Below are 57,671 nucleotides of genomic sequence, written 5' to 3'. Positions count from 1 at the left end.
ATTAATTCGGTCGGTATATTCGCGAAGCTCTTCTTTCACACGGTTCAGCTCCTCTGCCTCAACACGTGGAGTTTGCTGGATAATCTGCACCTCTACCTCTGTAGGTACGTAAGGAATACTGTCGGCGGGCATGTCCTTGAAATAACGACGTACCTCTGCAGGGGTTACAGCTATATCTTCGACGAGTTTCTGCTTCATCAGCTGCACCATCTTACGGTCTTTCATCTCATCGCGCAGTTCGTTACGAATCTGAGAAAGAGGCTGATGCTTATACTCCTCCAGGCGCTCACGGGAGCCATCGACCATCTCAAGCCAATAGCTGATCTGCTGTTCTACCTCCTGAGCCACATCAGCATCAGTCACCTCGATACTGTCAATCTCGGCCTGATGCTTGAACAGTTTCTGCACCGCTATCTGCTCAGGAATCTTACAGTAAGGATCACCATCCCACTTGACACCTTCCATTGCAGCCTGCATACGCATGGTCTCAATATCAGACTTGAGGATAGCATCATCGCCCACGATCCACACCACCTCGTCGATAACGGAACCCACCTTTACGGAGTCATTCTCTTCAGCGCCAGCTGCCAGCGGGAGCATAAACAGCAGAGCACCTAATAAATACTGTATTCTTTTCATTGATGCTTATTTACGGTTTTCAATACTTCTTGATTGATGGATACGGGATAGCGCTTACGCAAAGCCTCTACCCACTGACGCTCAAGATAACCCTGATAATCCTCTACCACCTGCGTACGCACATCGGAGTAATCGGCGGGTTTCTTCAACTTCTTACCATAGACAGCGTCGATAGGATAGTCTCTCAGTGGCACGACCTCTGAGCCAGTCTTAAATACCAATTTATCGATGGTAGCATTGTCGCCTGGCCTGAAGAGCCCCTTCTCCACACGGATACGAATGACGGAATCGGAGTTAAAGGTAGAGCGAAGCGCTTCTGTCCACTCGTCGAAAGGCAGATTCTTCACAAAGTTTCTCACTGCCTTCACGTCTTTCTTATCCTTTACATGATAAGCTATACCTTTATAGCGTGGACTAGCCCAAGTATAATTCTTACGATGAGTCTCGAACCAAGCCTTCAGAGCCACCTCATCAGATGCGGCCTTATCCCACACCTCACGAGTACTGATCTCGAAGAGTAACAAGCCATCGTGATATTCCTGAAAGAGATATTTCATCTCAGGATCGACTGTTGCGAGAGAGTCGGAACGACGGGTAAGAATCTCATCACGAGAGAGTGCCCCCTGCGAGAGATCTATCATGTTCTTGAGTTTAGCATCAACTATTTCCTCGCGAATGCCACGACGCTCAAGCGCCTGTAGAAGTTCTGTCTTCAGCGAATCGTATGGTTCCAACTGCTTGCGCTCTTTCATCATCACGATATGATAGCCCACGGGGGTCAGGAATGGCGCACTCGTCTGACCAGCCTGCAACGAGAAAGCGACATCCTCGAACTCTTTGAACGTCTGCCCTTGCCCTATCCATGGCAAAAGGCCACCGCGAGAAGCCGAACCTGGATCCTGCGACACCTTCTGAGCCAATGCCGAGAAATCAGCGCCGTTCTGAAGGGCACGGTGAACCGAGTCGATGCGTGTTTTAATACGCTCTTGCTCTTGCAATGTTGCCTGTGTAGAGAGCTCCAGAAAAATATGGGCCGGGTGAATCAGGCCACGAGTCCCCAGAGCTTCCTTCGTGCGATCATACATCCTGCGAGCCTCAGCTTCAATCTCAGCATCAGTAACAATAGTGGGACGCACCTGCTGATCTCTGTACATGGCATACTCCTGACGGAAAGATGTCAAGGTGTCGAGCTTGGCATCAAGCGCCGCAGCCACTTTCAACTTATAGTTGACAAAGAGCTCGACATATTCATCGACGCTTTTCTTATCAACCGCAGTCTCTCCATTGTTCTTATTGTAGGAATATTCAAACTCAGAGCGATGAACGTCAATACCATTGACGCTCATCACAACAGGATCTGTTTGTGCCCACGCAGACACAGCAGCCAGCAGTATGCTCGCAAGCAGCAGATTTCTTTTCATTTAATTAATCGTTGGGCCGACTATAGTTCGGTGCCTCACTGGTAATCGTGATATCATGCGGATGACTCTCGTTGACACCTGCATTGGTAATACGGGTGAACTTGGCATTGTGAAGGGCATCGATGGTAGCAGCACCACAATATCCCATACCTGAACGCAGACCACCCACCATCTGGTAGATCACCTCCTGAACTGTTCCCTTATATGGTACACGTCCGGCAATTCCTTCCGGAACGAGTTTCTTAACCTCTTTCGTATCGCCCTGGAAATAGCGATCCTTTGAACCGTGCTTCTGCTCCATGGCTTCAAGGGAGCCCATACCACGGTAACTCTTAAACTTACGGCCATTGTAAATGATGGTGTCGCCAGGACTCTCCTCGGTACCTGCTACGAGTGAACCAATCATCACACAACTGCCACCAGCAGCAAGAGCCTTCACGATATCGCCTGAGTAGCGAAGACCGCCATCGGCAATCAAGGGAACACCTGTACCCTTCAAGGCACTGTATACATCGTAGACTGCACTGAGCTGGGGAACACCCACACCGGCAACCACACGAGTAGTACAGATAGAACCCGGACCAATACCGACCTTCACAGAGTCAGCACCATGTTCAACGAGCATTTTGGCAGCCTCGCCAGTGGCCACATTACCCACTACGATGTCGATATTGGGGAATGACTTCTTTGCCTCGACCAACTTCTCTATCACAGACTTAGAGTGACCATGGGCTGTGTCAATGACAATTGCGTCGGCGCCAGCATCAACCAAAGCCTGCATACGATCGAGGGTATCAACAGTAACGCCCACACCGGCAGCCACGCGCAAACGTCCCTTTTCATCCTTACAAGCCATGGGTTTATCCTTGGCCTTGGTAATATCCTTATAGGTAATCAGACCTATCAGACGATTATCCTTGTCAACGACAGGAAGTTTTTCGATCTTGTTCTCCTGCAGAATCTGAGCAGCAGCAATAAGGTCGGTCTGCTGATGAGTAGTTACGAGATTCTCCTTCGACATGATTTCCTCTACAGGACGATCCAGACGACGTTCAAAGCGCAAGTCACGATTGGTGACAATACCTACGAGATGATTGCCTTCGTCAACTACGGGAATACCACCGATATGATACTCTGACATGATTTCAAGGGCCTGCGCTACCGTAGAACCCAGAGGAATAGTAATAGGATCATAAATCATGCCATTCTCGGCACGCTTAACGATAGCCACCTGACGCGCCTGATCCTCAATAGACATATTCTTGTGAATTACACCGATACCACCTTCACGAGCAATAGCAATAGCCATCTGAGACTCTGTAACAGTGTCCATGGCTGCCGTTACGAAGGGGACATTGAGCTCGATGTTGCGCGAAAAGCGCGTTTTCAACTCTACTGTCTTGGGCAGTACTTCAGAATAAGCGGGAATCAAGAGGACGTCGTCGAATGTCAGGCCGTCCATTACAATTTTGTCTGCAATAAATGAAGCCATAAATAATACCTTTCTTTAAATATTGCGTGCAAAGGTAGTCATTTTCCGCCACATGGCATTCTCTTTTTAGGAAAAACTCACCTTATTAATGCAAATTAACCAAAAAAGAGCAGTGATGACTGCTCTTTTCGGCTTTAGTTTGCCATTTCCGAGATGAATTTTATTCTGACCAGTCTAATCTCGTCTTCCGAATAATCTTCACCCAATTCGTCTTGGGCCACATGCAGATTATCAGTCTCCGATTCACAGAAATAGTCATATATATCATCAATATGATCTTCATCCATCACCTCTTCAAGGAAATAGTCAATATTCAGTTTCGTACCGCTATAAACGATTGCCTCAACCTCGTCGAGCAACTCATCGAAATCAATATTCTGACCATCAGCGATATCGTCAAGTGCCACCTGACGGTCGATACCTTGAATAATCTTCACTTTCAGCATCGATTTCTTAGCCACAGTGCGAACACGCATATCTACCTGACGCTCTATTTCATTCTCCTCGCAGTACTTGGCAATGAGGTCTACAAACTGCTTGGCATAAGGCTGTTTCACTTTCCCCTCGCCAACACCTTGAATATTCTTCAGTTCCTCAAGGGTTACAGGGAAATCGGTAGCCATCTGTTCTATTGACACATCCTGGAAGATCACATAAGGTGGACGCTGCATCTGTTTTGACACCTTCTTGCGCAAATCACGCAGCATTGAACTCAACACCGGGTCTAAAGCGCTGGCGCCTCCATCATGGTCTGAGCTATCATCATCATCGCTGAACTCCGTATCCTTCACGATCATAAACGAACTGGGTGACTTGAGAAACTTCTTACCTGCTGGTGTCACCTTCAGCAAACCGTAGTTTTCAACTTCTTTTTTCAAGAAGCCTGCTATCAAGGCCTGACGAATTACAGGATTCCAAATCTTGTCATCATCGTCAGCACCTGCGCCAAAGAGTTCCTGTTCTTCGTGGTGATGGGCAAGGATCTCATCCGTCTCTTTACCAATAATGAAGTCGATTACATAGTCGCTACGGAAGTTCTCTTTGATAGCCAAGATAGAGTTTAGCACTATCACCAATTGGGTCTGTGCCTCAATCTTGGTCTTGGGATGCAGACAATTATCGCAGTTGCCACAATTATCCTTGGGATACTCCTCACCAAAGTAGTGGAGCAACATCTTTCTGCGGCATACAGAGGTCTCAGCATATGCAGCGGTCTCAACAAGCAACTGACGACCGATATCCTGTTCTGCCACAGGCTTACCCTCCATAAACTTCTCAAGTTTGTCAAGGTCCTTACGAGAGTAGAATGCCAGGCAGATGCCCTCGCCACCATCGCGACCAGCACGACCCGTCTCCTGATAATAGCCTTCCAACGACTTGGGTATGTCATAGTGAATCACAAACCTCACATCAGGCTTATCAATACCCATACCAAAGGCAATAGTCGCCACAATCACATCAATATCCTCCATCAGGAAGTCATCCTGAGTCTGGGTACGAGTACCAGAGTCGAGACCTGCGTGATAGGCAGCTGCCTTGATGTCGTTAGCCTGCAAAACGGCAGCCAGCTCTTCAACTTTCTTGCGTGAGAGGCAATAGATGATACCACTTTTGCCTGGATGTTGTTTGATAAACTTGATAATATCTTTGTCAACATCCTTCGTTTTCTGTCTAACCTCGTAGTAAAGGTTCGGACGGTTGAAGGAACTCTTAAACTCCGTTGCATCGACAATACCCAGATTTTTCTTGATATCGGTACGGACTTTGTCGGTCGCCGTCGCTGTAAGGGCAATGATTGGCGCCTTGCCGATCTCGTTCACAATAGGACGGATACGACGATACTCCGGACGAAAATCGTGACCCCATTCTGAGATACAGTGGGCCTCGTCGACGGCATAGAAGGATATCTTGACTGATTTCAGGAACTCTACATTATCCTCTTTCGTCAGCGACTCCGGAGCCACATAGAGCAATTTGGTATGTCCTGCGAGGATATCCTCCTTCACTTGATCAATCGCAGCCTTGTTGAGCGATGAGTTCAGATAGTGGGCAGTGCCCGACTGTTCACTCAGGTTAGAGATAACATCCACCTGGTTCTTCATCAGCGCAATAAGTGGCGAGATGACAATGGCCGTTCCTTCCATGAGTAATGAAGGCAGTTGGTAGCACAGCGACTTTCCTCCGCCCGTAGGCATCAGTACAAAGGTGTCGTTGCCATCCAAAAGGTTTTGAATAATACGCTCCTGATCGCCTTTGAACGTATCAAATCCAAAGTACTTTTTCAGGGCTTCTGTAAGATTCACTTTTTCGGTCATACAGTTGTTGGTTGTTAGGCTTCTAATTTTTCAAAATGTGACTTATCCAGTTGTTCACGAACATAGTCTGCCGTGACTTCAAATTTCTTAACTCGCTTCGACGGAAAGTCAAACATGGGATCCATCATCACACTCTCAACGATAGAGCGCAGGCCACGGGCTCCCAACTTATATTCTACAGCCTTATCCACCAAAGCCTCAAGAGCCTCTTCTGTGAATGTCAGCTGAATACCGTCCATATCAAACAACTTCTGATACTGACGGATAATAGAATTTTTAGGTTCCACAAGGATTCTCTCAAGAGCCTTACGATCCAAAGGATTAAGATAGGTAAGCACAGGGAGACGTCCAATTAGCTCCGGAATTAGTCCAAACGACTTCAAGTCCTGAGGTACGATATACTTCATCAGGTTCTCCTTATCAATCTTCCTGACATTCTTTACCGAGTTATAGCCAACAACATGAGTATTCATACGCTGGGCAATCTTGCGCTCGATACCATCGAAGGCACCGCCACATATAAATAATATGTTACGGGTATCCACATGGATATAATCTTGATCAGGATGCTTACGACCACCCTTAGGCGGAACGTTCACCATGGTACCCTCCAAGAGTTTCAGCAATCCCTGCTGTACTCCCTCACCACTCACGTCACGAGTTATAGAGGGGTTGTCGCTCTTACGGGCAATTTTGTCTACCTCGTCGATAAACACAATACCACGCTGGGCAGCTTCCACGTTATAGTCCGCCACCTGCAACAGTCGCGTCAAGATGCTTTCCACATCTTCACCCACATAGCCTGCCTCGGTAAACACCGTTGCATCGACAATGGTGAAAGGGACATCCAGCAACTTGGCGATAGTTCTAGCCAGAAGGGTCTTACCCGTACCCGTAGAGCCAACCATGACGATATTACTCTTCTCTATCTCCACGCCATTATCATCAGCTGGCTGCTGTAAACGCTTATAATGGTTGTATACTGCTACAGAGAGATAGCGCTTAGCCTCATCCTGACCAATCACGTACTCGTCAAGATAGGCTTTGATTTCCTTGGGCTTGGGAACCTTTTTATTCTGATACTTGTCTGTTTCTTCTTTTTTAGGAGTTTCAACGAGATTTTCCTGCACAATACGATAGGCCTGCTGAGCACAATCCTCACAGATATAGCCACTCAGACCGGTAATAAGCAGGCGAACTTCCTTCTCACCCCTTCCACAAAAACTACATACTTTCTTCATCTCCAATCTCTTACTTCTTGCGCTTGAGCACCTCGTCAATCATGCCGTATTCTTTGGCTTCCTCAGCGGTCATCCAGTAGTTACGGTCCGAGTCTGCATATACCTTATCGTAAGGTGTATGCGAATGTTCTGAGATGATAGTATACAGTTCTTTCTTGAATTTCAAAATCTCCTTGGCCTCAATCTCAATATCAGAAGCCTGACCCTGCACGCCACCAAGAGGCTGATGAATCATCACACGGCTGTGAGGCAACGCAGAACGCTTACCCTCGGTGCCAGCCACCAGAAGAACGGCACCCATCGAAGCAGCCATACCAGTACAGATAGTAGCCACATCGCTCGAAATAAACTGCATAGTATCATAGATACCCAGACCTGCAGTCACGCTACCGCCAGGGCTGTTGATATAGATAGAGATATCTTTGCCAGGATCGGCAGAATCGAGGTAAAGCAACTGAGCCTGCAGTGTATTGGCAGTATAGTCGTCAATCTGTGTACCCAGAAAGATGATACGATCCATCATCAGTCTTGAGAACACATCCATCTGGGTTACGTTCAACTGACGCTCTTCAAGGATATACGGATTCAGATACTGAGCCTGTGCCTTCATCACGTCATCGAGCACGAGACCATTCATTCCTAAATGCTGAACAGCATATTTTCTAAAATCATTCTTCATATACGTCTTCTTATATACATCATTATGGGACACGAAAAAAGGGTTATCGACCTTTCGCATCTTGTGTTTGGGACACAAAGATAATCAAAAAAGTCGATAACCCTTCAAACTTAGGGGTTATTTTTTCCTAAAAAAACTTATTTTTCTGTCATAAGCTTGTTGAACTCCTCCAAAGTGACTGTTTTTTCGTTCAGTTTAACCACTTTCTTAAGTGCTTCGGTGAGTTTAACATCAACGGCACGATCCACGAAATTGTCTACGTTCTCGCGCTTCTTCATCTGCTCGGCAGCATAGTTCTCGATTACATCCTCAGGAACATTGCTCATACCATACTGAGCGAACTGGGCACGGATAGCTTCCTTGGCTACAGCCTTCAGATCCTCTTCCTCTACTTTAATATCATTGGCGGCAACGAGCTGCTCCTTAATCATATGCCAAGTGAGTTCCTTGATGCTGCCATCAAAGTTCTTCTCTACATAATCAGCACCCTTGTCCTGATTGTTCTGCAGCATCACGCGCTTCAGCAGAGCTTCAGGGAACTCAAGCTTACCAACCTTCTTCTCCATGTGCTTACGAACGTCGAGCAGGAACTTATAGTCACTGTTCTGCTGCAGCTGAGGAGCGATGGTCTCAGCAATTTTCTCACGGAAAGCCTTCTCGTCCTTTACAGTACCCTCGCCAAACACGCGATCGAAGAGTTTCTGATCAACCTCAGCGGGCTGGAAATGACGGATCTCAGTAATCTGGTAGCTGAAATCTGCAGTCAGATCTTTTACATCCTCCTTCTTCACCTTCAGCATGGCAGCAACCTCGGCGTCATTGTCAGGATAAGCCTTCTTAGGATTAAAAGTAATGATATCACCAGGCTTGCAACCGTCAAAGAGTTTCTTCTGATCCTCACCCTTAACATAAGCAGGCATAACCATAGCACCCTCGGTCACGATACCACCTTCCTTGGTGTTACCATTCTCGTCGAGCTCACGCATATCACCAGTAATAGTGTCGTTGCCGCTGAACACCTCTGCCTTAACAAACTCACCTGCCTGACTCTGGTACATCTGTACCTGATCGTCGATGAGTTTCTCGTCTGCACTGATAGTATAGTAATCAACCTTATCACGACCAGTGAGCTCTGCCTTAAACTCAGGAGCCACTGCGATATCAAATACAAAAGTCAGTTCTTCATCCTTCTCAAAGTCCTGAGGCACCTGCTTCTCCTGATTAGGGAGGGGCTCACCCAGCATCTTAATCTTGTTCTCCTGAACATACTCATACAACTTCTCACCAAGCAGTTTGTTTACCTCGTCAACCTTCACGGCTGTGCCATACTGCTTCTTAATCATACCCATAGGAACCATACCTGGACGGAATCCAGGAACTTGGGCCTTCTTACGATAACTCTTCAGTGTCTTCTCTACCGCATCCTGGTAGTCTGCCGGCTCAACAGTCATGGTCAACAGACCATTGATCTTATCGGCACATTCAAACGAAATTTTCATCTTCTTATGTACTTATTTATAATATATACTCAAAATTGAGGTGCAAAATTACGCATAATCGGCTATATATTAGGCGTAATTCAAAAAAAATTTTATTTATTTAACAACTGGAAGTTCTTCTTACGGAGCTCAAAACTCTCGGTAAGATACTTCTCTCGTACCACCTGATTGGCCGCCAACTCCTCCGGAGTGCCCTGAAACAGAATGCGACCTTCAAACAGCAGATAGGCTCTGTCGGTAATGGCCAGTGTCTCGTCTACGTTATGGTCGGTAATCAGAATACCGATATTCAGATATTTCAGCTTATACACAATCTGCTGAATGTCTTCCACAGCGATGGGGTCAACACCAGCGAATGGCTCATCAAGCATAATGAACTTAGGTTCAATGGCCAAACAGCGGGCAATCTCCGTACGACGACGCTCACCACCCGACAATCGGTCACCCGTATTCTTACGCACCTTCTGGAGACGGAACTCCGCTATCAGACTTTCTAATTTCTCCATCTGATAATCACGGGGTTTACCCGTCATCTCCAGCACCGAAAGGATATTATCCTCAACTGTCATCTTACGAAACACGCTCGCTTCCTGCGCCAGATAGCCGATACCAGCTCTAGCACGCTTGTAAACAGGGAAGTCGGTTACTTCCTCGTCACCCAGGTAGATATGGCCACCATTGGGCACTATCAAGCCTGTGGTCATATAGAACGACGTGGTTTTACCTGCGCCATTAGGCCCCAGCAGGCCAACAATCTCGCCCTGCTTCACGTCGAAGCTCACATCATTAACCACCGTACGCTTGCCATAGCGCTTCACGAGGCCTTCTGTCCGTAATACGATACGTTCTTCTTCCATAATCGACTGCAAAGGTACGAAAAATAAGGCACGGATTACGCGGATTAACACAGATTAATAATAAAAATTTAAAAAATTCCGCGTAATCCGCGCAATCCATGCCTAAAAATAACTACCTTTGCATCCGAAATGCAATTTGGTAAAGTATGTTATTACACAAGTGGCTGACCACCTTTGGTCGATACCTGGCCCTCATGGGCAGAACTTTCTCACGCCCAGAGCGTATGAGGATGTTCTTGAAGCAGTATATCAACGAGATGGCACAGTTGGGCATCAACTCCATCGGTATCGTGCTTATCATTTCGTTTTTCATAGGTGCCGTCATTTGCATTCAGATGAAACTGAACATACAGAGCCCCTGGATGCCCCGATGGGTAGCTGGCTACACCACACGTGAGATTCTGCTGCTGGAGTTCTCCAGCTCTATCATGTGCCTGATTCTGGCTGGCAAGGTTGGCTCAAACATCGCCTCTGAACTAGGCACCATGCGAGTTACCCAACAGATCGACGCCCTTGAGATTATGGGTATCAATTCAGCCAGTTATCTCATCTTACCAAAGATCTTAGGTTTGCTCACTATCATGCCCTTCCTCGTCATTTTCTCTTCAGCCACTGGCATTTTGGGGGCTTATGGCACAGCCTACCTAGGCCACATTATCCCCCCCGACGACCTGACAGCCGGTTTGCAGCATGCCTTTGTGCCGTGGTTCGTGTGGATGAGCATTATCAAAAGCCAATTCTTTGCCTTCATCATTGCCAGCGTTCCTTCTTTCTGCGGTTACACCGTCGAGGGCGGTAGCGTAAACGTTGGCAAGGCCTCAACCGATGCAGTGGTAACCTCGAGTGTACTGATTCTGTTCTCGGATGTTTTCCTAACCCAGTTGTTATCATGATTGAAGTTAAGCATCTCTATAAGAGTTTCGAAGATAAAGACGTATTGAAGGATATCAATACCGTGTTTGAGGATGGCAAGACCAATCTTATCATCGGACAGAGCGGCTCTGGCAAGACTGTTTTAATGAAAAATCTTGTCGGACTATTAGAGCCAACCAAGGGACAGATACTCTACGACGGGCGTGACTTTGTGCAGATGTCGAAGCAAGAGAAGGTGGCAATGCGCCGCGAGATGGGTATGATATTCCAGAGCGCAGCCCTCTTCGACTCGATGACGGTACTCGAAAACGTAATGTTCCCCCTCGACATGTTCTCGACGATGAACTACCGAGAACGCGTCCGCAGGGCTCAGGAGTGCTTGGACCGCGTAAATCTGAAGGATGCCGACGAGAAGTTCCCTGGCGAAATCAGTGGCGGTATGCAGAAGCGCGTAGCCATCGCCCGCGCCATCGCCCTCAACCCCAAGTACCTCTTCTGCGATGAGCCCAATTCAGGTCTCGACCCCAAGACCTCGCTTGTCATCGACGACCTGCTCCACTCCATCACACAAGAATACAACATGACCACCATCATCAACACCCACGACATGAACTCTGTGATGGGTATTGGCGAGAACATCATATTTATTTACGAAGGCAGTAAGGAGTGGCAAGGAGTGAGCAGTCAGTTGATGGGCTCCACCAACCAGAAGCTCACCGATTTCATCTTCGCCAGCGACCTATTAAAGAACATGCGCCAGATGGTGATAGAAAACGGTTTGCACCTAAATGACAATGCATAGCCCCTACGTTTTCACTAAATCGTTTACAATTTTACAAAAACATTTGGCGGATATAGATTATTTTTTTATCTTTGCGCACAGAAATGCCCCGCAAAGATAGCTATCGAATAGCAGTTTGGAAGAAAATGCAGGGTAGTTTGGAAGAAAATGTTCACTACCTAATGCATAAAAAGCTGTAACTTTGCACCGGAATTCATTCCATAGGCATCGAATCATCAATAATCAAAAACGACAGTCAATATGAGGGCTCTCAACCGGGTGGTTATTTTACTGCTATTATTTCTGTGCTCCGCCGCCATCTATGCCGACGAAGCAGCAGATCTTAGGCGTAAAATTCCTCACCTTAAAGGAAAGTACCTGATTGCTGCCTATGACAGATTGTATCAACTGAGCCTAGGCACCGACGACATTGACTATCAGCTAAAATGCATCAATGACCTCTTAGCCGAGACCCACCATCAAGGCAACCTCAAAGCAGAAGGAGACGCCAGAGCTCGGAAAATTATTCTCTTCTACAATACCGATCTCAACGACTCCATCTATGAGCAGGTACATCCCACACTTCATTTTCTCGCATCCATTAAAGAATGGAAAAACTATTACGACACATGGACCATCTTGGTAGAGACCTACAACTTTGCTGGTCAGACTAACACCGCCTTGAAGGAGGTAAACGCCATGTTCGAGGATGCCAAGCAACGGAAAGACAATTACGGCATGGGCATGGCCTACTATGCTATGGGGAATGTTTATGCTAATATGTACAACGATGAAGAGGCGGCCAGTTCCTATCAAAAAAGCATTGAGATTTTGATGGACATTAAACCAAAGCCCATTCAACTCTGCGACATCTTTGCTTATTATTGCGATGTACTTGAGAACCAAAAGGAGTATAAGAAATTAGAAGAACTCACCAAGCAATGGAAACTCTTTTTATCAGAGTACTATCAAACTAAAAAGGAAGATGGCGAAACCTCTATTCGCTGGGGGCACTACTATTTGGCATGTGCCCAAGCTGCTTTGGGACTTGACGACTTTGAGAAAGCCAATAGAATGCTTAACGAATTGCATACAAAAGTAAGCTATGAGGAAGAGGATCTCAATAAATTGTGGCTTTACTACAAAGCAGAGCTCTGCCGCAAGCAGGAGCTCTTCGATGAAGCATTGACCTATAACGACCAGCGTATGCGTATGCTTGAAGATGAAAGCGATGACAAGGGCATCGTCATTCGCATACACCAACAGCGAGCCAAGATTCTTGAAGCCTTAGGCAGATACCGTGAAGCAGCTCAATACTATAATGAGATTTACCAGATTAACGACTCTATCAACAAGAATGACACCAAGCGACAGCTCACCGAGATGAACGCCCTTTTCGGACTGGGTGAACTTGAGGTGAGACATGCCCAAGCCATGACGCGCAATGCCATCATCATTGCAGCAATCATCGTGCTTTCGCTCGTCATCTTTATTTTCTTCCGCTTGCGTAGTGCCAAACGCCTGAAGGTAGCCCACCTGAAGTTGGAGGACACTCACCAGCAGTTGCTCACCGCCTACGACCAACTCGAAGAGACCACCATTGCCAAAGAACGTATTGAGAGCGACCTGCGTATCGCCCGTGATATCCAAATGTCAATGGTGCCCAGTACCTTCCCCGAGCGCCCCGACCTCGACCTCTTTGCTTCGATGACCCCCGCCAAGGAGGTAGGTGGCGACCTCTATGGCTACCACCTCATCGACGACCAGCTCTACTTCTGCCTTGGTGACGTGTCGGGTAAGGGTGTACCCGCCTCACTCTTCATGGCTCAGGCCACACGTCTGTTCCGCACCCTCGCAGCCCAGAAGATGATGCCCGCCGAGATATGCACCCGCATCAACGACGCCCTTTCGGGCGAAGACAACGAGCGAGGCATGTTTGTCACCATGTTCCTCGGACTGGTTGACCTGAAGACGGGGCATCTCCACTTCTGTAACGCTGGTCACAACCCGCCAATACTTGTGAGCGATGGCACTGCCGAGTTCATTGATATGATACCAAACGCTCCTATCGGCCTCTGGCCCGAACTGGAATATGAGGGCGAAGAGATAGCCGACATCACGGGGCATCCTTTCTTCGTTTACTCCGACGGATTGAATGAAGCCGAGAACAAAGAGCAGGAGCAGTTCTCCGACGAACGACTGCTTGAGATTCTGAAGACCCGTCCCTTCGAGAGCGCCCGACAAACCATCGAGATGCTCAAGGCCGAGGTCGAGTCCCACCGCAATGGCGCCGAACCAAACGACGACCTTACCATGTTATGTTTAAAGGTAAATAGGTAAGAAAGAAAAATATCCAATAACACTAAAACATATGAAGAAAGAGATAAAAATTAAAAACCAAGTTGAGGAACTGGAACGCGTGAACCAGTTCGTCGAGGAAATCGGCGAAGAACTGGGGCTCGACATGGAGCTCCAAATGAATCTCAACCTGGTAATGGAGGAGATGGTCAGCAACATCATCTTCTACGCCTATCCCGAAGGTAAGCCCGAAGACATCGAGCTTACAGCCGAATACAATGGCAAGGAACTTATCTTCGTACTCTCTGACCACGGCAAGGAGTTCGACCCCACAGCTAAAGAAGATGCAAACCCCGACATAAACCCCATCGACCGCGAAATCGGTGGTATGGGCATCTACATCGTCAAGAACATCATGAACAAAGTTACCTACCAGCGCCTGGAAGGCAAGAACCTGCTTACAATGAAGAAAGAATTATAAAACTTTAATATTAATAGATTATGACACAGATTTTAAAAGAAGGTGGTAAAACCATCATTAAGACAGGAGAACGTATCGACACGATGAATGCCAATCAGTTTGAAGAAGACATCCAGCCCGCCCTTAAAGATGGCGGCGTCGATCTCGAAATGGACTGCACCGACCTCGTCTACATGGCCAGCTCAGGCCTCCGTATCATCCAGAAGACCATGCGCACTGTGATGCAGCTGAAAGGTCAGTTCAAGATTGTCAATGTCAGCCCCGAGATTTACAAAGTTCTCGCCATGACAGGATTCACCAAGTTTATGAAAGTAGAACAGAAAAAAGCATAACCGCCTATGACTATCGTATTGATTATCCTCGTTTTGCTCATCGCAGCCCTCGGCACAGCCCTTTACTTCCAGATGAAGTCCGCGAAAGACTCGGCCGAGGAAGGTCAACAACTGCTGAAAGACTACCAGAAGCGTGTTGACGAACTGGAACACCTGTTAAAGGACTACCGCGACCTACAACAGAACTTCAACAACGTAGGAGAAGGTTATGAGCAGGCTCTCCTCGCCTTCGACAAAATGGAAGAAGAGCGGCAAGCCATGACGAACGTCAAGGAGAAACTCGAAAAGCAGGTGAACGACCTCATGGCCTCAAAGAGCACACTGGAGCAGAGCATCATCAAGAAGAAGGAGCTCATTCAGCAGGCAGCCGAAGCCATCAAGCAGAAGATTGACTTCGCAACTCCCAACGCCGCCAAGATTGCCCAGTTGGCCAACACCATCCTGAACCTCAACGATGTGGAGACAGAGACAACCATCCAAGCCGAAGACAACTGTCAGGCAACGGACATCACCGACCAAGCTATTCGCGAGACAGGCATCGACAAGATCGACTATCTGAGATTCATCAATCAGGCAGCCGAAGAGGCCCAAGCCACGATGCTCTTCACCAACCAGCCCATGGCAGTGCGCGTACTGGTGAACCTGCTCGACAACGCCATGAAGTTCACCACCAGCGGTTCCGTCACCCTACTCACCAACATCAACGGCTCCAACGTAGAGTTCGTTGTAGAAGACACGGGTACCGGCATCACTGCCGAGGACGCCGAGAAGGTATTCGAACCATTCACCAAACTCAATAGTTTCTTCGATGGTGCAGGCTGTGGGCTCACCGTTGCCCGTTCGATTGCCCGCCGCCTGAATGGCGACGTAAAGCTCGACACAGAACACGCAGGAGGCGCTCGCTTCATCTTCACCCTACCTATTTAATATATATAGATAGGCTCTAAATAACAGAGCGCCGTCATGTACTAAAGTAAAACAAGTTGTTTTACCTTGTAAGATATAGTCTTTTACTAGCAAAAAGATAGTCTTTTCGAAGGTAAAACAACTTGTTTTACTTTTTCAGGTATAATCAATGACATTAAAGCATCTAATGCCTATCGGTCTTTTCCCCTATATATCTATGTTATACAAGCAAAGATGACGTAATGACGTTAAAATGCAAATAAACAAATAAAAGCTTGGAGGTTATGGATTATTTTTGTATCTTTGCGCCAAGAATATGCATTATATAAATTCCCTAAATTAATGAGCCTAAGCCCTAACCATTGGGATGGTATGGGGTATAGGTATTCCCAAAAACGGATGAAGCCAGCCAAACAAAGCATTTTGGAAGAAAATGCAGATTAGTTTGGAAGAAAATGTTCATTAGCCAATTAATAAAAGTCGTAACTTTACACCCGGAATTCATTCCGCAACAATGAATAATCAACAAAAAATCAACAAACCAATTATGAGAGAACTATTACACCACCAATTTATCCAATGTAGCCGACTGCACAAGTTGCTGGTTCTTTTCACCCTCCTCACCCTCCCGTATTCCGCCTGGGGACAATCCTACGGAATCTCTGTTGCAGGAACGGCTGTTACAAGCGCCAATGCCGGTGCGATTACTGGAGCAGGCATTACAGGAACAGTAACATACGATGCAAACACCCAGACTCTGACATTGGATGGAGCAAATATAGAAATTTCAACAAATTATGCAATTTATGCTACAATAGATGCTACCCTTAATGTGAAACTTATAGGCGAGAATGTCATTTCATGCGGCTACCATCATGCATTTAGCACCACCAACGGCCTCAATTTCCAAACCAACGCTGACACATCTCCCGGCCAATTAACCATAACAAGCACATACGACATTAGTACTACAAATTTCTACGAAGGAGCTAATGTTACATATGAAAATAGCCTAGTTGCTACAAAAACAGGTACGAATACCCTTATTATTTCAGTTCCTATAAACTATGGTATTACTGTTGCAGAAACAGATGTTACAAGCGCCAATAAGAACGACATACTGAGTGACGGAAAGGTCACCTACGACTCTGACAATAATATCCTTACCCTGAATGGCGCAGCTATTACGGGAAGTATTTTTTATACTGGCACTGCAAACTTGACAATAGCCCTAAATGGAACAAACAGTGTCACCAACACTGGTGGTACTTATGCTATCGGAGTAACAACCTATACTCCTGGTTTAGTTAAGTTTGCAAAAGCTACAGGCGCATCCAGTGCAGAATTGACAATAACATGTGGAAATGGTTATACCCCAATCTCCGCTACCAATCCAACCCTTGGTAGTGGTCTTTATTGGAAACCTATAGAAGAATATTCTATGGTCATAACAGAAGATCCAAACTTTTTGATCCTTAACGGGGTGGCTATAGCTGATGGAAGGACGATCAATGGTAGTAATGGGTCACTCAGTTATAATGCATCGAATAAGATTCTAACCTTGAATGGTTATACGAATGATTTCGGCCCTCAGCATGCCATCAAAACCGGCGTATCAGGACTGAAAGTGAAACTGATTGGAGCAAGCACTATTAATTGCTCTGCCGATTCTGCTGTTTTCCATGCTTTTTGCAATTCCGCCTCAATACAGTTCATAAAGGATGATGCCAGCTCAAGATTGACAATGACAGGCACGGCCTTTAATAATTTCGATGGAAGCAATATCACATACGACGGATTGTTCTATTACGCAGGCACTGATAACAAGTATATCACTCAACCCGCTGCGCCAGAATTAGGATGGTCGATTCATAATGACATAAATGATAATTCTTATACTTTCGCAACAATTGAATATGCTTCTACAGAAAGAACAGGTAATAATACCCCATTATACGCTGCAGCCAACCCGGTACTGATGTATTCATTCGACTACGCTGACCCTCAGAAGCAAGACGTTTCTAATCAAACATATCCTACTGGTGGGATTAAGATGACAGATCCAGGCATACTGACCGCATGGATAGAAGTAGGTGCCGCTAAGAGTTCTGAGTCGAAAGGTGTGCGTTTCGGTCTTATTGAGAATCCCATTGCGATGGAGTTTGATGGGACTCCAAGGGAAATCAGTATTACACCTGCTCCCAGTCTGACATCAGGAGTAACTGCAGATGTTAATAGTAATTATACAGGTACTTTCAGTGGATTTGCCTCTCTGGATGCCACGAACAACAAGTTGACTATTAATAGCTGTTATAGTGGTAAGATAGGCTTTACCTTCACGAATACAGATATCGGTTATACGTCATTGAACGACAGTACACATATTACTTTCAAAATCCTACCGCCTAAGCCAGTATTAAGCGTGGTTGGCGGAACCTACGATGAGGCGCAAACGGTAACGATTACCTCTTCGTATCAGGGTACGGGTGTCTCTATTAAATATTGTTATGGTACTGCCTCCACTAACGCAGAGACCTACACCGGTGGTGCATTGAATATCACAGAGAACAAAACACTTACGGCATGGGTAGAGATTAATGGTGTAAAGAGTGAAGAGGTGACAGCGGCCTATGTTATCCGCATAGAACCCAATCTGAATTATTCGGTTGCAACAGCTTCAGCAAAGATCTCAGATACTGGTGTATCCTTCACCACTCCCGATACAGCTCCGACACTGACAAACACATTGGGAATTGACATTACATACACCAGTTCAAATACTGACGTGGCAAATATTAACAATACAGGAGATATTACTATTGTCGGGGCAGGAACAACGATTATCAGCGCGAAGGCTTCTGATGAGACACAATACAAGCCAACTTCTGCCAGCTATGAACTAACAGTAAAAAGGGAGCGCATCAATCCATTCTATGGTGCTATGAATGGGCAGAACTTTGCAACCCATTATAGTGAGGTTGAGAACCTGGCTTTACCTGAAGGATTAAAGGCCTATGTCGTTACAGGTGTTAGCGACAACGTTGTAACCACCACACCCATCAACTACATTCCTTATCATATACCAATATTATTAGAAAAAACAGGTAATTTGTCAGAGAAAATCATTTTTGACGGCTATTCTGGTGAGGTAACTAACTTCAGTAACAACAGATTACGATACACCGATGCTGACTATTCTGTCACAGATGATACATTCATACTCTATATGAATGAATTTGTGAAAGCAACAGATAAAATATCTGCACACCATTGCTACTTAGACCTTAATGGAGTGAATCACTCACGCGGTATGTACAACATCGGTGATGGCACAACAGCTATCAAGCGTATAGAGCAAGAGACAACGACTAACGAGCAATGGTACGACTTGCTAGGACGTAGGATAGAGCAACCTACGAAGTCTGGGATCTATATAAAAAACGGTAAGAAGGTTGTTATTAATAATAAATAAAGGAGGAGAAGTTATGAAACAGATGATGAAATATACATTCGCAATTGTAACGATGCTCCTCGTATCTCTGGGAGCTAAAGCAAACGGTAAGGTGACTGTTAATGGAACTGATGTTATTGACGAACAGGGAAACTCAGCCACTTACACGTCGCCACAAGGACAAGGGACAGTAGCTGCCAGTATTGATAATAACCGTGTGGTAACACTGACCATTACACCAGCCGATGGCTACTTCGTATTGAAGGACGACATCACAGCTATTAAAACCGTCAATGGTGAAAATGCACAGACACGTGCACCAGGCTACAATACGCCTCTCGACATTACAGGAGATGATATCGCCATAGGTCCTACAGGTAAAACTTATACATTTACAATGCCGACAACAGATCCAAAGTATGATGTAGAGGTTACTGTGGATTTCCATGCTGTGACTGATATTAGCAGCGCAACCATCACGCTTTCCAAGACAAGCTACACCTATGACGGCTCAGAGAAGAAGCCCAGCGTGACGAGCGTAAAACTGAGTGGTGCAGAATTGAATTCTGCCTATTATACCATTGGCTATAGTAACAATATCAATGCAGGCACAGCCACCGTCACCATAACAGGTAACGGCATCTATAAAAACACTGCCACAAAGGACTTCACAATCAATAAGGCCGCAGCAGGGTTAGCGTATTCAAAGGGATCGGTAGAAATATTTCACAAGGAGAGCTGGACACAGCCTACACTGACGAACCCCCATTCGCTTGCAGTAACTTACTCTAGCTCGAAGAAAAATGTTGCGACCGTCAATGCCGAAGGAAAGGTATCCATCAAAGGCATTGGTGAGACGACCATCTCGGCAGCCTTTGCCGGCAATGCCAACTACAAAGCACAGACCGTTAGCTATCGACTGACGGTGAAAGAGAACTATAAACTCAGGGTTGGAACGACGCAACTAACGACGGAGAACCGTCAGGACATCCTCGGTGACGGTCATTTCTTTTATGATGAAGAGCATAAGTGGCTCATCATCACCAATAACCCCACCCCTGTTGTCATAGAGAGCTGCATGAAAGACCTGACCATCTTCGTGAACGGCAACAGCAAACTGGAGCGCATCTGGTTTAACAATCGAGGCAACGCCGAGAATACAGGCTCGCTGAAATTCATCTCGTTTAGTAACATACCAGGCAGCATAGAATTCTCTACGAGCAACACCAACGGTGTAATCAGTGGCTTCAGCAGTCTGACCATCGACGAAGAGTCGCTCTTGTACCTAGTCAATCCTGAGGACGGCCACTACAAGAATGGTAGCCTGCTTACAAAGAATGGAAGCGTGGTTATGGCAGCAACCATCGGCCAGTACCTGAAGCCACTCGCAAATGGCCAGACCGTCGTGTTCCCCCCAGAAAAGGTCAGCGGCAAAGATCTGACCAACGTGGTGATTGACGACATTCTCTACACTCTGGTCCAGCATACGGGTAACAGCGAGGAGGACGATGACTATTATAGCTCCGAGGAGCGTTGTATCGTACTGAACACAGTCAAGACAACTGCGGGTGTATCAATCGTATCGCAGGCTGTGGAGAATGGCGATTATATCCCTGGTAGCGACAGATTCGCCCAAGAGTTCCAAGGTGGCATCACCTTCATGGTGCCCAGCGGCGAAGGCTATATTGAGCTCGACGTGAAGACAGAGGACGGCTATAAGCTGATGGTACAGATAGGAACCAACAAGGCCGAGGAAATAGAAGAACCCTACAGAAACAAGGTGAAAATAAACTATAAAGTCAGCGAACCCACCTACGTCTACCTATTCTTAGCACAGAAACCAGTAGGCACTCGTATAGGCAAGCGCCAGAAGACATTTGGCAAAGTATACTCCATCAAAGTATCACCCCTAATGAGTACGGGCAACCCATTGGCTAGCATATCAGGATTCCCGACCGAACAAGCGCCGGAGGTAGAGACAGGCACGGATGATGACGATCCTACTGGCATCAGAGAGATAGATGCTGACGAGCCCACAGCTGACAGGTGGTACACACTGGACGGCCGACTGCTCGGCAATAAGCCTACCAAGGCGGGTATCTATATACACAACAAGAAAAAGGTGGTTGTTAAATAATGTATATGACAAAACTAAGGGTTGAAAGCTGTCAGTACCAATAAAACTGGCAGCTTTCAAAGCGTTAAGATGAAGCCTCTCACGTTAATTAATTCTAATTATTTAACAAAGAGACACTTGAGAACGAATTAATTCCTTATATTTGCAAAAGTAATTAATCAATTTTTATCATCCATATTATAAACTTTTAAAACCAAGAAATCATGAAACAGTTAGACAAATCTGAAATGAACGCACTCTTTGGTGGTATTGGAAAGCGCGATAAGACTCTTGGTAAAATCTATTCCGTCAAGGTCTCGCCCCTAATGAGTACGGGCAACCCATTGGCTAGCATATCAGGATTCCCGACCGAACAAGCACCAGAGTAGACACCACGGATGATGACGATCCTACTGGCATCAGAGAGACAGATGCTGACGAGCCCACAGCTGACAGGTGGTACACACTGGACGGCCGACTGCTCGGCAATAAGCCTACCAAGGCGGGTATCTATATACACAACAAGAAAAAGGTGGTGATTAAATAATAAAAAAGGCTCCCGAGGGGGAGCCTTTTTTATTATGGTTTCTTTTGAGGAAGCAATAGGTTGAGCAAGACACCAACGACAGCGGAGAGACCGATACCGCTGATGGAGAAGGTACCAAAGGTGAGGATGGCACCACCAATGCCCAACGTGAGCGTAACGGAAACAATGATGATGTTGCGCGTTACATTCAGGTCGACCTTATGATTCATCAGGTTCTGCACACCCACAGCAGCAATAGAGCCGAAAAGCAACAGCATGATACCACCCAATACAGCAGAAGGTATACTCTGAAGCAAAGCCGACAACTTGCCGATGACGGAAAACACGATGGCTGTGGCAGCAGCAATGCGGATAACTTGCGGGTGGGTGACTTTGGTAATCTGCATGGCACCTGTCACCTCACTATAGGTGGTCACTGGAGGACCGCCCACCAACGAAGCAAAGAGACAAGCCAGACCATCGCCCAGCATGGTGCGATGGAGTCCAGGATCTTTCACAAAGTCTTTCTCTGCCACAGCACCTACGACATAAACATCGCCAATATGCTCGATGACAGGGGCGATGGCCACAGGGATCATGAACACAAAGGGCTCCCACGCAAACTGAGGCAACTGGAAATGAGAAATGCTCGGCGGCAAGGCGAACCATGAGGCGGTAGCCACGCCGGAAAGGTCGACTAATCCCATGCAGAGGGCCACGATGTAACCCACGATGATACCCACAACCACGGGGACAAGCTTTACCAAGCCCCGACCAAAGGTGAGCACGAGGATGGCTGTAATCAGTGAGACGAAGGCCAACAACCAATTCTCTTTGGCCATGTTGACTGCAGCGGGAGAAAGAGAGAGACCGATGAGGATAATGACAGGGCCGATGACAACGGGCGGGAACAGACGGTCTAACAGCCTACGTCCCTGCCACTTGATGAGCGCTGACATAACAAAGTAAACCAAAGCCACCCCGGCGATACCTGCGATGGTGCCAGGCATGCCCCACTGTTGAGAAGCGGAGATGATGGGGGCGATGAAGGCAAAACTACTGCCCAAAAAGATAGGCACCTGACCTTTTGTGACCAGATGGAAGATAAACGTACCGACACCCGCTGTAAAGAGAGCCGTAGCAGGGTCGAGACCAACAAGCAATGGTACCAGCACCGTTGAGCCAAAGGCCACAAACAGAAACTGAATACCAACGATAGTCTTGCGGGAAGGAGTTAGAAGTTCCATTTCACACCAAGGGTTGGATTAATGAAAAACGATTGGTCGTCGTAGGTATTGTAGATAAAGTTATTACTAATCTCGACCTCGGTACCAATACTCAAGTGCTCGTTACAGTTATACCACAACTGAGGTTCTGAAAGGATGACCAGCTGTCCGTGACCATTGTCTTTCTCCCCACGCCAGAAATCAATGAAACCAGAGAAGGTGCCCTTATTGTTTGCGAAGTTCAGCCCCCACACACCCGTAAGCTGGAAACTATTATAGGCCGAAGTATAATTATAGCTCTTAAAGAAGCGCTTGTACATAAGTTGAACAGAGTACGTCTTAGAGAAGTCGTCGTTATGACCATTCCATGCACCACCAAGCAATGCAGACTGCTGAAAACTGCCAAAACGGTTGAGTCCACCATCATACTCGACATGAGCAGCAAAGCCTTTCTTACCAATATTGAACTCACGAGAGATTTCGGTGTAGGCACCCTCAGTGAATTTACGACTGAAATCGATATCAACGAAATAGAACCATGAACCCCACTTGTCAGCCTTGAACTGCTCAACGGTAAGAGTTACCTTCTGGCGACCAGCCTCCTGATTGGAATAGAGGTTACGTCCGAAGTCATAATGAAGCTGCACGTTCTGTGCGTTGACGCTGAGAGCAGCTACTGCCAGCAGCGCAATTGAAAAGAACTTTTTCATTTTTATACTAAATTAGTTAAATATGTATTTCAAGACAAAAAAGGCAGCGAGGATGTACATCACAATAGAGAGGTCTTTGAAGCGACCAGTGAGCACCTTGACGATAACATAAGAGAGCATACCCAGCACAATACCCTCAGAGATACTGGCAGTGAACGGCATGGTGATGATGGTGATGAAACAAGGTACAGCCTCGGTGAAGTCTGAGAAGTCTATCTTCATAATAGGCTTTGTCATCAATACTCCCACCAAGACCAAAGCCGGCGTGGTGGCAGCAGAGGGGATGATGAGGAAGAGTGGCGAGAAGAACAAAGCCACAAAGAAGAGGAGAGCCACCGTAAATGAAGTCAGTCCGGTACGGCCTCCCTCAGCAATGCCTGTGGCGCTCTCCACATAGGTAGTTACTGTATTCGTGCCACAAAGCGCCCCGCAGGCAGTTCCAATGGCATCAGCCATCAGAGCGCGGTTCAGGCCATGAATGCGACCCGTTTTAGGATCAACCATATTAGCACTGGTTGAAGCACCAATCAGTGTACCCAACGTATCGAAGAGATCCATAAAGAGCAGGGCAAACACCACAATATAATAGTTGAGGTCGAAAGCAAGGAACTGCGTAAAATCCAGATGAAAGGCGATGGGGGCAAGTGACTGGGGCATACTGATTAATGAGAATTCACTCGGCAATTGAGTAACACCAAAGGGTATGCCAATGACAGTCATGATGACAATAGTATAGAATAGGGCGCCACGGATACCAAGAGCCATGAGCGCGCCACCAAGCAATACGCCACCAGCGGCCAATAGCGAAGTGACAGTCCAAGGAGCCAAAGCGGTAACAGTAGCATCGCTGCCAATGATGATTCCCCCGTTCTTCAGACCGATATAGGCGATAAACAGTCCGATACCCACACTAATAGAATAACGTAGGTTAACGGGAATGGCATTGACAATGGCCTCGCGCACTTTGAATACGGTGAGTAGGATGAATACAACACCTTCAAAGAACACTGCGGCAAGAGCCTCTTCCCATGTATAGCCCATGGAAAGTACGAGAGTATAGGCAAAGAAAGCATTCAGTCCCATACCAGAAGCAAGAGCGAAAGGCATTTTCGCATAGAATGCCATGACCAGCGTGGCAATGAGGGCAGCCACAGCCGTTGCAGAGAATAAGGCACCTCGATCCATGCCTGTCTCACCAAGAATCAACGGATTGACAGCCAAGATGTACGACATGGTGAGGAATGTCGTCAAGCCGGCAATCATCTCAACCTTCACAGAATGTTTTGCAGGATCGAAGCCCAGTAACGCAAGTAATTTGTTCATGATTAAACAGATTGATTATGATTTAGTTTGTAAATAATATGTGCTGCATTATCAGGGGCTTTCTGGTCACCTAAACGACGGTGCACCTCTTCATACCCCTTTAACATTGCCTCACGATCAGGGCCTGTAAGGATGCTCTGGAGCTCACGCTGGATATTCGACACAGAGAATGTATCGGCCACCAACTCACGAACCACCTCACGATCGGCAATGAGATTGACAAGCGAAATATATTTTACCTTTAAAAGATGCTTGCGCAGGAAAGAAATAACCTTAGGTATAGGCGTTTTGTAGCACACAACCTGTGGCACATTAAATAAAGCCGCCTCAAGTGTCGCAGTGCCGCTTGTCACCAAGGCAGCATGGGCTTTAGAAAGCAGATCGTAGGTCTGGTTATAGACAATTTCCACCCCGCTATCTTTTACAAACCTCTCATAATAAGCAGAATCTATGCCAGGAGCTCCTGCTAAGACTACGCGATACGAATCATTAAGAATTTTCACAGACTCCAGCATAGCAGGAAGGTTATCCTTTATCTCCTGTTGACGACTACCAGCCAGAAGGGCGATAATTTTCTTATCACCAAGTTCTCCATTATTATGCTCTGCAAGGTATGTCCTCACCTCATCGGCCGTAGGATTGCCAACATAATGGATAGGATAATGGTGCTTCACCTCGAAGAACGGCACCTCAAAGGGAAGTATCGAGAATAGTTCATCAACATCACGTTTGATATTCTTGATACGATACTCTTTCCATGCCCATATCTTGGGGGATATGTAATAATAGACGGGGATATTTGTATGAGATTTTACATACTTTGCAATCTTCAGATTGAAACCTGGATAATCGACTAATATCACACAATCGGGACGCCACTCAGTGATATCGCGTTTACACAATTTCATGTTGCCAAGAATAGTTGGCAGATGAAGAAGTACAGGGATAAATCCCATATAGGCCAGTTCACAATAATGACGAACACGAGTGCCTCCAACAGCTGTCATCAGGTCACCACCAAAGAAGCGGAATTCAGCCTCATTATCAATCTCTTTCAATGACCGCATCAGGTAGGATGCATGAAGATCGCCTGAAGCTTCGCCAGCTATGAGATAATACCTCATCTTTATCTATTTGACAATTTTAGTGAATTAACTATGCAAGTCCCAACTATTGACGAGATTTATAGCTTGGTAGGCTGTAACATCGACCTGAGTAGGAGTAATGGCAATATATCCATGGCTAAGAGCCCAGTTGTCAGTATCTTCCGCCTCAGGTTCATCGTTCTGATAATGCCCCACCATCCACCAATAGTCATAACCACGGGGATGATGACATTTGGTAACCTCACTGTTCCATGTCCCCTTGGCCATACGACAGACACGGACGCCTTTATATTCTTTAACCAAAGGAAAGTTTACATTAAGGCATACGCCCAAAGGAAGTCCTTCGCGCAACACCCGCTCCGTAATTTGAAGGATCAAAGGGCGAAGCGGTTCAAAATCGGCATCGGCCTTCGTATCACATAGTGAGAATGCCACAGAGGGGATATATTTCATACACCCTTCGATGGTAACCCCCATCGTACCGCTGTAGTGTGTATTCACTGAGGCATTATCACCATGGTTGATACCACCTATAACCATATCAGGTTTGCGAGGACACAGTTCTGCCAACGCCATTTTCACGCAGTCAGTTGGTGTACCATTACACGACCAGACCTCCAGTCCTTCGCGTTTCTCCTGCAAGGTGAGTCGTAACGGAGTGGTAGCAGAAAAAGCACATGAGGAACCGCTACGGGCAGAATCAGGTGCACAGACAATGATATCGCCAAAGCCAGAGACCATGTCAATCAGCTGTCGGATACCTTTAGCATGAAAGCCATCGTCATTGGAAATGAGCAATAAGGGTCGTTTAATTTCCATAAAATATCGTTGTTTTCGGTGCAAAAGTACGAAAAAAGGTTTAAATGGAGAGATTTCTCAGTGAAAATATGTAACTTTGTGCCCAAATTTATTTTCTTTATCAAGATTAGAAACTAACAAATGGGAAAGATTATTGCTTTGGCAAACCAAAAAGGCGGTGTGGGTAAGACCACAACCACTATTAATCTGGCAGCATCGCTAGCCACACTCGAAAAAAGTGTATTGGTAGTGGATGCCGACCCACAGGCCAACGCCTCCAGTGGACTGGGCGTAGACATTAAAGAAGTAGACTGTTCACTATACGAATGTATCATCAATAATGCTGATGTCCGCGACGCAATCTATACAACGGACATTGACGGACTTGACATCATTCCCAGCCATATTGACCTGGTAGGCGCAGAAATAGAAATGCTGAACGTCAGTGATCGCGAAAAAGTTATCAAAAAGATGCTGGAGCCTATCCGCGATGACTACGATTTCATTCTAATAGACTGTTCGCCATCACTGGGACTGATTACCGTCAACTCGCTGACTGCTGCAGACTCTGTCATTATTCCCGTTCAGTGCGAGTACTTTGCCCTGGAGGGTATTAGTAAACTGCTGAACACCATCAAAATCATAAAAAGCAAGCTCAACCCAACTCTGGAGATTGAGGGGTTTCTTCTGACAATGTATGACAGTCGTTTACGACTGGCCAACCAAATATATGATGAAGTGAAACGTCACTTCCAGGAATTAGTATTCAAAACCGTCATCCAGCGTAACGTTAAGCTCTCAGAGGCCCCCAGCCATGGTCTGCCCGCAATTTTGTATGATGCAGACTCTACTGGAGCAAAGAATCATCTGGCTCTGGCAAATGAAATCATCTTCAAAAACAAGCATTAAACTATGGCTGTTAGAAAGAAATACGACCGTAATGTGTTAGGGCGCGGCTTAGACAACATCGGCTCTGGCAAAGGCAGAGGATTGGATGCACTCATCAACACCAATGACATTCAGACAAAGGGATCGTCGAACTTGAATGAGATACCCATCCATTTGATAGAACCAAACCCAAATCAGCCTCGTCGTGAATTTGAAGAGAGCGCCATGAAGGAATTGGCTGCCAGCATCCGTGAGATTGGTATTATCACCCCCATTACCGTCAGACAGACAGAACAGGGCACCTATCAGATTATTGCTGGTGAACGTCGATGGAGAGCTTCACAGATGGCCGGGCTGGAATCACTTCCTGCATATATCAAGACTGCTGCCGACGATGACGTGATGGAGATGGCTCTCGTTGAGAACATCCAGCGCGAGGACTTGAATGCTATAGAAATAGCTCTCGCCTATCAGCATCTTTCAGACACTTTGGGACTGACACAAGAAAGGATATCAGAACGTGTGGGCAAAAGCCGTACTTCAGTAACAAACTATATGCGACTGCTAAAGTTGCCAGCTCCCATTCAGATGGCCCTGAAGAACAAGGAGATGGACATGGGACATGCCCGTGCGCTGCTTTCTATCGACAGTCCATCGGCACAAATCAAGCTTTTCAATGACGTAAAGCGCAATGGCTATTCGGTAAGAAAAGTAGAGGAGATGGTGCAGATGGTCAAGACGGGTGAAAGCCTGCAGAATGTTAAACAGAAGTTGGCACCCAGCCAGTTGCCATTAGAATACAGCATTCTAAGAGACCGTCTGTCGGAACTTTTTAAGGTAAGAATACAGATGACATGCTCTCCACAAAGCAAGGGACGTATTAGTATCCCATTCGCTAACGAAGAGGAGTTGGAGACTATTATGCAGGTCTTTGACAGAGTTAAAAACGGATAAGTTGAAAAGGAACCAACAACGTTGAAACAAGGAAACAATAAAAACATATGGGTTCGAGCACTGCTGGTAATGTGTATATTCATGCTCGCTGGTACACAGCAGAGCTACGCTCAAAGACAGTTGACGAAGCAGATTGCCGACAGTCTGAAGAACCTCATTGGCGACACGCTGGTGATTCACGACACATTGGTAACGGGCAAGAATATTATTATCACCGACAGCATGGTAACAGCTGCCAACCAGAGTATTGACTCGTTGGTTGAATCAACCCTGATAGGCCAGGTAAAGCAGACCAAGCCCATGAAGGATATGAGTTTATGGCGCCCAGACCCCAAACGTGCGCTATGGCTGGCTCTGGTCATCCCAGGTGGCGGACAGATATACAACCGCAAATACTGGAAACTGCCACTCGTATACGGTGGTTTTGTGGGTTGTCTGTATGCCATGAACTGGAATAACACAATGTATAAGGACTACTCACAGGCTTATCTTGACCTGATGGACAACGATCCCGCCACGCAGAGTTATAACCAGTTTCTTCATCTCGGTGCCCAGATAGACAAATCGAACAAAGATCGCTATACAGATATTTTCAGAAAGCGAAAAGACCGTTTTAGAAGATGGCGCGATCTGAGCTTCTTTGTACTGGTAGGTGTCTACGCCCTCTCGGTGGTCGATGCTTATGTAGATGCAGAGTTGTCGGTATTTGACATATCGAAGGATCTGAGTCTGAAAGTTGAACCGACGATTCTGAACAACCATTCATCCAGTAACCCACTGGATGCTTCATCACTAGGACTGCAATGCAGCCTAAACTTTTAAGTATAACGTTCAACAATTATATGAAGAAAAAACTATTTCTATTTTTGACTGGAATGCTGCTGGCAGCAACAACCAACAACCTGCAAGCGCAGGCAGTAATCAATACGACTACAGAAGTAACAGATAGTATTGACGTAGATGACCTCGATGAAGATGACGAATTCATGGAGACAGAGGATGAAGACGTGCCTACAGAGGACAAGATTTCACTCACAGACAATGAAGGAAACGAAGAAATTATTGACTTCCCCGAGGCCATGACCTACGATCTTGATAGTCTGCTAAATCTCTATATGTCAAAAACATACTTGGGAACTCCTGGCGACTGTGAGATGAAAAACGAGAATCCTACATATCCCAAGGAGGACTATATAAACAGACTAAGCAGGATACCAACCGTAATGGAGATGGCCTATAATGATATTGTACAACGATTTATTGATCGATATGCTGGTCGACTCCGCTACTCGGTAAGTTACTTACTTGGAGCAGCAAATTTCTACATGCCAATTTTCGAGGAAGCCTTGGAAAGCTATCAGGTGCCTTTGGAGTTGAAATATTTACCCATTATTGAGAGCGCCCTGAACCCGAAAGCTGTATCAAGAGTGGGTGCGACAGGATTGTGGCAGTTCATGCTGGGCACTGGTCGTCAGTACGGCTTAGAGGTGAACTCACTTGTGGATGAGCGTCGCGACCCCGTAAAATCTTCGTATGCCGCAGCCCACTATTTGAGAGACTTGTATCGCATCTTTGGCGACTGGAATCTCGTAATCGCTGCCTATAATTGCGGTCCAGAAAACATCAACAAAGCCATTCGCCGTTACCGTGCTGCCAATGGTCGTACAGAAAACGATGCCGTGACTCAGGCCGACAAAGATTATTGGAAGTTGTATCCTTATCTGCCAGCAGAAACTCGTGGTTATGTGCCCGCATTCATTGCAGCCAACTACATCATGACCTACTATTGTGAACATAATATATGTCCGATGACAACCCGTCTGCCATCACAAACCGACACCATAGTGGTTCACAAAGATGTGCATCTGGAACAGATTGCCAGTGTACTTGGCACAGATCTTGATATGTTACGCTCTCTCAATCCTGAGTATCGTCGCGACATTGTACCTGGCAGCACCAAAGGATATGCCATCCGTCTACCACTTGCTGATACTGGAAGATTTATCGACAACGAAGACTCTATTTATAACTACCGTGCAACCGAGTTGCTGACAAAACGTGCCGTAGTTGACGTGGCAGACGATGTTCCTACTTTTTCACGTAAGGGCGGCCGTAGCAGTCGCTACAATAGGAATGCCAGAAGAGGAAGCAGGGGCAGCAGGAATGCCCGAGGTGGCAGAAACGTAACCATCCGCAAGGGACAGACTCTGTCGCAGATTGCTAAGCAGAACGGCACCACCGTAGCTAAGTTGAGAAGACTTAACGGTATCAAAGGCAATAATATTCAGGCAGGTAAGAAAATCAGAGTGAAATAAGAAAAGAGGTGAGAGGTTAGAAATTAAGAAGGGAGTAGAATTATGGCAGAAGATGAACAAAGACTACAGGAAGAGAATGACGACAAGCTGATAAACGGTGCGTTTGAGGTACTTTTGAACGATTATCTTTCATCGCGCCATCGTAAGAAGGTTGACCTGATTACGAAAGCCTTCAACTTTGCCCGTCAGGCTCACAAAGGTGTACGTCGTCTGTCAGGCGAACCTTATATTATGCATCCGATAGCCGTGGCACAGATTGCCTGTAAGGAAATCGGACTTGGCTCCACAAGTATCTGTGCTGCTTTGCTCCACGATGTGGTGGAAGATACAGACTATACCGTTGAGGACATTGAGAACATCTTCGGTGCGAAGATTGCACAGATCGTAGATGGGTTGACAAAAATCAGCGGCGGCATTTTCGGTGAACAAGCATCTGCACAAGCAGAAAACTTCAAGAAATTGCTGCTAACCATGAGCGACGATATTCGCGTAATTCTGATTAAGATATGCGATCGTCTGCACAACATGCGCACTCTGGATTCTCAACCAGCCAACAAACAATACAAAATTGCGGGTGAAACACTTTACATCTATGCGCCTCTGGCCAATCGTCTTGGATTAAATAAAATCAAATCGGAACTGGAAAACCTGAGTTTCAAATTTGAACATCCGGATGAGTATGCAGCCATCGAAGCCAAATTGAAGTCTACCAGCGTATCACGTGACGAACTGTTTGCACAATTCACATTGCCTATTGAGGAAGCGCTCAAGGGAATGGGTATTAAGTATGAGATTAAGGAGCGTGTGAAAACGCCCTATTCCATCTGGAACAAGATGCAGAACAAACATGTCAGTTTCGAAGAAATCTACGATATTCTAGCAGCCCGCATCATATTTACGCCCAACAATAGAGAGGATGAGATTAACGAGTGCTTCAAGATATATGTCGCCATCTCGAAGATCTACAAATCTCACCCTGACCGTTTGCGCGATTGGCTAAGTCATCCGAAAGCAAATGGCTATCAGGCACTCCATGTGACGTTGATGTCGAAACAGGGTCGCTGGATAGAGGTACAGATTCGCTCAGATCGTATGGACGAGATAGCTGAACAAGGATTTGCCGCCCATTGGAAATATAAAGACGGAGTAGAAGAGGAATATACTGAGGATGAGAACGAACTGAACGAGTGGCTACGCACCATCAAGGAGATCCTGGACGACCCACAGCCCGACGCCATGGACTTCCTCGACACCATCAAATTAAACCTCTTTGCCAGCGAGATATTCGTGTTTACGCCAAAGGGAGAAATCCGTACACTTCCCGCCAATTGCACGGCACTCGACTTCGCTTTCTCTATTCATACATTCCTTGGAAGCCATTGCATTGGCGCAAAGGTAAACCACAAGTTGGTGCCATTAAGTCATAAACTGCAGAGTGGTGACCAGGTGGAGATTCTGACCTCAAAGTCACAACATGTGAGTCCTTCGTGGATTAACTTCGTGTCAACAGCAAAAGCAAAGGCTAAAATTCAGGCCATTCTGCGTAGAGACAACCGTGAGATACAACGCGAGGGAGAGGAGATTCTGAACGACTTTCTCCAGAAAAACGGCTTTGAACCGAGTTTGGCTCTAGCAGATAAACTGGCAGAATTCCACGACTACCAGAAACGTAATGAGTTCTATACAGCCATTGGAGAGAAAATCGTTCTTCTTGGCGAGAAAGACATTGACGAACTAAATGGTAAGAACAAAGCTGAAGACGATGGTATGGGCTGGCGCAAGTATGTGCCCTTTGTCGGAAAGAAAAAGAAGGAAGACACACCAAAGGACGATTTGTTTGTGGTGCCAGAGAAGTTTAACCGCAAGAAACCCGTCTTCATTAACGAGGAGAACATCACCAAGTATAAGTTTATGGGCTGTTGCCATCCTATTCCTGGTGACGATGCCCTTGGCTATATCAACAACAAGAACCAGATAGAGATACATAAACGTAATTGTCCTGTAGCGGCTAAGCTAAAAACAAGCTTTGGCAACCGTATCATCGACATCAAATGGGACATGCACAAACTGCTTTATTTCGATGCTACTATCCGCCTTGGAGGTATCGATCGTGTTGGTATGCTGAATGAGATAACTCAGGTCATCTCTTCACAGATGAGTGTTAACATCCACAAGGTTGTTATTACCTGTGAGGACGGCATCTTCGATGGTAGCATAGAACTGCGAGTTCACGATCGTGAGGATGTTAAAGCCATCATCGACAACCTAAAACAGATTCCTGACCTCAAGGAGATATCAGAGATCATGTAAACTACTTACAAAATGAAGAAACTACTACTTTTAATGGCCGTATTGGCCTTAACCATAAGCACTTCCGCTGCTGACAAATATGACAATCCTGATACGATTGTCGTGGCACGTGACGGCACAGGAGATTTCTGCACCATCGACGAAGCCATTGAGGTATGTCGAGCCTTTATGGATTATCATAAAGTGATTTTTGTAAGAAACGGCGTCTACAAGGAAAAGCTGATTATCCCCCAGTGGTTGCAGAATATCGAGATATGCGGTGAGAATGCTGACAAGACCATCATCACCCACGATGATCATGCGAACATTAACCGAGTTGAGACAGGAAAACCTATGGGTACTTTCCGTACCTATACGTTGAAGATCGAAGGCAATGCCATCACACTTAAAAACATCACTATTGAAAACTGTTCTGCCAGATTGGGACAGGCTGTAGCACTTCATACAGAGGGAGATCGTCTGCTGTTTATCAACTGTCGATTTATAGGTCATCAGGACACTGTCTATACGGGTATGGCCAATACACGCCTTTACTTCAAGGATTGCTATATCTGTGGCACTACTGATTTTATCTTCGGCCCTTCTATAGCATGGTTTGAGAACTGTACAATAGAGAGTCTAATTAACTCATATATTACCGCAGCCTCAACACCTCAGAATCAGCCCTATGGCTATATATTCAATCACTGTCGTCTGATAGCCAAGCCTGAAGTAACACAGGTCTATCTTGGACGTCCTTGGCGTGACTATGGCTATACACTTTTCATGAACAGCGAATTGGGAGGACATATCCGCCCTGAAGGTTGGCACAACTGGGAAAAACATCGCGAACAGACAGCACGCTATCAGGAATACAACAATCATGGCGAAGGAGTCCAAACGAAAAGGCGTGTAGGCTGGAGCCGTCAACTCACGAAGAAGGAGGCCGCTATGATAACTCCAGAAACAGTATTCACTACCGAATCGAAATGGAATCCGTTACAATAGAAACCCACAAAAACATTAAAAAGTAATTTCATGAAGAAAATTCTTTTCACCATTGCTTGCGTAGCTGCATCAGCTACAGCGATGGCCCAACAAAGTCCGCTGTGGATGCGCCATTGCGCCATCTCACCCGACGGCAAGAGTATTGTATTCTCCTACAAAGGGGATTTGTTTTCAGTAGCAGCCACAGGTGGAGAAGCTCGCCAGTTGACCTCCAATCCTGCCTACGATGCTTATCCCGTATGGAGTCCTGATGGCAGTCAAATAGCTTTCGCCTCTACACGTGAGGGGAGCATGGACGTATTCGTTATAAGCAAAGCCGGCGGATCACCAGTAAGATTGACGACCAACAGCGGTTCTGAGACACCCATTGGGTTTAAAGACAATGACCACGTCTTGTTCAGCACTTATCTGATGCCTTCTGCACAGTCGAACATCTTTGCCAGTGCTAAGTTTCCACAGATTTATGAGGTAAGTACTAAAGGAGGTCGTCCTCGAATGTATTCAGCCCTGCCCATGGCCAGCCTTAGCATCAACTACGAGACAGGCGATCTGCTGTATCACGACATGAAAGGCAGCGAGGACAATTTCCGTAAGCATCACCAATCACCCATCTGTCGTGACATATGGTTATTGTCTAAGGGCCAATATACCAAACTGACAGACTTTGAAGGCGAAGACCGCAATCCCGTTTGGACAGCTGATGGGAGAAGCTATTATTATCTGAGTGAAAAAGACGGCACATCGAACATCTACTGTCGAAGTCTGGATGGGAAACAGGAACAGCAGATTACACACCATCAGAAGAATCCTGTACGTTTCCTCACAGCTGCAAACGATGGTACGCTCTGTTACGGCTATGATGGTGAGATTTATACTATTCGTACTGGCGACGCCCCCCAGAAAGTAAATATCAGTATTGTCAGTGATCGTTCTGATCGTGATCAGATTCGTCAGGTTAAGAATTCAGGAGCCACAGAAATATGCGTATCTCCCAAAAACAAAGAGATAGCCTTTGTATATCACGGAGACATATACGTGACTTCTATCGATTACAAGACCACCAAACAAATAACAGACACCCCAGAGCAGGAACGCAACATAAGTTTTGCGCCTGATGGGCGAAGCATTGTTTACGCCTCAGAACGAAAGGGATGCTGGAACATCTATCAGACAAGCATCAAGGACAAGGATGAAAAGCAGTTTGCTTATGCCTCCGACCTCACGGAAGAACAACTGACAAAGGAAAATAAGACGTCTTTCCAACCTCAATATAGTCCTGATGGAAAGGAGATAGCATTCTTCGAAGACCGAGGAGCCATCCGCATCATCAATCTAGCTTCGCGTCAAATCCGTACAGTAATGGATGGCAAGCTGGCCTTCTCTTACTCTGATGGCGACCTTGACTTCGCCTGGAGTCCTGACAGCAAGAAACTGCTGGCCACCTATATCGGCGATGGAGGCTATCACCACCATGACATTGCGCTGATTGACGCCACAGGCAAGGAAGCCCCCTTCAATCTGACTAACAGCGCCTACAACGATGATAACGCCAAATGGGTGATGGGTGGCAAGGCCATGCTCTTTATGAGTGACAGAGAGGGGTATAAGAATCATGGCGGACATGGCGTAGAGAATGACTATTTCCTGATGTTCTTCGACATCGACGCCTACGAGCGTTTCCTGATGACCAAGGAAGAGAAGGAGATATATGACAAAAATAACAAAAACACATCAACACCAATAGTGCTCGACTTAAAGAATTGCCGTAAGCGTGTGGTTCGCGTAACTCCAAACTCTTCATCTCTTGGCGATGCCGTGATGACAGCCAAAGGCGACACTCTCTATTATCAGGCTGCCTTTGAGGGGGGCTACGATCTCTGGAAGCACGACCTACTCGAAAAAAAAACAGAGATTGTGCTGAAGGATGCAGGATATGGTCTCCTTGATACAGACGCGAAAATCAATGAGCTCTACCTGACCACGAAAGGTGGCATCAAGAAGATTGACCTCGCAAAAGGTAAACCTACAAACATCGATTTTGAGGCTGTATTCAACTACCGCCCCTACGCAGAACGCCAGAACCTCTTTGACCACATATGGCGACAGGTAAAGGATAAGTTCTACAGAACAGACCTTCATGGTGTAGACTGGGAAGAATATCGCGAGATCTACGCAAAATTTCTACCTTATATTAATAACGAGTATGATTTCCAGGACATGCTGAGTGAACTGCTTGGTGAGCTGAATGCCTCGCACACAGGTGCCCGTTATCGTCCCACAGCACCAACACAGACTGCGGAATTGGGAGCCTTCTTCGACGACTGTTATGAAGGCGATGGATTGAAGATAAAGGAGATTGTATATGGTGGGCCGCTTTCTATCCGCAATACAGGCATCAAGGCAGGCGACATCATTGAACGTATCAATGGTATTGCCATCAAGAAGGGTGAAGATTATTTCCCATTGTTAGAGGGGCAAGCCAATAAGCCTATACGTCTGACAGTTGGCGGCAAGAATATTACTGTTAAACCCATTACGAAATCAAAGCTCACTGATCTTCTCTATGATCGTTGGGTAGAGCGTAATCGCCAGCTTGTAGACAGCCTCTCTGGCGGACGTCTGGCTTATGTGCACATTGAGTCGATGAATGGCGACTGTTTCCGTAAACTGTATAATGAATTGCTGAATGAAGACAATCGAAACCGCGATGCTGTGATTGTAGATGAACGCCACAATGGTGGTGGCTATCTGCACGACGATTTGTGCCATCTGCTGAGTGGACGACAGCACTCTCACTTCCTGGCTCACGGTAAATACTTAGGCGTCGAACCGTCAGCCCAGTGGATCAAGCCCTCGTGTGTATTGCTCTGCGAGGACGATTACAGTAACGCCTGTGGTTTCCCCAGAGAATATCAGGACCTGAAGATTGGAAAACTCATTGGGACCCCTGTGGCAGGTACAGCCTCAAGTGTATGGTGGGAGACTCTTGTTAATGGCATCACCTTTGGTATTCCCCAGGTGGGACGTATTGACATGCGTGGCGATTATGGAGAGAACACACTCCTTAAGCCAGAAATTATTGTCTACAACACACCAGAGGATTATCTCACAGGACACGATCGCCAATTGGAGAGGGCTGTTGAAGAGATGTTGAAGGAAGCAGATGCTTTCAAGGAGAAAACCAAGAACGAATTTGGGGGAAGACCTCGACAATAACAATAAATCCCCGCTCTGTTGAGCGGGGATTTATTGATTTATTATATTTACTGGAGATAGTCTAACTGTTTCTTCAGTATCTGCAGGTTATCACGCACCTCTATCAGTTTCTCTAGGGCGTCAGCCTTAGTCTCAACGCCCTTACGGTTCTGCGTCAGAATCTTGCGTGCAGCAGCCAACTTAAACCCACGTTCCTTTACAAGATTATGAATCAATCGGATCTGCTCAATATCCTTCTCCTGATACTGACGCGTGTTAGAAGGACCGCTCACTTTTGGTTTCAGGAAAGGAAACTCCTGTTCCCAATAACGAAGTGTACTCTCATTGAGACCGAACATCTCTGCCACCTCCTTAATGGAGTAGTAGAGTTTCAGATTCTTGTTCAGATTCAGCGCCATAATAACCTCCTTTTATACCATTATACTTTTTTCCTTTTCACCTTTATAGGTTGCAGAGTTCAACGACCTTGTCGATAGCAGCAGTAAGACCATCAGGGTTCTTGCCACCTGCACTGGCGAAGTGAGGCTGTCCGCCGCCGCCGCCCTGCATCAGTTTGGCAGCCTCGCGCACCAGCTGACCTGCATTCAGGCCATGATCCTTCACCATATCATCGCTCAGCATTACATTAAGCATAGGCTTGCCATCAAAGACGGTACCTACCACGCAAACGAGATTCTCAGCATGCAACTCACGTACCTTGAACACAAGGTCCTTGGCTGCGTTGGGCATCATATCATATTTACCAGTAATCACCGTTACGCCATTCACAGCGCGAGCCTTGCCGACAAGTTCCTGAGCCAATGCCTGAACGCGCTGGGCCTGGAACTGCTCTATTTCTTTCTTCATGGAATCATGCTCCTCGATGTACTTGGCTATCACGCCCTGTAAATCTTTGGCATTGTTGAAGAATGTCTTTACGGTCTTCAGCATGTCTTCAGTCTTGTAGAGCAGTTCCTCGCACTCCTTACCAGTCTTGGCCTCAATACGACGGATACCTGCTGCCACAGAACTTTCAGACACGATTTTGAAGAAGCCGATTTTTCCCGTAGCCTTGGCGTGGATACCACCACAGAACTCACATGAAGGTCCGAAGCGAACCACACGTACCTTGTCGCCATACTTCTCGCCAAAGAGGGCGATGGCACCGAGTTTCTTGGCCTCGTCGAAAGGAACATCACGATGCTCGTCGAGTTGGATATCCTGACGAATCATATCATTCACCATGCGCTCTACCTCACGAATCTGCTCGTCGCTCACCTTCTCGAAGTGAGAGAAGTCGAAACGCAGGGTATCGGGCGATACATACGATCCCTTCTGTTCTACGTGGTCGCCCAGAACCTGCTTCAGCGCATAGTCGAGCAGGTGGGTAGCAGTATGGTTAGCAGCTGAGGCATCGCGCTTATCGGTATCGACACAAGCCATGAACTGGGCTGCGGGATCCTTAGGCAACTGCTTCACGATGTGAACCGTCTGATTGTTCTCACGCTTCGAGTCGATGATCTCGATAGTTTCTGCCTCGTTGCAGATGACACCCTGATCACCTACCTGACCACCCATCTCACCATAGAATGGGGTGTAGTCGAGCACAAGCTCATAGAACTCGTTCTTCTTCTGTGTCACCTTGCGATAGCGCAGGATGTGACACTCATATTCTGTATAGTCATAGCCCACGAACTGCTGTTCGCCTGCTGCGATTTCTGTCCAGTCTGAATTCTCTACAGCAGCGGCATTGCGGGCACGCTCCTTCTGTTTCTGCATCTCCACGTCGAACTGCTGCTCATTCACGGTGAAGCCATTCTCACGACAGATCAACTCTGTGAGGTCGAGAGGGAAGCCATAGGTATCGAACAGACGGAAAGCCTGCTCACCGTCAAGTTCCGTCTTGCTTTCTGCCTTCAGCTGTTCCATTGCCTTATCGAGCAGAGAGATACCCTTGTCGAGGGTACGGAGGAACGAGTCTTCCTCTTCCTTCATTACCTTTGAAATCAGCTGCTGCTGAGCCTTCAGTTCTGGGAAGGCATCGCCCATCTCTGCCACCAGCGTGGGCACGAGTTTATAGAGGAACGATTCCTTCTGTCCCAAGAAGGTATAAGCATAGCGAACGGCACGACGCAGGATACGGCGAATCACGTAACCAGCCTTGGCATTCGAGGGCAGCTGACCATCAGCGATGGAGAAGCTGACAGCACGGAGGTGGTCAGCACAAACACGCATTGCGATGTTGATATTGTCCTGGTCCTTTGAGACAGGAGCCTTCTCCTCTTCCTCGAAAGTCACGTATTTCAGACCTGTAATCTGCTCCTCTGCCTTGATGATGGGCTGGAAGATATCGGTATCATAGTTAGAGTGCTTGCCCTGCATCATGCGAACCAGACGCTCAAAGCCCATACCCGTATCGATGACATTCATCGAGAGTTTCTCCAACGAGCCGTCAGCCTTACGGTTGAACTGCATGAACACGAGGTTCCAGATTTCAATCACCTGGGGGTCGTCCTGGTTCACCAGTTCACGACCGCTCTTGCCAGAGGCTTTGCGCTGCTCTGGGGTACGAGAGTCGACGTGAATCTCTGAGCAAGGGCCACAGGGGCCTGTATCACCCATCTCCCAGAAGTTGTCATGTTTGTTACCATTGATGATATGATCCTCAGGCACGTGCTTGGCCCAATACTTGGCGGCCTCGTCGTCGCGAGGGATGTTTTCCTCGGGTGAGCCCTCGAACACAGTCACATAGAGGTCTTCTGGATTCAGTTTCAGCACATCCACCAGATACTCCCAAGCCATGTCGATGGCGCCCTCCTTGAAATAGTCGCCAAAGCTCCAGTTACCCAGCATCTCGAACATGGTGTGGTGATAGGTATCATGACCTACTTCCTCCAGGTCGTTGTGCTTACCTGAAACGCGTAGACACTTCTGAGTGTCAGCACGGCGGCGCGGTTCCGGGTCGCGAGTACCGAGAATAATATCTTTCCACTGGTTCATACCAGCGTTAGTAAACATCAGTGTGGGGTCATCTTTAATCACCATCGGTGCAGAGGGCACGATGGCATGCTGCTTCGACTCAAAAAACTTCTTGAAAGAGTCGCGAATCTCGTTTGCTGTCATTTTCTTTGTGGTTCTATTTCTTAATTGCCTGCAAAGGTACACATTTATTCTGAAACAGCCAAAACTTTCGCCAAATTAAGACTTAATTTCTACACCTAATTATTTTTTAAGGCAGCGGATATATGGCAAAATATCATGACATGAGGATAGCACGGATGCCAAACCCGCATTTTAGTCCCCGTAAAGTAGAACTTTACTCCGACTAAACCCAGACTTTACCACAACTAAAGTCTATATTTGCATACAACAAACCAACGACTTTTGCAACCTTTTATAAACCAAGACCTTATAAAAAGTTTCTTAAACGCAGAATTATCCTTACAAAACACCTAACCGCCAGACACCCCTACAAAGAATTTAGCGCGAAAATTGGTTGTTTCGATTTTTTTTTGTACCTTTGCACGCAAGAAACTAAAGGCCAAAGAAAGCAAATGGACGACGAAATAAAGGACGACGAGATTTTGGAACAGCAAGAGTCGGAAGGTCAGAACACTGAGGGCCATTCCGACTATAAACCCGTCAGCCGCTTCGACGCAGCTGCAGTACATCACCTCAGTGGCATGTACCAGAACTGGTTTCTGGATTACGCCTCGTATGTAATCCTTGAGCGAGCCGTGCCCCACCTGGGCGACGGTCTGAAACCTGTGCAGCGACGCATTCTTCACTCGATGAAGCGCATGGATGACGGCAGATACAACAAGGTTGCCAACATCGTGGGTCACACCATGCAGTTCCACCCTCATGGCGACGCCTCTATTGGCGACGCTCTGGTGCAGCTGGGTCAGAAAGACCTGCTCATCGACACGCAGGGAAACTGGGGTAATGTGCTCACAGGCTCGAGCGCCGCAGCCCCACGATACATCGAGGCCCGACTCTCGAAGTTTGCTCTTGACACGGTATTCAACCCCAAGACCACAGAGTGGAAAATGTCGTACGACGGGCGTAACAAAGAGCCCATCACGCTCCCCGTGAAATTTCCGCTGCTTCTGGCACAGGGCGCTGAAGGTATCGCCGTAGGTCTGAGTTCAAAAATTCTGCCTCACAACTTCTGCGAAATCTGCGACGCAGCCATCGCCTATCTGCACGGCCAGCCTTTCCAGCTCTACCCCGACTTCCCCACTTCTGGCAGCATCGACGTCAGCAAGTATAACGACGGACAGCGTGGCGGCTCGGTTAAGGTACGCGCCAAGATTGAGAAGATCGACCAGAAGACACTCGTCATCCGCGAGATTCCTTTCTCAAAAACCTCCGAAACCCTGCAGGAGTCGATTGTAAAGGCTATTGAGAAGGGGAAGATCAAGGCCCGTAAGGTAGAAGACCTGACGGCTGCCAACGTTGAGATACAGGTCCATCTGGCGCCTGGCGTCTCCTCCGACAAGACCATCGACGCCCTCTATGCCTTCACCGACTGCGAGATCAACATCTCGCCCAACTGCTGCGTCATCGAGGACAACAAGCCCAAGTTCCTCACCGTGAGCGACGTCCTGCGACACTCTACTGATCGCACCAAAGACCTGATTCGTCAGGAGTTGGAGATTCGTAAAAGCGAGTTGCTCGAGCAGCTGCACTTCCAGTCGCTGGAGCGCATCTTCATCGAAGAACGTATCTATAAAGACAAGAAATTCGAGGAAGCGCCTAATGTCGACAAGGTGTGCGAACATATCGATGAGCGCCTGACGCCCTACTATCCTAGTCTGGTTCGTGAGGTAACAAAAGACGACATTCTTAAGCTGCTCGAAATCAAGATGCAGCGCATCCTGAAGTTCAACAAGGAGAAGGCCGACGAACTGATGGCACGCCTGAAGGCAGAGATTGAGGAGATTGAGCGCGATTTGGCCAACCTCACGGAAGTGACGGCCAACTGGTTCCAGTTCCTCAAAGACAAGTATGGCAAGGATCACCCACGCCTTACGGAGATTCGCAACTTCGACACCATCGACTCTGCTAAGGTGGCCGAAGCCAACCAGAAGCTCTATATCAATCGCACTGACGGTTTCATTGGCACAGGCTTGAAGAAAGACGAGTTCGTGTGCAACTGCTCTGACCTCGACGATGTCATCATCTTCTACAGAGACGGAAAATACAAGGTCATCCGTGTGGCAGAAAAGGTGTTCGTGGGCAAGAACGTGCTCTATCTCAATGTGTTCAAGAAAAACGACACTCGTACCATTTATAATGTTGTCTATCGCGACGGCAAGAAGGGCTTCAGCTTCATTAAGCGTTTCAACATGACCACGATGATTCGCGATCGAGAGTACGACGTCACTCAAGGCACGCCAGGCTCGAAGATACTTTATTTCTCGGCCAACCCCAATGGCGAAGCTGAGGTCATCAAAGTGACGCTCGACCCCAATCCGAAAATCAAGAAGATCTTCCTCGACAAGGACTTCTCAGAAATCATGATCAAGGGACGCACCTCGAAAGGCAACCTGCTTACAAAATTCTCTGTTCATCGCATAGGCCTGAAGAGCCACGGCCACTCTACGCTGGGTGGTCGGAAAGTGTGGTACGATCCCGACGTGAACCGTCTGAACTACGACGACCACGGCCGCCTGCTGGGCGAATTCTTCGACGAAGACCAGATCCTCGTCATCCTGAAGAACGGCGACTACTACCTGTCGAACTTCGACATCAACAACCACTACGAGGAGAACATCCTGCGCATCGAGAAATACGATGCAGACAAGGTGTGGACAGCCATCCTCTACGACGCAGACAATCAGGGATATCCCTACATGAAGCGCTTCCTGATGGATGCCAGGAAGAACAAGCAGAACTGGCTCAGCGAGAATCCTGCGTCACAACTCATCCTGCTCACAGATACACCTTATCCGCGCATTCAGGTCACCTATGGCGGGGCTGACGAATTCAGAGGTTCTGAGGAATTCGACGCAGAACAGTTCATTGCCGTCAAAGGCTACAAGGCAAAAGGCAAACGCCTCACAACCTACCAGATAGAGAACATCGTAGAGCTCGAACCTACCCGTTTCCCTGAAGTACCTGAAAGTCAGGATACACCAGACACGCCAGACGAGGAAGAAGAGACCCCCGATTCTGATACGGGCAAGGTTGCGACTGAGCAAGAACAGAACGAGCCAATTCATGCCGACGAGCACGAGCAAGCTCGGACAAAGGTTAAAAGCGAACAGCAGATTCGCGACGAAATGATAGGTCAATTACGTTTATTCGATGACGAAGAATAAGATTGTGTTGATGCTGCTACTGGCTGTTGCTCTCGCAACGAGAGCACAGACGGTTACCCAGATGCTGGGTATTGGCCCATCTCGCATCCTCGACACCTATCTCACTCAGGAACACTTTTCCGGTACTGGCTTCACCTATTTATATATAAAGGAGCAACAAAAGCCGGAAACACCCTGGAGCACCATCATCGAACACGAGTTCGACTTCTCCACCACAGAGGACCGAAGCGGCAATGCCTCGATGCTCGAAGGCAACTACAATATCTATTGGGGCAGATTCCTTCAGTGGCTCATCAGCGACAAGCTTCGCCTTCAGGCGGGAGGCGTGGCTAATGCCGACCTTGGGTTTGTCTATAACATGATCAGTTCAAACAATCCTGCTCAGGCCAGAGCATCAGTCAATATCATGCCCTCAGGCATTGCCAACTACGCTTTCCACCTTTGGCAACAGCAGTTCAACCTGCGCTACGAGTTGGCCCTGCCATTGGTAGGCATCATGTTCAGTCCTAACTACGGACAGTCGTACTACGAGATATTCTCGCGGGGCAACTACGACCACAACATCATCCCTACCACATTCATCAGTGCCCCCACTTTCCGCCAACTCCTCACCATCGAATGGCATACGGGGAAAAAGTGGAACCTACGTATGGGCTATCTGGGCAACTACCAGCAAGCCCAAGTCAATAATCTCAAGCAGCACATCTATACCCACCGTGTCATGCTTGGCATATCCCGCAGCCTATGAAGAAACTGTTGCTATACTTCACGTTGACACTGACGCTCGCGTCCTGCGTCGACACCGAGGAGTTCGAGAACACCCCCTCTGGCAACCTGGAGGCATTGTGGAGAATCATCGACGAGCACTACTGCTTCTTCGACTACAAGCAGCAGGAATACGGGCTCGACTGGCAGCATATATATAATATATATAATGTACGCGCGGAAAACAACCTTAACGACGAGCAGTTATTCGAGGTTCTCACGTCTATGCTCGCCGAATTACGCGATGGTCACGTCAACCTCGGAACAGCCTTCGACTACGGACGCTACTGGAACTGGCACGAGGATTACCCCACCAATTTCAGCGATACCATCCAACGGCGATATCTGGGTACAGACTATCGCATAGCCAGCGGACTGGAATACCGCCTGCTCGACGACAATATCGGCTATGTATACTATGGTAGCTTTGCAAGTCCTATTGGCGAGAGCAATCTCGACGAAGTCTTCCAGTATCTGGCCTTCGCCAACGGACTCATCATCGATATCCGAGGAAACGGCGGTGGCGAACTTACCAATGCAGAGAAACTGGCTGCCCGCTTCTGTAACGAAAAGACACTCGTGGGCTACATGCAGCACAAGAAAGGCAAGGGCCACAACGATTTCTCGAAAATGGAGGCCCAGTATATCGAGCCTTCCTCACGCCTGCGATGGCAGAAGAATGTCGTTGTGCTGACCAACCGTGAGGTGTTTAGTGCAGCCAACGAATTCGTGAAATATATGAAATGCTTCCCACAAGTCAAGATTGTTGGTGATCGGACAGGAGGCGGAGCAGGACTACCCTTCTCCTCTACCCTGCCTAACGGATGGACCGTCCGCTTCTCAGCCTGCCCCATGTACGACCGTCAGCAACAGCAAACGGAATTCGGCATCGATCCAGACTACAATATCGGACTCAAACAGTCAGATTTTGTTAAAGGCATCGATACGCTGATAGAATTTGCACGCAAACTTTTGGTGGAATGAAAAATTTATATTACCTTTGCACCCGGTTTTTACGGAAAATTGAATTGACTTTGTCGATTCACGCGCCTGTGGCGGAATTGGTAGACGCGTCAGACTTAGGATCTGGTGTCGCAGGACGTGCAGGTTCGAGTCCTGTCAGGCGCACCTGAAACGAACTAACGGAAACAATATGTAAGGTATGATAAATAAAGGGAAAAACTGCCCAAAAGGCAGCAGAATGGCAGAAAATGAAGATATTTTCGAAAAAAAATTAATTTTTTCTTGCACATTTGGAAATAATTACCTACTTTTGTCACCGATTTATATAAATTAATGCATAGATATATCATATTTTAATTGTTTAATTATAATTTTTAAGTTCAAATGAAAAAGAAAATTATTAATGGTATTCTGATGACTGCAATGCTCTTTGCAGGCACAACATCATTTGTTTCTTGTAAGGACAACGTGGACGACATCGCTTCACAGATTTACAAGGACATCGACAAAGTTAAGGCTGAGTTGGAGACCAAGATTGCAGGTCTTGACACTCGTCTCACCTCATTGGAGGGTAAGGTTTCAGCTCTTGAGGGCAAGGTAGCTTCTCTCGAGGGTGAGGTAGCTCAGATTAAGAACGACCTCGCTGCTATTGATACCCGCGTATCAAACGCAGAAAAAGCCATCAAGGATCTCGAGGCTCGCGCAGACGCTGTTGAGGCTGCTGTAAAGGCTCTTGAGGAGCAGATGAACAACCTCATCACCGACGTTAACGTTGAGGAGACTCTCGACGCTGTTCTCGGCACCATCAACCTGCCTGGTTTCAATCCTGGAACTCTCGCATCTTACTATGGCATCAACCACACTGGCATCGACCTCTTCCCATACGTAGGTGAGGATTGCAACGTTGATATCGACGCTCATAGTCTGACAAAGGACGATATTAAGGGTGTTACTCCTGTTTCTATCGTTGACGACGGTCTGATTTCAGGCTTCGAGGGCAACGTAGGTAAGGTTTACTTCACCGTTAACCCCAACACTGTTGACGCTTCTAAGGTTAACTTCTCATTCGTAAACAGCCTGGGTCAGGACGCTGGTCTGACACTGAGCGACGTTCAGGAGTCTAACCACCTGATCACATGGGCTCTTGGCAAGCACGGTAACGGTATCGTTGCTACTCGCGGTGAGAATGGCGCAAACCTCTATGAGGCTACTGTAACTCGTTACGTTCAGGACCTCGTAAAGGCTAAGACTTGGAACCTCGTTGACATCCAGAACTTCCTGAACCTCCAGGATCTTAAGGACGATGCTAAGGCAGCTATTGAGAAGGCTAAGGAAGGCAGCAAGAAGGCTGGTGCTAAGAGCTTGGTAAAGGAGGCTCTCCAGATCATCCAGAACTACTACAACAAGATCGACGCAGAGGGTAAGAACATTCCTCTCTATGGTCTGAAGGCTTCTTGGACTGGCGCTGACGGCGTTGAGAAGAGCTTCGTTAAGGGCTTCGACATCACTAGCGTAGCTATCGAGCCTCTGTCATACAACACATTCTGGACACTCGACAAGAGTGGCAAGGCTGCTGCTAAGAACCTGCTCGGCGTTGACGATTTTGATGCTATCAAGGGTATTGTTTACACCATCGCTAAGGCTACTGATTCAAAGAAGACTATGGACCGCGTAAAGAACTATCTGGACAAGGAGTCTGATAAGTTGGCTACCTTCAGAGAGGGTCACGAGTTCTTCGATGCAGTTGCTCCTATCATACTGTTCATCGGTACAGATGGTGTTAACCGCTTGGTTCCTGAGATGACTCTTAAGTCAGCAGAGAGCGAGATCACATTCATCTTGACTTCACCTACAGAGGAGTACCTCGTACCTGCAGCCTTCAAGTACGTTGCTGTTAAGCAGGGTGGCAAGGTTGTTGAGTCACACCTCGAGGCTGGTAACAACAAGATCATCAAGCTGACTCTCCCAATGGGCGCTTCTGAGATTGTATACAGCACAGTTGACTATGCTGGTTACACAGTTACTAAGAGATATCCTATTACCCGCGTTGAGTAATAGTATAAGGTTGAAGTGAGTAATTAACATTGTGAATTAAAAAAAACAAAGTAATAGATATGAAAATGAAGAAAGCAATATTGTCTTGCCTGATGCTGATGGCTGGTCTGTCAGTATCTGCTCAGGAGCAGAAAGGTACGACAGAATACGTCTTCGAGCCGCACTGGTACGTACAGCTTCAGGCTGGTGGCCAGTACACCACAGGTGAGGCTAAATTCGGCGACCTCATTTCTCCCAACGTACAGGTAGGTGTTGGCTACCAGTTCTCTAAGGCACTGGGTGCTCGCTTTGCTGTAAACGCTTGGCAGGGTAAGGCTGGCTATTCAAAGGAAGCTACAGATAAGCTGGGATTCGGCGATCTGAACTACAAGTTCAACTACTTCGCTCCCTCTATCGACCTGACTTTCGATCTGTCTAACATCATCGCAGGTTTCAACCCCAACCGTGTAGTTAGCTTCGGTGCTTTCATCGGTGGTGGTGTTAACTTCCGTTCAACAAGTGATGAGGCTGAGCAGACACGTAATCTGATCAAGTTCACATCTACCGATTGGACTCCTATGTTCGAGAATAAGTCAGCTGTTCTGCCTTTCGCACAGGCTGGTCTGACTGTTGACTTCAAGGTTAGCGACGCTGTTAAGCTCGGTGCTGAGCTGAATGGTAACATCCTGGGTGACAAGTTCAACTTCAAGGATGCTGGCAACCCTGACTCTTACATCAACCTCCTCGTTGGCGCAAAGATTGCTCTTGGCAAGACCTACTCTACCAAGTTCATCCCCGCTCCAGAGCCCGAGATTAAGTATGTTGAGAAGATCGTTGAGAAGATTGTTGAGGTACCCGCTGCTGCTCCCGCAGCTGCTGAGCCCCTCCGTCGCGATATCTTCTTCCAGATCAACAAGACTATCATCCGTGAGTCTGAGGCCCAGAAGGTTCAGGACATCGTAGCTTACATGAACCAGAATCCTACCTCTAAGGTTATGATCACTGGTTACGCTGACGCTGGTACTGGTAACGATAAGATCAACGATCGTCTGGCCGCTGGTCGTGCTGACGCAGTTGTTAAGGCCCTGAAGGCCGCTGGTATCGCTGAGAGCCGCATTAGCTATGACAGCAAGGGTGCTCGCGTTCAGCCTTTCGAGGACAACGACAGCAACCGTGTATCTATCTGCATCGCTGAGTAATCTCAATAACAGATAAGACTATAAAGCCCGGTCCCAGAATGGGGCTGGGCTTTTTCTTTAACAATAAACAAAAGTATATATGAAAAAAATATCTACTCTAATTCTTTTTGCAGCCTTTGCTCTCGGTGCCTACGCTCAGAGTGATGGTTACTACCATATCAAAAACACCGTCACAGAGCGTTATATGGTAATGGCCGACAACCAGTATGATTTCAGCGCTGGTACAGGTACAGCTGATGTCGCAGCCATCATCACCATCAAGTCACTCAGTGAAGTTAACACCCATCCTGGTGCGGTAGCCTATCTGAAAAAAGTAAAGGGCACCGAAGATCAGTATGATATTTCTGCACAAGGCACAAGTATAGGTAAGGGATCAAACGGCAAACTCTATCCCCACTTTACAGCTGTAAGTGGTGGCTACCAGATTTGGGGCAGCTATAGCGGTGCTACAGAGTATCTGAACGACACACCTCAGGACAGTGGGTCGGAAACAGGCAAACTGACCATTAAGGGAACTAAGGCACGTACATGGAAACTCTACCCTATTGGTAAAGATGATCACTACATTGGCATCAAACCAATGGTACATACCAACGATGGCTACTGGGCAACCATCTATTGCAGCTTCCCCTTCAAACTCGGCAGTGGTATGACAGCCTACTATGTCAACAAGGTAAATAAAGGTGGTTTCCAGTTGAAGAAGGTTACCGACAATGTTATTGCAGCAACCTTCCCTGTACTGGTTAAATTGGCTGGTTCAAGCGCCTCTGACAATAAGATCACACCTATGACAAGCGGTGGCAGCGAGCCAAGCGATAACCATCTGTATGGTCGCTATTTCGACAGCAGTGCTTCAAAACACGTGAACCGTCTGGCATATAACTCTAGAACGATGCGCGTGCTCGGTAAAGATGAGAATGGTAAGCTTGCTTTCGTCGTTGCATCAGCAAGCGATCTGACTGATGGAGCCTATATCCCTCACAACAAGCCATACCTTGAGGTTTCTTCTGGTTCTGCAGAAATAATGACAGAAGACGGATACACAGGCATAGAGAGCATTGAAGCAGAAGAGAAAGCAGACAACAAGATCTACACTCTCGCTGGTCAGGAACTGCCTGCCAACGTTACGCCTAAAGCTGGCATCTACATCAAGAACGGTAAAAAGATCGTAATTAAGTAAGAAGTATACAGCTAACAAATAATAAAAAATCCCCGTCACTGGCGGGGATTTTTATTATTTGTATTAGAAAATTCTCTTGGTGAATTTCACATTCAATACTGGATAAACCTTAAAGGTCTTAGCCAGATCAACATAGTCACCAACCTGTCCGCTGATATTTCTAACATCCTTCGTCAGGTTGATACCGTCATGCATATAAAGATCAGGCGAACCACCCCAGAACCAAACGCCGGCATCGAAAGAAACCTTCCAATCGTCACGGTTCTTCACCAAACGTCCACCATATCCAAAGCCCAAGTAAGGTTTGAATGCATTTGATTTAGCCTTTACAACAACCATACCTTTTGAATTTGGAACCATTACATAAGGATCTCCCTCCCTATGAACCAATTCTCCATAAGAATCATAGATATCATGTGCAAATTCACCCAGTTTAAAGCCCATTCGTCCTGCATCCCTGAACATCTTCTCCTGATGAGGATTCAAATAAGATTCATAAGGCTCGCTGGGGTTCTGAGGATTAGGTAGTGTTATAACCGGATCACCATTCATGACATTGTCATACATACGGTTATACATACCAATAGAGAGCAAAGTAACCATAGCCTCTGTAGTATTAACAGCCTCTGCGAACTTTGACGCTCCCCAATAGAATCCTGCTGTGAAATGTATATTCTTAGACCAATTATCGTTTGCCTTAAATGGGAATACATCAACCAACAACTTAAAGTTGCTCATGGTTGGCTTACCAGCCATATCGATATGATCATCTGCATCAAAGCCAGAGAAAGAATAGAGCATCTCAGACATACGGTCAAAACGTGTCTCAACACGATTTCCATTAGCATCATATCGACGAGCCGGCTCATCACCAACAATAACATCAAACTGCATATTCTTCGTGAAATGAGGCGTAAAATCATAGCCTGCACGGAGCTGCACATACTCACCGATTGGTGAAGAAAGTTCCAAACCAAGACCTGTAGTTCCTGCTGTGAGCGATACATCCATATGCTGGAGAATATCATGTTCCTTCCAATACTGAAGAACAGGAATATACTCCGACTGCTTGTCATTAAGTACGGGCAGTTTCTTTTGGCTTTCAGTCTGCGCCATAGCAGTCACCCCCAAGCTGGCCATAGCCAGCAGAATCATCACTTTTTTCATTTAGTTATCCTTTAATATTATTGATTATATCATGTTTATCTCATTCGCCAACTTCCTGCCTGCTCCACCATAGGCACCACAATCTCTTCATTCGTAGAGTCTCCATAGCAAAGCACTAGGAATACATTTACAGAGTTCAATACAGTATCACGCATAGCCCTGGAGATACGTACCTCACGAATACCATGATGTAAGGCCTCCTGCTGCGCCATAAACTGACGGTATGTAACCTGCAACTGCTCACTATAGTCCGCAGGCAGACTGTCTGCGCCACTCTTGCCCTCCAGAAACAGATTATATTCCTCTCTGACCAGGTGATCGTAATAGCCCTTTGCCGCCAAAGAAGCTAACTCCTCTGGCGTCGGTCCAGAACAAGCACATACTGGAATCAGGACCAGCCAAGCCCAAAACAGATGTTTCATTTACTTCTGACGCACAAAGACATTAATCGGCGAACCTGTAAGCGTCCAATTCTCTCGGATTTTATTCTCCAGAAAGCGCTTGTAAGGCTCTTTGATATATTGTGGAAGGTTGGCATAGAACACAAAAGTAGGAATCTGTGTATCAGGTACCTGTGCCACATACTTAATCTTAATATACTTGCCTTTTACTGAGGGAGGCGGGAATGCCTCTATCAACGGCAACATCACCTCGTTAAGTTTCGAAGTACCGATCTTCGCCTTGCGGTTCAGATAGACCTCCTTAGCTGTCTCCAGCACCTTGAAAAGACGCTGTTTCGTAAGCGCCGAGGCAAAGATGATGGGGAAATCAACAAATGGTGCCATACGCTGCCGAATAGCATTCGTAAACGTATCAATAACCACCTGAGACTTTTCTTCTACAAGATCCCATTTATTAACGACTACAACCAGTGATTTATTGTTCTTCTGAATCAATTGGAAGATATTCATATCCTGTGCCTCAATACCACGCGTAGCATCGATCATCAGAATACATACATCACTATTCTCGATAGCTCGGATAGAGCGCATTACCGAATAGAACTCCAAATCCTCCGTCACCTTATTTTTACGACGGATACCTGCCGTATCAACAAGATAGAAGTCGAAACCAAACTTATCATAGCGTGTATATATACTGTCACGGGTAGTTCCTGCTATCTCCGTCACGATATTACGTTCCTCACCAATAAAGGCATTGATAATACTCGACTTACCGGCATTAGGACGACCAACAACGGCAAAACGGGGGATGCCATCCTCCAAATCATCCTTTGCTTTCTCTGGCAACAACTCGAGCACCTTGTCAAGTAAGTCGCCTGTACCACTGCCTGTAGCAGCGCTGATAGGATACGGATCGCCCAATCCGAGTTTATAGAACTCGTACTGATCATAAAGATCCTTACCATCGTCGGCCTTATTAGCCACAAGTATTACAGGTAGTTTTGCACGACGCAGAATCTGAGCCACATCCATGTCCCAGCCTGTTACACCATTATTAATGTCACAAAGGAAAAGCACCAGATCTGCTTCCTCTGTGGCGATAATCACCTGTTTACGGATTTCCTCCTCGAATATATCATCTGAGTTTACGACCCAGCCGCCTGTATCTACTACAGAAAACTCGCGACCATTCCACTCACATTTGCCATACTGGCGATCACGGGTAGTGCCTGCCTCATTGCTGACGATTGCCTGACGAGACTTTGTCAAGCGATTGAATAGGGTTGATTTCCCCACATTCGGGCGTCCTACGATTGCTACTAAATTTCCCATATAACTCTCTTTTTCTGCAACAGACAGCAGGACTTAAGGACTATTACAATCAAAAAGTCATGTTCTGTTGCTAAATTCTTACTCAGGGTTGTATCCGAAATGATTGAGTTCACGCTCTGACGAGCGCCAATCTTTGTCGACCTTCACAAAGATCTCCAGGAAGATCGGTTTGTCGAAGAATTTCTCTAACGACTTGCGAGCCTCAGTACTAACCTTTTTCAAGGCTACGCCCTGATGGCCTATAATAATGCCTTTCTGGCTATCACGCTCCACATAGATGACGGCATTGATATGAATATGCTTCTCGTCTTCCTTGAAGCGCTCTACGCTGACCTCTACAGAGTAAGGGATCTCCTTATCGTAGTACAGCAAAATCTTTTCACGGATAATCTCCGACACGAAGAAACGGGCTGGTTTATCCGTCAGTTGGTCTTTTTCAAAAAAGGCCGGGCTCTCAGGAAGCAACTCCTGAATGCGGCGAAGAAGCATGTCTACACCAAACTTATTCTTAGCAGAGATCGGCAAGATTTCAGCATTCGGCAGCAAGCGATGCCAATGTTCAACAATCTCACCCAGTCTAGCTTCACCGCCTGCCAATTCATCAATCTTATTAACCAACAGCAGCACAGGGATATCCATCTTCTGCACTTTCTCAAGGAAATCCATGTTCTTTTCTGGATTCTCCACAACATCTGTCACATAGAGCAAAATGTCTGCATCCTGCAAGGCCGACTCTGAAAAAGCGAGCATCGACTCCTGAAGTTTGTAGTTTGGCTTCAACACACCTGGTGTATCAGAAAAGACGATTTGCATTTCTGGTGTATTAACAATACCCATAATACGGTGACGGGTTGTCTGCGCCTTGAAAGTAGCAATGGAAATACGCTCACCAACCAATTGGTTCATGAGCGTACTTTTACCTACGTTGGGGTTACCAACGATATTTACGAATCCTGCTTTATGACTATTTACTGCCATCGTAAGCCCATTTGTAGTAAGATGCGCCATGTACGAATCCTGCACCGAAGGCGGTGAAAATCATGTTGTCACCTTTCTTTAGCTTACTTTCGTTGTCCCAGATGGCCAATGGAATGGTTGCAGCACTAGTATTACCATAGTGTTCGATGTTAACCATCACTTGATCCATCGGAAGTTCCAAACGTTTGGCTACCGCCTCGATGATACGCATATTTGCCTGATGAGGAACAACCCACTGGATATTATCCTTATTCAGGCCGTTACGTTCAGCAATCAATGCGCAGTCATTGCTCATGTTCGTCACAGCATAGCGGAACACCGTACGTCCCTCCTGATAAAGGTAGTGCAGACGATGATCAACTGTGAAGTGCGATGGCGGGCAGACAGACCCTCCTGCCTTCATATGAAGGAACGGGAGACCTTTACCATCTGTACGGAGATAAGAATCCATTACACCGATGTTCTGTTCCTCGGTAGCCTCTAAAAGCACGGCAGCGGCACCATCTCCGAAGAGAGGGCATGTCTGACGATCCTTATAGTCTGTTACCGACGACATTTTATCAGCGCCGATGACGATGATTTTCTTGTAGCGACCGCTCTGAATCATCGTTGCTGCCACGTCGAGCGTATAGAGGAAGCCACAGCAGGCACCCCAGAAATCAAACGCGAAAGCGTTTTTCAGACCAAGTTTGCCTAACACGATAGATGCTGTGGAAGGAAACTTATAATCCGCCGTTGAAGTGGTAACAATCAGCGCATCAATCGTATCAGGGTCAACGCCGGTCTTCTGTAACAACTGTTTGGCTGCCTTACGCGCCATATAGCTTGTACCGAGACCTTCCTCTGTGAGGATGCGGCGTTCCTTGATACCGACACGCGTCATAATCCACTCATCGTTGGTGTCAACCATCCTCGACAACTCCTCGTTGGTGAGAATGTAGTCGGGGACGTAGCCACCGACGCCGGTGATTATAGCGTTGATTCTATCCATTACTCAGCTACTTCGTCCTCTTTCTTGATAGCAACCTTACCACGATAGTAACCGCAAGTGGGGCATACGGTGTGATAAACATAATATGCGCCACAGTTAGGGCATACTGCGAGTGTAGGAGCTACTGCCTTGTCGTGAGTACGACGCTTGAGTGTACGAGTCTTTGACTGTCTTCTTTTAGGATGTGCCATAATTATTTTAAATTTTAAATTTAACTTTTAACTTTTCTCTTTTAATTTCAAGAGTTTTTCCCATCGGGGGTCTATCGGCTGGTTGGACTCCTCATCGCTGCTTCGGTCAGCTGACAGCTCTTCCAGAGCTTGCGTCATGGCAGGGTTGCACTTGCCAGGTGCATGCACATGCCTGATGGGTATAACCAGTGCGACAAACTCATAGATGAACCACGCCATGTCGAGTATTCCTTCGTCCTCAGGCACCACGATAACATCATCTTCCTCTGAGTATGCGCTTCCGAGCTTAACGACCAAGCGGTTGTCGGTTTCTACCGGCTGCTCCATATCGTCGAGGCATCGGTCACAAGGTATGATTACTATGCCTTCTGTATGAAACTGGAACTCGAAAAAGCCGGTTGCCTTGCGTATAGACACCGACACATGCAAAGAGCCATTCTTCACATCAGCACCGTCAAGAGCCTTGAAATAAGCATCGTCAAGATTGAAATCTAAGGAAGTTTCCTCTTCCTTCAACCCCTTCAGATCGACCTTCAATAACTCCAGACTACACATAATCACACTTTTGGGTTGCAAAGTTACAAACTTTTTTCCAATTAAGGGACGGTAATTTTATTTTTTTATCATTTTCCTGCAAATTACATGATATTCAGACTATTATATTACACATTTACAGGGCATTCTGTGCAATAATACGAAGAATTCTGCGTTATTTCCATGTATGCAGTGGACAGACAGAATCCGACAAGTAAAAATCCTCCTGGTGATGGCAGCCATCCTGATTGCCGTCACCTCGTTGGTTGTATCACATTATCTTGTGAAAGACCTTTCTAACGAAGAACGTAAGAAGATGGAAGTATGGGCACAAGCTCTACACGCCCTCAATACTGCCGATGAGAACACAGATTTAGCACTTGTACTGGATGTTATACAAGGTAATACGACAATTCCTGTCATCATATTAAATAAAGAAGGAAACGTCGATGATTTCCGTAACATCAACATCAAAGATACAACCCGTTTAAAAGCTTATGCTTTGAAGATGATGCAATCAGGTGACACCATCCGTGTTGGCACCCAAATGGTTTGCTATGATGAGTCTACTCTACTCAAACGGCTCTCACAATATCCCTACTGGCAATTAGGCATCGTCATGATCTTTGTTGTCGTGGCCATCTTCGCCCTATTATCCTCAAAGAAAGCAGAACAAAACAAGGTATGGGTTGGCTTATCGAAGGAAACAGCTCATCAACTTGGCACACCAATATCCAGTCTGATGGCTTGGGTAGAAATACTGAGAGAAAGTCATCCCGATGACGAGATGATTCCCGAGATGGACAAGGACGTAAAACGTCTGGAACGTATAGCAGAACGCTTTTCTAAGATTGGCTCTCTCCCAGAAACCAAGGACAGTTCTATGAATGAAGTTCTTGAACATGTCGTAGATTATATGCGTAAGCGTACTTCCAATAAAGTGAACATAATATGTCATACTCCCAAGCATGATGTAATTGTAAAGATGAGCACCTCACTCTTTGAATGGGTCATCGAGAATCTCTGCAAGAATGCTGTGGATGCGATAGAAGGTAGCGGACAGATTGTCCTCACTCTGACTGAGGAAGGCAAACATGTAGCGATTGAAATAACTGATACTGGTAAGGGAATCCGTAAAAAAGATATCAAAAATGTTTTTACACCTGGCTTTACAACGAAGCAACGTGGTTGGGGGCTAGGTCTCTCACTTGCCAAACGTATTGTAGAGGAATACCATCACGGGCATATCTACGTTAAGTCGTCAGAATTGGGCAAAGGTACAACCTTCCGCATCGAACTATCATAAATTTCCTGCGCGTGCGGCAGTTGTCATATACCAGAAACAACCCACACTTCCCACACTTCCTACACCCGACTCAGGTGTGAGAAGTGCGGAAAGTGCGGGATAAAAAGCTGATTTGACAACTATACCTGCGCACATACGCAGAAACCAGCTTCCGCACAAAAACAGCAGGTATTCACATGCACCCCGTGATTATTTTCTAAAAGAGGCGGATTACCTAAGGATAGCACGGCTTCCCGTGGGACAACAGGGTGTATTTTCAGTAACAAAACGAAAGAGCCCTGAACCTTTTCGGATTCAGGGCTCTCAAATAAAAGTGGCGGCTTCCTACTCTCCCGCATTGCATTGCAGTACCATCGGCGCAGGCGGGCTTAACTTCTCTGTTCGGAATGGGAAGAGGTGGGACCCCGCTGCAATAACCACCTGATATGGGTATTGACACTGTCGACACAAGAAACCTCAGTAGAAGCCCGTTTCAGAAACAACTACATCTGATAATATCAGCATACAGCGAAAGATCTCGGACAATTAGTAGTGCTCGGCTTTGACGTCACCGTCTTTACACCTGCACCCTATCAACGTCAT

General features: G+C 46.7%; 45 protein-coding genes, 1 tRNA gene and 1 rRNA gene (1 of these 47 running past the window's edge). 23 read left to right on the top strand and 24 right to left on the bottom strand.

Features of this window, described 5'->3' with window-relative positions:
- The 8 genes from BMX82_RS07150 to lptB all read right to left on the bottom strand — a co-directional run.
- Window positions 1–600 carry the 5' end (the start) of a peptidylprolyl isomerase gene (locus BMX82_RS07150; protein WP_255396591.1) on the bottom strand. 753 nt of this gene lie to the left of the window's left edge, so the window shows 600 of its 1,353 coding nt (coding positions 1–600); it begins with the start codon at window positions 598–600; its stop codon lies off the left edge, out of view.
- Between the two features lie 35 nt (window positions 601–635).
- Complete coding sequence (locus BMX82_RS07145) at window positions 636–2,060, bottom strand: peptidylprolyl isomerase (RefSeq protein WP_091767401.1); 1,425 nt, start codon at window positions 2,058–2,060, stop codon at window positions 636–638.
- A gap of 4 nt (window positions 2,061–2,064) precedes the next feature.
- Window positions 2,065–3,552, bottom strand: coding sequence for an IMP dehydrogenase (gene guaB, locus BMX82_RS07140; RefSeq protein WP_036911743.1), 1,488 nt, complete (start codon window positions 3,550–3,552; stop codon window positions 2,065–2,067).
- Between the two features lie 134 nt (window positions 3,553–3,686).
- Window positions 3,687–5,867, bottom strand: a complete 2,181-nt coding sequence (gene recQ / locus BMX82_RS07135) for a DNA helicase RecQ (protein ID WP_091767398.1) — start codon at window positions 5,865–5,867, stop codon at window positions 3,687–3,689.
- Window positions 5,868–5,881: 14 nt separating this feature from the next.
- Window positions 5,882–7,108, bottom strand: coding sequence for an ATP-dependent Clp protease ATP-binding subunit ClpX (gene clpX / locus BMX82_RS07130; RefSeq protein WP_036911748.1), 1,227 nt, complete (start codon window positions 7,106–7,108; stop codon window positions 5,882–5,884).
- Between the two features lie 10 nt (window positions 7,109–7,118).
- The gene (gene clpP / locus BMX82_RS07125; protein WP_036911826.1) at window positions 7,119–7,787 is read right to left on the bottom strand and encodes an ATP-dependent Clp endopeptidase proteolytic subunit ClpP; all 669 of its coding nucleotides are present in this window, start codon (window positions 7,785–7,787) and stop codon (window positions 7,119–7,121) included.
- Window positions 7,788–7,924: 137 nt separating this feature from the next.
- A complete protein-coding gene (gene tig / locus BMX82_RS07120; protein ID WP_036911749.1) occupies window positions 7,925–9,286 on the bottom strand; it encodes a trigger factor in 1,362 nt (453 codons plus the stop codon).
- A gap of 92 nt (window positions 9,287–9,378) precedes the next feature.
- Window positions 9,379–10,143, bottom strand: a complete 765-nt coding sequence (lptB, locus tag BMX82_RS07115; protein ID WP_036911750.1) for an LPS export ABC transporter ATP-binding protein — start codon at window positions 10,141–10,143, stop codon at window positions 9,379–9,381.
- Window positions 10,144–10,289: 146 nt separating this feature from the next.
- Between lptB and BMX82_RS07110 the strand changes: the two genes are divergently transcribed.
- From BMX82_RS07110 to BMX82_RS07075, 8 genes are all read left to right on the top strand, one after another.
- On the top strand, window positions 10,290–11,036 hold the full coding sequence (locus BMX82_RS07110) for an MlaE family ABC transporter permease (RefSeq protein ID WP_036911753.1): 747 nt from the start codon (window positions 10,290–10,292) through the stop codon (window positions 11,034–11,036).
- Window positions 11,033–11,818: an ABC transporter ATP-binding protein gene (locus BMX82_RS07105; protein WP_036911756.1), complete on the top strand. Its 786-nt coding sequence runs from the start codon at window positions 11,033–11,035 to the stop codon at window positions 11,816–11,818. The genes BMX82_RS07110 and BMX82_RS07105 overlap by 4 nt, the downstream gene beginning before the upstream one ends.
- A 258-nt stretch (window positions 11,819–12,076) precedes the next feature.
- Window positions 12,077–14,137 (top strand): SpoIIE family protein phosphatase, encoded by a 2,061-nt coding sequence (locus BMX82_RS07100; protein WP_255396574.1) that lies wholly within the window; start codon window positions 12,077–12,079, stop codon window positions 14,135–14,137.
- Between the two features lie 31 nt (window positions 14,138–14,168).
- On the top strand, window positions 14,169–14,576 hold the full coding sequence (locus BMX82_RS07095) for an ATP-binding protein (RefSeq protein ID WP_036911758.1): 408 nt from the start codon (window positions 14,169–14,171) through the stop codon (window positions 14,574–14,576).
- Window positions 14,577–14,596: 20 nt separating this feature from the next.
- Window positions 14,597–14,908 carry an STAS domain-containing protein gene (locus BMX82_RS07090; protein WP_036911761.1) on the top strand — a complete coding sequence of 104 codons (312 nt, stop codon included), beginning with the start codon at window positions 14,597–14,599 and terminating at the stop codon, window positions 14,906–14,908.
- 6 nt (window positions 14,909–14,914) lie between these two features.
- Window positions 14,915–15,835, top strand: coding sequence for a sensor histidine kinase (locus BMX82_RS07085; RefSeq protein ID WP_036911764.1), 921 nt, complete (start codon window positions 14,915–14,917; stop codon window positions 15,833–15,835).
- 1,198 nt (window positions 15,836–17,033) lie between these two features.
- The gene (locus tag BMX82_RS07080; RefSeq protein ID WP_143058340.1) at window positions 17,034–19,286 is read left to right on the top strand and encodes a hypothetical protein; all 2,253 of its coding nucleotides are present in this window, start codon (window positions 17,034–17,036) and stop codon (window positions 19,284–19,286) included.
- 13 nt (window positions 19,287–19,299) lie between these two features.
- The gene (locus BMX82_RS07075; RefSeq protein WP_091767391.1) at window positions 19,300–21,402 is read left to right on the top strand and encodes a hypothetical protein; all 2,103 of its coding nucleotides are present in this window, start codon (window positions 19,300–19,302) and stop codon (window positions 21,400–21,402) included.
- Between the two features lie 280 nt (window positions 21,403–21,682).
- Here the strand turns inward: BMX82_RS07075 and BMX82_RS12890 are convergent, their stop codons facing one another.
- Genes BMX82_RS12890 through surE form a run of 6 tightly spaced genes read right to left on the bottom strand, consistent with a single transcriptional unit; the run spans window position 21,683 to window position 27,091 of the window.
- A complete protein-coding gene (locus BMX82_RS12890) occupies window positions 21,683–21,901 on the bottom strand; it encodes a hypothetical protein (protein WP_143058339.1) in 219 nt (72 codons plus the stop codon).
- Window positions 21,902–21,960: 59 nt separating this feature from the next.
- Window positions 21,961–23,154, bottom strand: a complete 1,194-nt coding sequence (locus tag BMX82_RS07070) for a uracil-xanthine permease family protein (RefSeq protein WP_091767387.1) — start codon at window positions 23,152–23,154, stop codon at window positions 21,961–21,963.
- Window positions 23,142–23,843, bottom strand: coding sequence for a nucleoside-specific channel-forming Tsx family protein (locus BMX82_RS07065; RefSeq protein WP_036911771.1), 702 nt, complete (start codon window positions 23,841–23,843; stop codon window positions 23,142–23,144). The genes BMX82_RS07070 and BMX82_RS07065 overlap by 13 nt, the downstream gene beginning before the upstream one ends.
- Window positions 23,844–23,855: 12 nt before the next feature.
- Complete coding sequence (locus tag BMX82_RS07060) at window positions 23,856–25,166, bottom strand: NCS2 family permease (RefSeq protein ID WP_091767384.1); 1,311 nt, start codon at window positions 25,164–25,166, stop codon at window positions 23,856–23,858.
- 2 nt (window positions 25,167–25,168) lie between these two features.
- Window positions 25,169–26,290: a lipid-A-disaccharide synthase gene (lpxB, locus tag BMX82_RS07055; RefSeq protein WP_091767382.1), complete on the bottom strand. Its 1,122-nt coding sequence runs from the start codon at window positions 26,288–26,290 to the stop codon at window positions 25,169–25,171.
- 27 nt (window positions 26,291–26,317) lie between these two features.
- Window positions 26,318–27,091: a 5'/3'-nucleotidase SurE gene (gene surE / locus BMX82_RS07050; RefSeq protein WP_036911776.1), complete on the bottom strand. Its 774-nt coding sequence runs from the start codon at window positions 27,089–27,091 to the stop codon at window positions 26,318–26,320.
- Window positions 27,092–27,211: 120 nt separating this feature from the next.
- Between surE and BMX82_RS07045 the strand changes: the two genes are divergently transcribed.
- The 7 genes from BMX82_RS07045 (at window position 27,212) to BMX82_RS07015 (ending at window position 37,740) form a co-directional block, all read left to right on the top strand.
- Window positions 27,212–27,979, top strand: a complete 768-nt coding sequence (locus BMX82_RS07045; RefSeq protein ID WP_036911777.1) for a ParA family protein — start codon at window positions 27,212–27,214, stop codon at window positions 27,977–27,979.
- Between the two features lie 3 nt (window positions 27,980–27,982).
- Window positions 27,983–28,912: a ParB/RepB/Spo0J family partition protein gene (locus BMX82_RS07040; RefSeq protein ID WP_036911778.1), complete on the top strand. Its 930-nt coding sequence runs from the start codon at window positions 27,983–27,985 to the stop codon at window positions 28,910–28,912.
- A gap of 69 nt (window positions 28,913–28,981) precedes the next feature.
- A complete protein-coding gene (locus BMX82_RS07035) occupies window positions 28,982–29,734 on the top strand; it encodes a DUF5683 domain-containing protein (RefSeq protein ID WP_255396573.1) in 753 nt (250 codons plus the stop codon).
- 20 nt (window positions 29,735–29,754) lie between these two features.
- Window positions 29,755–31,227, top strand: coding sequence for a lytic transglycosylase domain-containing protein (locus BMX82_RS07030; RefSeq protein ID WP_410524406.1), 1,473 nt, complete (start codon window positions 29,755–29,757; stop codon window positions 31,225–31,227).
- Window positions 31,228–31,269: 42 nt separating this feature from the next.
- The gene (locus tag BMX82_RS07025) at window positions 31,270–33,537 is read left to right on the top strand and encodes a RelA/SpoT family protein (RefSeq protein ID WP_036911779.1); all 2,268 of its coding nucleotides are present in this window, start codon (window positions 31,270–31,272) and stop codon (window positions 33,535–33,537) included.
- 12 nt (window positions 33,538–33,549) lie between these two features.
- Window positions 33,550–34,524, top strand: a complete 975-nt coding sequence (locus BMX82_RS07020; RefSeq protein ID WP_091767376.1) for a pectinesterase family protein — start codon at window positions 33,550–33,552, stop codon at window positions 34,522–34,524.
- A gap of 30 nt (window positions 34,525–34,554) precedes the next feature.
- Window positions 34,555–37,740 carry a S41 family peptidase gene (locus tag BMX82_RS07015; protein WP_091767373.1) on the top strand — a complete coding sequence of 1,062 codons (3,186 nt, stop codon included), beginning with the start codon at window positions 34,555–34,557 and terminating at the stop codon, window positions 37,738–37,740.
- Between the two features lie 47 nt (window positions 37,741–37,787).
- Here BMX82_RS07015 and BMX82_RS07010 read toward each other — a convergent pair whose 3' ends face one another.
- Window positions 37,788–38,138 carry a MerR family transcriptional regulator gene (locus tag BMX82_RS07010; protein WP_036911787.1) on the bottom strand — a complete coding sequence of 117 codons (351 nt, stop codon included), beginning with the start codon at window positions 38,136–38,138 and terminating at the stop codon, window positions 37,788–37,790.
- A 43-nt stretch (window positions 38,139–38,181) separates the two neighbouring features.
- Entirely contained in the window at window positions 38,182–40,842 is a 2,661-nt protein-coding gene (gene alaS / locus BMX82_RS07005; RefSeq protein WP_036911789.1) for an alanine--tRNA ligase, read from the bottom strand.
- A 431-nt stretch (window positions 40,843–41,273) separates the two neighbouring features.
- Here alaS and BMX82_RS07000 point away from each other — a divergent pair, with 431 nt between their 5' ends.
- The 7 genes from BMX82_RS07000 (at window position 41,274) to BMX82_RS06970 (ending at window position 50,186) form a co-directional block, all read left to right on the top strand.
- Window positions 41,274–44,045 carry a DNA gyrase/topoisomerase IV subunit A gene (locus BMX82_RS07000; RefSeq protein WP_091767370.1) on the top strand — a complete coding sequence of 924 codons (2,772 nt, stop codon included), beginning with the start codon at window positions 41,274–41,276 and terminating at the stop codon, window positions 44,043–44,045.
- Window positions 44,032–44,793 carry a DUF3316 domain-containing protein gene (locus tag BMX82_RS06995; protein WP_091767368.1) on the top strand — a complete coding sequence of 254 codons (762 nt, stop codon included), beginning with the start codon at window positions 44,032–44,034 and terminating at the stop codon, window positions 44,791–44,793. The genes BMX82_RS07000 and BMX82_RS06995 overlap by 14 nt, the downstream gene beginning before the upstream one ends.
- Entirely contained in the window at window positions 44,790–45,794 is a 1,005-nt protein-coding gene (locus BMX82_RS06990) for a S41 family peptidase (protein ID WP_091767366.1), read from the top strand. Before BMX82_RS06995 ends, BMX82_RS06990 begins: the two co-directional genes overlap by 4 nt.
- A gap of 62 nt (window positions 45,795–45,856) precedes the next feature.
- Window positions 45,857–45,938, top strand: a tRNA-Leu gene (locus BMX82_RS06985).
- 219 nt (window positions 45,939–46,157) lie between these two features.
- Complete coding sequence (locus tag BMX82_RS06980; protein WP_036911801.1) at window positions 46,158–47,828, top strand: DUF1664 domain-containing protein; 1,671 nt, start codon at window positions 46,158–46,160, stop codon at window positions 47,826–47,828.
- 65 nt (window positions 47,829–47,893) lie between these two features.
- Window positions 47,894–49,006 carry an OmpA family protein gene (locus BMX82_RS06975; protein WP_231622206.1) on the top strand — a complete coding sequence of 371 codons (1,113 nt, stop codon included), beginning with the start codon at window positions 47,894–47,896 and terminating at the stop codon, window positions 49,004–49,006.
- A 79-nt stretch (window positions 49,007–49,085) separates the two neighbouring features.
- Entirely contained in the window at window positions 49,086–50,186 is a 1,101-nt protein-coding gene (locus BMX82_RS06970; RefSeq protein ID WP_091767364.1) for a hypothetical protein, read from the top strand.
- Between the two features lie 63 nt (window positions 50,187–50,249).
- Here the strand turns inward: BMX82_RS06970 and BMX82_RS06965 are convergent, their stop codons facing one another.
- The 7 genes from BMX82_RS06965 to BMX82_RS06935 all read right to left on the bottom strand — a co-directional run bounded on the left by BMX82_RS06965 (window position 50,250) and on the right by BMX82_RS06935 (window position 55,804).
- Window positions 50,250–51,353 (bottom strand): hypothetical protein, encoded by a 1,104-nt coding sequence (locus BMX82_RS06965; RefSeq protein WP_143058338.1) that lies wholly within the window; start codon window positions 51,351–51,353, stop codon window positions 50,250–50,252.
- Window positions 51,354–51,388: 35 nt separating this feature from the next.
- Window positions 51,389–51,775 (bottom strand): hypothetical protein, encoded by a 387-nt coding sequence (locus BMX82_RS06960; protein ID WP_036911811.1) that lies wholly within the window; start codon window positions 51,773–51,775, stop codon window positions 51,389–51,391.
- Window positions 51,776–53,089 carry a ribosome biogenesis GTPase Der gene (gene der, locus BMX82_RS06955; RefSeq protein ID WP_091767358.1) on the bottom strand — a complete coding sequence of 438 codons (1,314 nt, stop codon included), beginning with the start codon at window positions 53,087–53,089 and terminating at the stop codon, window positions 51,776–51,778.
- Between the two features lie 78 nt (window positions 53,090–53,167).
- Complete coding sequence (gene era, locus BMX82_RS06950; RefSeq protein WP_091767355.1) at window positions 53,168–54,067, bottom strand: GTPase Era; 900 nt, start codon at window positions 54,065–54,067, stop codon at window positions 53,168–53,170.
- Window positions 54,054–55,058, bottom strand: a complete 1,005-nt coding sequence (locus tag BMX82_RS06945; protein WP_091767352.1) for a beta-ketoacyl-ACP synthase III — start codon at window positions 55,056–55,058, stop codon at window positions 54,054–54,056. The genes era and BMX82_RS06945 overlap by 14 nt, the downstream gene beginning before the upstream one ends.
- The gene (rpmF, locus tag BMX82_RS06940; RefSeq protein ID WP_036911821.1) at window positions 55,058–55,249 is read right to left on the bottom strand and encodes a 50S ribosomal protein L32; all 192 of its coding nucleotides are present in this window, start codon (window positions 55,247–55,249) and stop codon (window positions 55,058–55,060) included. The genes BMX82_RS06945 and rpmF overlap by 1 nt, the downstream gene beginning before the upstream one ends.
- Before the next feature lie 27 nt (window positions 55,250–55,276).
- Complete coding sequence (locus BMX82_RS06935; RefSeq protein ID WP_036911823.1) at window positions 55,277–55,804, bottom strand: YceD family protein; 528 nt, start codon at window positions 55,802–55,804, stop codon at window positions 55,277–55,279.
- Between the two features lie 166 nt (window positions 55,805–55,970).
- Between BMX82_RS06935 and BMX82_RS06930 the strand changes: the two genes are divergently transcribed.
- The gene (locus tag BMX82_RS06930) at window positions 55,971–57,089 is read left to right on the top strand and encodes a sensor histidine kinase (protein ID WP_091767348.1); all 1,119 of its coding nucleotides are present in this window, start codon (window positions 55,971–55,973) and stop codon (window positions 57,087–57,089) included.
- A gap of 311 nt (window positions 57,090–57,400) precedes the next feature.
- On the opposite strand, the gene rrf is transcribed toward BMX82_RS06930, so the two are convergent.
- Window positions 57,401–57,513, bottom strand: a 5S ribosomal RNA gene (gene rrf, locus BMX82_RS06925).
- Window positions 57,514–57,671: the final 158 nt, after the last annotated feature.

This window comes from Prevotella sp. khp7 (genome assembly GCF_900109055.1).
In the GTDB taxonomy this organism is placed as follows: domain Bacteria; phylum Bacteroidota; class Bacteroidia; order Bacteroidales; family Bacteroidaceae; genus Prevotella.
The sequence above is the reverse complement of the archived record's forward strand: the minus strand, read 5'-3'. Positions and strand labels throughout refer to the sequence as shown.

Bases quoted from the DNA above. Each gene is read 5' to 3' on its own strand.
- BMX82_RS07145 (WP_091767401.1), bottom strand. From the start codon at position 2,060: ATGAAAAGAAATCTGCTGCTTGCGAGCATACTGCTGGCTGCTGTGTCT.
- guaB (WP_036911743.1), bottom strand. From the start codon at position 3,552: ATGGCTTCATTTATTGCAGACAAAATTGTAATGGACGGCCTGACATTC.
- recQ (WP_091767398.1), bottom strand. From the start codon at position 5,867: ATGACCGAAAAAGTGAATCTTACAGAAGCCCTGAAAAAGTACTTTGGA.
- clpX (WP_036911748.1), bottom strand. From the start codon at position 7,108: ATGAAGAAAGTATGTAGTTTTTGTGGAAGGGGTGAGAAGGAAGTTCGC.
- clpP (WP_036911826.1), bottom strand. From the start codon at position 7,787: ATGAAGAATGATTTTAGAAAATATGCTGTTCAGCATTTAGGAATGAAT.
- tig (WP_036911749.1), bottom strand. From the start codon at position 9,286: ATGAAAATTTCGTTTGAATGTGCCGATAAGATCAATGGTCTGTTGACC.
- lptB (WP_036911750.1), bottom strand. From the start codon at position 10,143: ATGGAAGAAGAACGTATCGTATTACGGACAGAAGGCCTCGTGAAGCGC.
- BMX82_RS07110 (WP_036911753.1), top strand. From the start codon at position 10,290: ATGTTATTACACAAGTGGCTGACCACCTTTGGTCGATACCTGGCCCTC.
- BMX82_RS07105 (WP_036911756.1), top strand. From the start codon at position 11,033: ATGATTGAAGTTAAGCATCTCTATAAGAGTTTCGAAGATAAAGACGTA.
- BMX82_RS07095 (WP_036911758.1), top strand. From the start codon at position 14,169: ATGAAGAAAGAGATAAAAATTAAAAACCAAGTTGAGGAACTGGAACGC.
- BMX82_RS07090 (WP_036911761.1), top strand. From the start codon at position 14,597: ATGACACAGATTTTAAAAGAAGGTGGTAAAACCATCATTAAGACAGGA.
- BMX82_RS07085 (WP_036911764.1), top strand. From the start codon at position 14,915: ATGACTATCGTATTGATTATCCTCGTTTTGCTCATCGCAGCCCTCGGC.
- BMX82_RS07075 (WP_091767391.1), top strand. From the start codon at position 19,300: ATGAAACAGATGATGAAATATACATTCGCAATTGTAACGATGCTCCTC.
- BMX82_RS07070 (WP_091767387.1), bottom strand. From the start codon at position 23,154: ATGGAACTTCTAACTCCTTCCCGCAAGACTATCGTTGGTATTCAGTTT.
- BMX82_RS07065 (WP_036911771.1), bottom strand. From the start codon at position 23,843: ATGAAAAAGTTCTTTTCAATTGCGCTGCTGGCAGTAGCTGCTCTCAGC.
- BMX82_RS07060 (WP_091767384.1), bottom strand. From the start codon at position 25,166: ATGAACAAATTACTTGCGTTACTGGGCTTCGATCCTGCAAAACATTCT.
- lpxB (WP_091767382.1), bottom strand. From the start codon at position 26,290: ATGAGGTATTATCTCATAGCTGGCGAAGCTTCAGGCGATCTTCATGCA.
- surE (WP_036911776.1), bottom strand. From the start codon at position 27,091: ATGGAAATTAAACGACCCTTATTGCTCATTTCCAATGACGATGGCTTT.
- BMX82_RS07045 (WP_036911777.1), top strand. From the start codon at position 27,212: ATGGGAAAGATTATTGCTTTGGCAAACCAAAAAGGCGGTGTGGGTAAG.
- BMX82_RS07040 (WP_036911778.1), top strand. From the start codon at position 27,983: ATGGCTGTTAGAAAGAAATACGACCGTAATGTGTTAGGGCGCGGCTTA.
- BMX82_RS07035 (WP_255396573.1), top strand. From the start codon at position 28,982: ATGTGTATATTCATGCTCGCTGGTACACAGCAGAGCTACGCTCAAAGA.
- BMX82_RS07030 (WP_410524406.1), top strand. From the start codon at position 29,755: ATGAAGAAAAAACTATTTCTATTTTTGACTGGAATGCTGCTGGCAGCA.
- BMX82_RS07025 (WP_036911779.1), top strand. From the start codon at position 31,270: ATGGCAGAAGATGAACAAAGACTACAGGAAGAGAATGACGACAAGCTG.
- BMX82_RS07020 (WP_091767376.1), top strand. From the start codon at position 33,550: ATGAAGAAACTACTACTTTTAATGGCCGTATTGGCCTTAACCATAAGC.
- BMX82_RS07015 (WP_091767373.1), top strand. From the start codon at position 34,555: ATGAAGAAAATTCTTTTCACCATTGCTTGCGTAGCTGCATCAGCTACA.
- BMX82_RS07010 (WP_036911787.1), bottom strand. From the start codon at position 38,138: ATGGCGCTGAATCTGAACAAGAATCTGAAACTCTACTACTCCATTAAG.
- alaS (WP_036911789.1), bottom strand. From the start codon at position 40,842: ATGACAGCAAACGAGATTCGCGACTCTTTCAAGAAGTTTTTTGAGTCG.
- BMX82_RS07000 (WP_091767370.1), top strand. From the start codon at position 41,274: ATGGACGACGAAATAAAGGACGACGAGATTTTGGAACAGCAAGAGTCG.
- BMX82_RS06995 (WP_091767368.1), top strand. From the start codon at position 44,032: ATGACGAAGAATAAGATTGTGTTGATGCTGCTACTGGCTGTTGCTCTC.
- BMX82_RS06990 (WP_091767366.1), top strand. From the start codon at position 44,790: ATGAAGAAACTGTTGCTATACTTCACGTTGACACTGACGCTCGCGTCC.
- BMX82_RS06980 (WP_036911801.1), top strand. From the start codon at position 46,158: ATGAAAAAGAAAATTATTAATGGTATTCTGATGACTGCAATGCTCTTT.
- BMX82_RS06975 (WP_231622206.1), top strand. From the start codon at position 47,894: ATGAAGAAAGCAATATTGTCTTGCCTGATGCTGATGGCTGGTCTGTCA.
- BMX82_RS06970 (WP_091767364.1), top strand. From the start codon at position 49,086: ATGAAAAAAATATCTACTCTAATTCTTTTTGCAGCCTTTGCTCTCGGT.
- BMX82_RS06965 (WP_143058338.1), bottom strand. From the start codon at position 51,353: ATGAAAAAAGTGATGATTCTGCTGGCTATGGCCAGCTTGGGGGTGACT.
- BMX82_RS06960 (WP_036911811.1), bottom strand. From the start codon at position 51,775: ATGAAACATCTGTTTTGGGCTTGGCTGGTCCTGATTCCAGTATGTGCT.
- der (WP_091767358.1), bottom strand. From the start codon at position 53,089: ATGGGAAATTTAGTAGCAATCGTAGGACGCCCGAATGTGGGGAAATCA.
- era (WP_091767355.1), bottom strand. From the start codon at position 54,067: ATGGCAGTAAATAGTCATAAAGCAGGATTCGTAAATATCGTTGGTAAC.
- BMX82_RS06945 (WP_091767352.1), bottom strand. From the start codon at position 55,058: ATGGATAGAATCAACGCTATAATCACCGGCGTCGGTGGCTACGTCCCC.
- rpmF (WP_036911821.1), bottom strand. From the start codon at position 55,249: ATGGCACATCCTAAAAGAAGACAGTCAAAGACTCGTACACTCAAGCGT.
- BMX82_RS06935 (WP_036911823.1), bottom strand. From the start codon at position 55,804: ATGTGTAGTCTGGAGTTATTGAAGGTCGATCTGAAGGGGTTGAAGGAA.
- BMX82_RS06930 (WP_091767348.1), top strand. From the start codon at position 55,971: ATGCAGTGGACAGACAGAATCCGACAAGTAAAAATCCTCCTGGTGATG.